Genomic DNA, 48,072 nt, shown 5'->3' with positions numbered 1-48,072 from the left:
TATTGCTTGATCGAATTTTTAAACAACTCAGCGTGGCGCTCGGCCCTCACTGTGGGATGCGCATTTTACACATCCAATCTGCTGAAGCAAGCGCTTTTTGCAGACTTCTTTGAAGCGCGAAACCGTTATAAATCAACGCTTTCTGGCCTCTCGACCACCGCCCTGGGTGACCGCTGAAGTGGCGCGCATTATAGCGACCTCCTCGACCTTGGCAAGCGCTTTTTGAAATTCTTTTCGGAGTAAAACTCTCAGAAAATCAAAAGCTTATCTTGCCACCTCGCCGCTGTTTGCGTTGCCGCTCAAGCAGCGAGGGCGCGAACTATACGGGGGTGGCGGAGGGCACGCAAGAGGTTTTGTGAAGTTTTTTTGGTTGGAGGTTTTGGGTGCCAGGAATGAAGCTTTTGTGGGGTTCGCCTGGGTCAGTTCGCTACCCGTAGAAAGCTGATGCCCAACTCAACGGCAAACCCAAAATCGGCTTCGTCCTTTTGTAAATAACTTAAGCCGAGGAAGCCGCCTCCGGGCGGGATGGACTTGAAACACGCTTAGGCGCGTCTCAACCCTACGGGCTCGGCTGCGCTTCGGTCTCAACTCGCTTGCGCGAGTTGATCGAACCCGCGAGGCTTCTCACCCTCCCTCACCGCCATACAAAAAAGGCCCCATGCTTTCGCATGGAGCCTTTTTTGTATGGCGGTGAGGGAGGGATTCGAACCCTCGATGAGTTTAACCCCATACGCCCTTAGCAGGGGCGCGCCTTCAGCCACTCGGCCACCTCACCGTATAACTTTCCGCCCTGCTTTAGCAGGGCCACAGCAACTTCGAACAATTGATCTTGGCTGCTGAAAGTGAGCGGCATCATACCAACGGCGAAGCAAAAATCAATGGGGAATCAATAACTTTTTGGGATTTCTTCACCGGCGTTCACAAATCATACAGGCACAAAAAAGGCCGCTCTGCGGCCTCTTTCTCATCGACGAAAACTGTCATTCAAGACACTTCTCAGTCGGCACTGCCCTCACTGGAGGACTGCTTTTCACGCTGAATGCGCTGATAGATCTCTTCACGGTGAACCGCTACTTCTTTCGGCGCATTGACTCCGATACGTACCTGGTTGCCTTTCACACCCAATACGGTAACCGTCACATTGTCACCAACCATCAGTGTTTCACCGATACGGCGGGTTAAAATTAACATTACCTACTTCTCCTTGATCATCCTGTGATTTGGTACGACCGGTTATCCCTGGCCCGCACCTTGGGCCATAATAACCCGAGATTGCTGCAAACCGAGAATCTTGTCCGTCACTTTATTCAGTATTGCCCAGACGCAGAAAATCTCAACACGTCGTACCGTGCGCCAAACAACCGAATTGCTATGGTCGCCGGCGGTATCCATCACTCTGGTTATAGTTACGCAGAGGCCTTGGGTTCCGAGAGTTCAAATGCGCTGTGGAGCGCACGCACTGCGAGCTCAAGGTAGCGCTCATCGATGATGACCGAAATCTTGATTTCGGACGTGGTAATCATTTGGATGTTGATGTTGTCTTCACCCAGCGCCTCAAACATGCGCGAGGCAACATTGGCATGCGAACGCATACCAACACCGACAATGGACACCTTGGCAATCTTGTCGTCAGACACCACCTCTCGAGCACCAAGCTCACCCGCCACCCGCTCCAGAACCTTGCGGGCTTTGCCCAGGTCATTGCGGTGTACGGTAAAGGTGAAATCGGTGGTGCCGTCGATCGCGCTGATATTCTGCACAATCACATCGACTTCGATATTTTCAGCACCCACCGGCGCCAGGATGCGGCAAGCCACCCCGGGGGTATCTGGCACACCGCGGATTGTCAGTTTTGCCTCATCGCGGTTGAACGCTATGCCGGAGACTACAGGCTGTTCCATATCGCTCTCTTCCTCATCCAGACTAATCAGTGTGCCGTTGCCGTCCTCAAATGTGGAAAGGACACGCAGGGGGACTTTGTATTTACCCGCAAATTCAACCGCGCGGATCTGCAATACCTTCGAACCCAGGCTCGCCATTTCCAGCATTTCCTCGAAGGTAATGCGGTCGAGACGGCGAGCACTGTCTACAACTCGTGGGTCAGTGGTGTAAACACCATCAACATCGGTGTAAATCTGGCACTCGGTGGCATCGAGGGCAGCGGCAAGGGCAACACCGGTGGTATCGGAACCACCGCGACCGAGGGTTGTGATATTGCCTTCGTCGTCGACCCCCTGGAAGCCCGCAACAACGACCACTTTCCCAGAGTCCAGATCCCGTCGCATGCGCTCCACGTCGATGCGCTGAATACGGGCCTTGGTATGTGCGTTATCCGTGAGAATCTTGACCTGACCACCGGTGTAAGAACAGGCATCGTACCCGCGCTTTTTCAGCGCCATGCTCAGCAGTGCAATGGTGACCTGTTCGCCGGTGGAAACCAGTACATCCATCTCCCGGGGGTCCGGGTTTTCCTGGATCTGGCTCGCCAGGCCGATAAGACGGTTGGTTTCTCCGCTCATGGCGGACAGCACGACGACCATATCGTGGCCCTGGGCCTTGAAGCCCGCCACTTTGTCGGCCACAGCCTCAATACGCTCGATGGAGCCTACCGAAGTGCCGCCGTATTTCTGCACGAACAAACTCATCGCTCTAGTGTTTCCTTACTACCTGACTATCTACCTGAGTGCGCGGTACCAGATCCGCAGGAGCCGCGCACTAAATCACCAATCTTCGGGCAAATCAACTGAAAAATTGCGAGTTGTAGCCAATAAACTTCATCTGATTGCCCGGCGCCGAAATATTCGGCGCCTGGTTTCACTTGATATTGCTTTCCACCCACTGGGGAATGGCTTTGAACAGCGCTGGCAACGCCGCCACGTCGGTGCCACCACCCTGCGCCATATCCGGGCGACCGCCGCCCTTCCCTCCGAGCTCACCGGCGGCATACCGCATCAGGTCACCCGCTGCCAGTCGACCAGTGAGATCCTTGGTAACCGCGGCAACCAGCGCTACCTTGTCGTCGCCTGGCGCCGCCAACAACACTGCACCGCTACCCAGTTTGTTTTTCATCTGGTCAGCCAGGTCACGCAGGGATTTGGCGTCCGCGCCATCAATCGATGCGGCGAGCAACTTGATACCAGCCACCTCCACAGCCTGACTGGAGAGGTCTCCACCAGCACCACTGGCAAGCCGGGTCTTCAGGGTGGCCAGGTCTTTTTCCAGCTTGCGGTTATTGGCGAGTAACTGCTCCACCTTCTCCGCCAGATTTTCCGGACGCGCCTTGAGCAGTGCCGCCGTGTGATCCAGACGCTGCTGGGCCTGATCAAACAAGGCCAGAGCGTGGGCACCGGTTACAGCTTCGATTCGACGCTGGCCCGAGGCAATACCACTTTCCGCCACAATACGTAGCAGACCGATATCACCAGTGCGCTCTACGTGGGTACCGCCACACAGTTCCACGGAGAATGCACCGCTATCGTTGCGCTCCCCCATGGTCAGAACACGTACGGAATCACCGTACTTCTCACCGAACAATGCCATGGCACCTTTGGCCTTGGCGGTTTCAATATCGGTTTCTTCGGTCTCCACCGCGGTGTTCGCGCGGATCTGACTATTTACCAGCGCTTCGATCGCACGCAACTGCTTACTGGTAACCGCTTCCGGGTGGGAGAAGTCGAAGCGCAGGCGCTCGGAATCCACCAGGGAGCCTTTCTGGGTGACGTGATCGCCGAGAACTTTGCGCAGTGCCGCGTGCAGCAGGTGCGTGGCTGAGTGGTTGAGCGCGGTGGACTGACGCACATCACCGGCAACTTCCGCAGTAACCTGATCACCAACCGCCAGATTGCCGGACAGCAGTTTGCCCTGGTGCAGATGGTGCGCGCCGTGCTTGATACAGTCGCCCACTTCAAAACGGCCGGAATCGGACTGCAGATATCCGCTGTCGCCAACCTGACCGCCGGATTCGGCATAGAAAGGTGTGCGGTCCAGGACGATATCTGCAGACTCGCCCTCTTCAATGCTGTCGACCAGCTCGCCATCTTTAATGATGGCAACCACCTTGCCCTGTTCGCTAACGCGGTCATAACCGAGAAACTCGGTAGCGCCTTCAAGATCCAGATTGTCGGTGTAATCCTGCTTGAATTTGCCCGCCGCACGGGCGCGTTCGCGCTGGGCGTTCATGGCTTTTTCGTAACCAGCCATATCCAGGGTCAAGCCGCGTTCGCGGGCGATATCCTGGGTAAGATCCGTGGGGAAGCCGTAAGTATCGTGCAGGGTAAAGACCAGCTCACCGGGCACTTCGGAGCCATCGAGTGACGCCAGCGCCTCATCCAGCAATGCAAGACCTTTATCCAGGGTCTTCGCAAACTGCTCTTCTTCTTTGCGCAGCGCCTTTTCGATCAGCGCCTGCTTCTCTTTCAGCTCCGGATAGGCTTCGCCCATCTCCGCGACCAGAGCGGCTACCAGCTTGTAGAAGAAAATATCCTTGTGCCCAAGCTTGTGCCCGTGGCGAACCGCGCGACGAATAATGCGGCGCAGCACGAATCCGCGGCCCTCATTGGACGGCATGACACCGTCGGCGATCAGGAAAGAACAGGAGCGGATATGGTCCGCAATTACCCGCAGAGACTTCTCTTCGGTATCGCCACAACCAACGACTTCCCCGGCGGCATTGAGCAGCGCCTGGAACAGGTCGATTTCATAATTGGAGTGCACACCCTGCATAACCGCAGCGATACGCTCCAGCCCCATACCGGTATCCACAGACGGCTTGGGCAGCGGGTGCAGCTCGCCATCGGCGGAACGCTCGAACTGCATGAATACGAGGTTCCAGATTTCGATATAGCGATCGAGATCGTCGTTTTCGGAGCCGGGAGGACCGCCGGGCACGTCGGCGCCGTGATCATAGAAAATCTCGGAGCTGGGACCGCAGGGGCCGGTATCGCCCATCTGCCAGAAGTTGTCTTCATCCAGACGGGAGAAGCGGTCGGCACTAACGCCCACTTCTTTCAGCCAGATATCGGCGGCCTCGTCATCACTGATGTGAACGGTTACCCACAGGCGCTCTTCCGGCAGGTTCAACTCTTTGGTCAGAAACTGCCAGGCAAACTGGATGGCTTCGCGTTTGAAGTAATCGCCGAAGCTGAAGTTACCCAGCATTTCGAAAAAAGTGTGGTGACGGGCGGTGTAACCGACGTTTTCCAGGTCGTTGTGCTTACCGCCGGCCCGCACGCAGCGCTGAGAGCTGGCGGCGCGAACATAGGGCCGGGACTCCTGGCCGAGGAAGGTATCCTTGAACTGCACCATACCGGCATTGGTAAACAGCAGCGTCGGGTCATTGCCCGGCACCAGGGAGCTGGATGGAACACGAGTGTGCTCCTGCTCGGCGAAATAGTTGAGAAATGCTTCGCGTATCTGTGCGCTCTTCATTCGGGCTGTGTCCACATCGTCGGTAAATTCCTGTCGGCCCCGGGTATCCCCAGGCCAACGTTTCAGTCTTGCAGGTCTTCAACAAGGCCCGCTTCTGGCAGCTCGCGCTGCGCCAGCAAATGTATGTGCAGGTGAAACACCGTCTGGCCAGCTCCGCGGCCATTGTTGATCACCAGGCGGAAGCCGTCTTCCAGTTGGAGACGCGCCGCCATTTTTGAAGCCACCCACATCAAATGGCCGAGCAGCGGCACATCTTCTTCGCGGGCATCCGCCACGCTAACCAGTGGCTTGCGGGGAATAATCAGCAGGTGGGTGGGCGCCTGGGGAGCACGATCCTTGATGACGATACAGTGATCGTCTTCATACAACCGCGGGGCAGGAATTTCCCCGGCAATAATGCGGCTGAATACACTGACTTCTTCCATGCCTTTCCCCAATGCCCACAAATACCGCTAACGATTACTTGTCCAGCTTTTCGTCCACGGTCAGCTGGCGCGCTTCAGACTCCAGCATCACCGGGATGCCGTCGCGTACCGGATACGCCAAACCGCTGGCCTTACACACCAGCTCCTGCGCCTCTTCGTGATACTCGAGAGGGGCCTTGCTGACTGGGCAGACCAGTAAACTCAGTAATTTCTTGTCCATGTCGATCTCGGTGTTTCACTCAGATGACGCCCGCCGCCCTGAAAACGGGATGCCCCGGGGCTTGGCGGGCAAAAATGACCGCGTATGGTACAACGCTTTTTCGGGCTTTTCACGAATGACGGGAGAATTCCGCGGCCACTGGTTTGACCGCGGGCAGGAAGGGCTAGGGAACCTCTGATCAAGTCCGTGATGCCTCAGGCTTTCAGAGCGATTCACAATCAAGGCGTGGCTTCGCAGGAATGTCTAGACCTTTCAAGAAGTCACAACGCAGAGTATGAATCGCTCTGAAAGCCCCGTAGGGCGCGACCTGAAGACAGCATCTGCTGCGTTGCAGCTCTTGTAAAGGGCCAGCCATTCACTGCGAGCTGCGCCTAACAGCTACTGCCTTCAGGTCACGCTGAGGCATTACGGACTTGATCAGAGTTTCCCTAGGCGCCTGGCAACGGGATAGCTAGAAGCTGCGGCAGGCGGATACCGCCTTGCGCCAGCCATCGAGATGAGACTGGCGAGTCTGGGCGGACATCTGTGGCAGAAAGTCCTGCTCGATGTCCTGCAGGCACTCGGGAAGCGCATCGCTCTCCCACAGGCCGGCACCGACACCCGCGAGCAAGGCGGCGCCAACGGCGGTCGATTCTATCTGCCGGGGCCGCTCCACACGCAGGTTGGAAATATCCGCCTGGAACTGCATCAGGAAATTATTCGCGCTGGCGCCGCCATCCACTCGCAGGCACTGCAACTCGACCCCCAGGGCCTGGGCCATCAGCTCTGCCAACTCGTGACTCTGAAAGGCAATGGCTTCGAGCGTGGCGCGGACAATCTCTGCCCGCCCTGCACCCCGGGTGAGACCGAACATGGCACCGCGGGCATCGGCATCCCAGTGTGGCGCCCCCAAACCGCTGAAGGCGGGCACCATATACACACCTCGGGTGTGCGGGATGGACTGGGCCAGCTGCTCAGAATCTGCCGCCTGCTGAATAACCCCCAGGTCATCCCGCAACCACTGTACCGCCGCACCGGCATTGAATACCGACCCTTCAATCGCAAATTGCGGCTGACCGTCTGCACCACAGGCAATGGTGGTGAGCATGCCATCCGGCACCAGCGGGCGGCGCTTGCCGGCACTGGCCAACATAAAACAGCCGGTGCCGTAGGTATTTTTCATACTACCCGGCGCAAAACAGCCCTGCCCGTATAGCGCCGCCTGCTGATCGCCCGCGACCCCAGCGATGGGCACCCGGGCACCGAAGAAAGCGGTGGGATCGGTAGTGCCAAAGTCACCGGCGGACGGGCGGATTTCCGGCAGTATGGAAGCGGGGCAATCGAACAGTTCCAGTAACTCGCTGTCCCACTGGTGGCGATCCAGGTCGTACAGCAGGGTTCGGCTGGCGTTGGTATGATCAGTGAGGTGCTGGCGTCCACCGGTGAAGCACCAGATCAGCCAACTGTCGATGGTGCCGAAACAGAGATCCCCGGCCTCGGCTCGGCGATGTAGCTCCGGCGACTCGCGAAAGATCCAGCGCAGCTTGCTGGCGGAGAAATAGGCATCCAGCAACAGACCGGTTTTGGCGCGCACCATGGGCTCGGCCCCTGCCCTGCGCAATTCATTGCAGATTCCGGCCGAGCGCCGGCACTGCCAAACGATGGCGGGATGCACTGGCTCGCCGGTCGCTCGATCCCACAGCACTGTAGTCTCGCGCTGATTGGTAATCCCCAGCGCACTCAGCTCGGACGCCTCAATGCCCGCCCGCTGCATCGCCGCCGCGCACACCTTCAGGGTCACCTGCCAGATCTCACTGGCATCGTGCTGTACCCAACCGGGCTCGGGGTAATACTGGGAAAATTCCGAATAACTGCGGCCGCGCAGCTTGCCATTGGTATCGAAGATAAAGGCGGTGGTACCGGTAGTACCCTGGTCGATGGAGAGAATCATGAAAGCGCGCCAGATCCGGGGTCGTTCTGTTTATGGATGGTTATTCACAAAACAACAGCCCCACTAGGCCTAGTGGACTCCGGCTGAACTAGTGCCAGTATATACGACGCGACAAGTCGACTCAGTCTTGCGGCCGGTTCAGCTCTTCAATGGCGTACTGGATCGCATCGCCATAGAAACCGCGGTAGGCCAGATACCGCTGGCGCCGCGCGCGCTCCTTCAACAATTGCTCCCGCGGCAGCGAGTCGTCGACGGGGCGGCGAAACTTGCGCTGCAATTGCTCCAGGGCAAGCTCGAACCAGTCCATTTCCTCCTGCAGCTTGTCCATCGCCTCCAGGGCCAGCACCCCGCGAATTCCACGGATCTGCAATTCCTGCCGGATTCGCAGCGGCCCCTGCCCACGGTTTACCCGGGAGCGGCAGAAGGTCTCGGCAAAACGCCGGTCACACTGGTAGTTCAGCTCCTGCAGCCGCTGCAGCACGCCGTCAAAATCTGCATCGGGGTGCTTTCGCGCGAGCTTCTGGCGCAGCTCTTCGCAGGAGTGCTCGCGGCGGGCAAGTAGATCCAGCGCGTGATTGAACAGCGCCTGGAAAGCATCGGCAGGTGTTTTATGGGGCTGAGGGGCAGGCGATGAGGGCGAGGCGTCTGAAGAGGGGCCTGAGGAGAAGTCTGGCGACGGGAAGTCGCAGTCTGCACTGCCCCCGTCGCCATTGGGATTGCGAAAGAAAGACAAGATCAGTCTTCCGCAGCTTCCACTTCTTCGGCCGGAGCCGGAGTCACGTCACCGAGCAACTGGGCGCGCAGCCCGGATTCGATCTCGTTGCGGATATCTTCGTTCTCTTTGAGGAACTTCACCGCATTGGCCTTGCCCTGGCCGATCTTGTCACCCTTGTAGCTGTACCAGGCGCCGGCCTTGTCGACCAGGCCCATTTTCACGCCGTAATCGATAATCTCGCCCAACAGGTTGATGCCCTGCCCGTACATGATCTGGAACTCGGTCTGCTTGAACGGCGGTGCCACCTTGTTCTTCACGACCTTGACCCGGGTCTCGTTACCCACCACCTCATCGCCTTCCTTCACGGAACCGATACGACGGATGTCGAGGCGCACAGAAGAGTAGAACTTGAGCGCGTTACCGCCGGTGGTGGTTTCCGGGGAGCCGAACATCACACCGATCTTCATACGAATCTGGTTGATGAACACGCACAGGGTGTTGGTGTTTTTGATGTTACCGGTCAGCTTGCGCAGGGCCTGGGACATCAGGCGGGCCTGCAGGCCTACGTGGGAATCGCCCATTTCGCCTTCAATTTCCGCGCGCGGCGTCAGCGCCGCTACGGAGTCGACCACCAGTACATCTACGGCACCGGAGCGCACCAGCATATCCGCCACTTCCAGGGCCTGCTCACCGGTATCCGGCTGGGAAACGATCAGCTCGTCTACGTTCACGCCCAGCTTCTCGGCGTAGATCGGGTCCAGTGCGTGCTCCGCATCCACGAAGGCACAGGTGCCACCTTTGCGCTGGGCTTCGGCGATCACCTGCAGGGTCAGGGTCGTTTTACCAGAGGATTCAGGACCGTAGATCTCGACAATACGACCGCGCGGCAGGCCGCCAATACCCAGTGCCACGTCCAGACCAAGAGAGCCGGTGGAGATCGCCGGGATGCGTTGCCGCTCCTTGTCTCCCATACGCATGACGGTGCCCTTGCCGAACTGGCGCTCGATCTGAGAGAGCGCTGCCTGTAAAGCCTTGTCTTTGTTGGAATCCATGACCTTTCCCATATGTACCTGAAATTTGGTGAGTAATGACTGCTATGGAAAGGGAGCTTAGAGAAAAATTACTGTATAAGCAACCAGTAATCGGGAATGGCGGGTATTCGACGGGCCAGGATAGAAAACCTGGCACAGCAGTACCGGACAAACGGGAATGAGGGTCAGGCTGGGTGACTGCGGGTAATGGCCAGCAAGCCCTGCAGGGCTTCGTCTACGGTTTGCAACTGAATGGCAGCGCGGTTGCCGGTGAAGTGCATTTGCCGGGCCTCGACGGACAGAGGTTCCTGCCCCTCCCCGTGTGCCCAGGCAATCCACACAGTACCTACCGGCTTATCTTCACTGCCGCCATCCGGACCAGCGATACCGCTCACCGCCACGGCCAGATTGGCATCCAGGCGATTGAGTGCCCCCACCGCCATCTGCCGAACCACCGGCTCGCTGACCGCGCCGGCGGTATCAAGGTCTCGCTGATCGACGCCGAGAAAGCTGCGCTTGATTCGGTCTGCATAGGATACAACTGCGCCATCAAACCAGACCGACGAACCGGCAACGGAAGTTATCGCTGCGGCAATGGCGCCACCAGTGCAGGACTCGGCAGTGGTCACTTTCCAGCCAAGCCGGACCAGCTCTTCGCCGAGTTCTGCCGCTAACGCCATTCGCGGATCCGTGTCGCTATTCGCCATAAACTTCTGTTCCGCCTCACAGACACACTTCTGCCAGCCCTACCGCAACGGCTCGAGCAGACCATTCAGATACTGGGTTTTACCGCTGTCGTCCGCAACCCGGAAACCGGTTGCCAGCTCCCCGGTGACACACTGGAAGCGCACGGACGAAGGCAGAAGTACCGGGCGTTTGTACTCCACACTCAACCGGAACTGCTGCGGCAGCCCCGCGCCTTTCTCCAACGAGGCAAGGCAGGCTGCTTTGGTCCACATACCATGCACAATGGCACTGGAAAAGCCAAACAGCCGCGCCGAAGACGCGAACAGGTGAATGGGATTCCAGTCACCGGATACCCGCGCGTAGCTGCGGCCAGCAGCCTCCGGAATAGCCCACGCCTCTGCACTGCCAGCCGCCATATCGGGCATGACTCCCGGGAAGGCAGCAAACCCGGACTGCAGGGGCTTGTCTTTACCGCCGTGACGCGCACGGCTCAACATCACGCTTTCGCACTCCCACACAAGGTCGCCCGCGACACTGACCCGGGTAACCAGCGCGAACTCATAACCGCGTTTGACCGCCACCGGTGACAGCAGATCACAGCGAATATCCAGCGCTTCGCAGGATTCGACAGGGCGGTGTTGGGTTATCTGGTTACGCAGGTGGACCAGACCGAGAATGGGGAAGTGAAATGCATCGGAAACCAGTAATTTCAGATGCAGTGGCATAGCCAGAACAAACGGATAAGTGGCCGGCAGCTGGCTACCAGCGTTAAAGCCACATACCTCGCGATAGGCGCGCACACGCTCGGCATCGACTCTCTGCCCGCGCAGGCTGACACTGGCCAGAACTGCTGGCCCCTGGGCGGCCGAAGCCCCCTTTTTGCGAGCCGTCAAAGCGCGGAAATACAGAGGAAGTATGGCCGGGCAGGCGCTCAGCTCAATCTGCAGGGGTGAAGACCGGTCGGTTGCCTTGGGCACAGCGTTAAGTCTCGGCATAAATCTATTGGCTCCAAATGATACCTCGCGACAGAGCGATAGACCAATCAGTCATATCATCCTGTCAAGCCATTATCTTGCCCCCGATTCATGCCGAAACGATGACAGAAGGTTGCAGGATCAACTTTCCGGCAGTTCGGTGACCCCCATATTGAACAGGGTAAAGCCGAAAATATCCGCGTACTGTTCGATGGTCTTGGAAACCGGGGTTCCGGCACCGTGGCCTGCGTTGGTTTCGATCCGAATCAGTGTAGGCGCAGCACCCGCCTGCTTGCTCTGCAATTCTGCGGCAAACTTGAACGAGTGTGCCGGTACAACGCGGTCATCGTGATCCGCCGTCGTCACCAGAGTCGCAGGATAGCTGGTATCGGCCTGCACGTTGTGTACCGGCGAATAGCCTTTCAGGTACTGGAACATTTCTTCACTCTGCTCCGCAGTGCCGTAGTCGTAGGCCCAGCCGGCACCAGCGGTGAAGGTGTGGTAACGCAGCATGTCCATCACGCCCACCGCAGGCAGTGCCACTTTCACCAGGTCCGGGCGCTGGGTCATTACTGCGCCAACCAGCAGGCCGCCGTTGGAGCCACCACGAATCGCCAGATAGTCGCTGGAAGTGTAGCCCTGCTCAATCAGGTATTCGCCCGCCGCGATAAAGTCATCGAATACATTCTGCTTCTGCAGCTTGGTACCGGCGTCGTGCCAGCGTTTGCCGTATTCACCGCCACCGCGCAGGTTGGGCACCGCGTAGACGCCACCCAGTTCCAGCCACACCGCATTAGCGATGCTGAACGACGGGGTCAGGCTGATATTGAAACCGCCGTAGCCATACAGGATGGTCGGGTTCTTGCCGTCGAGCTTCAGGCCTTTCTTGTGGGTAATCATCATCGGCACCTTGGTGCCATCCTTGGAGGTGTAGAACACCTGCCTGGACTCGTAGCCCGCCGGGTCAAACTGTGCACCGGACTCGCGGTACACACTGGACTCCCCCTTCTTCACGTCGAACGCGAAAATGGTGGACGGGGTTTTGTAGTTGGTGAAGGAGTAGTAGAGGGTCTCGTCTTCGTACTTGCCGCCCAGGGAAGAGGCGCTACCGGGACCCGGCAAGGCAATTTCACGTACCTGCTTGCCGTTGTAATCGTACTGATACACCTTGGACAGGGCGTCCACCATGTATTCTGCGAACAGATAACCACCACCGGTTGAGGCGGTCAGTACGTTTTCGGTTTCACCGATAAAGTCCTGCCAGTTTGCCGGAGCCGGATCTGCCGCATCGACGGTGACGATCTTCTTGTTGGGCGCTTCGCGGTTGGTGACCAGGAACAGTTTGCTGCCCTGGTTATCGAGCACGTAGGTATCGGAATCGAAATCGGTCAGCACCGGCACCAGCGGCGCATCGGCCTTGGACAGATCCTGGATAAACAGGTCATTGCCTGAGGTTGACGTCGCCCCGGAAATCACCAGGAAGCGGTCATCTTCAGTGACATAACCGGAAACGTAGCGGCGCTTCTCTTCCTCGCTACCACCAAATACCAGAGCGTCCTTGGACTGAGGCTGGCCGAGTTTGTGGTAGTACAGCTTGTGCTGGTCGGTTTTCGCCGACAGTTCGCTGCCTTCCGGCTTGTCGTAGCTGGAGTAGTAGAAACCTTCGTTGCCTTTCCAGGAAATACCGGAGAACTTCACGTCCACCAGCGGCTCTTCGAGCACCTTCTTGGACTCCGCATCGATGATGTAGATTTTGCGCCAGTCGCTGCCGCCTTCGGATACGGAATACGCCGCGATGGAGCCGTCTTTGGAGAATTTCAGGGTCGACAGTGACGTGGTTCCGTCTTCACTGAAAGTATTCGGATCGAGGAAGATTTCCGCTTCGCCATCGCCCTTCTTGCGCCACACCACGTACTGATTTTGCAGGCCATCGTTGCGATAGAAGTAGGTGTAGTCACCCTCAGTGAATGGGGAACCCACTTTCTCGTAGTTCCACAGCGCTTCCAGGCGCTGCTTCAGGCTATCGCGGTAAGAAATCTGATCCAGGTAGCCGAAGGTGACTTTGTTCTGCGCCTTGACCCAGTTTTCAGTCTCTTCACTGCGGTCATCTTCCAGCCAGCGGTAGGGATCCACCACCTGAGTACCGAAATAGGTATCCACCACGTCATCCTTGCGGGTCTGCGGATAGGACAGTGCAGATGCGACGGTAGAAGCCGCACTCGCAGTCTCAACTTCACTCATGGACGTCTCTTTTTTACTCGCATCCGGGGATTCCCCCGCGCAGGCCGCCAGTACACCGGCCACCGCCAGGATAGTTATTTTTTTCACGTTCGGGACTCCTTCCGGTCGTTAACAGGAACATAGGTAAGCCGTCTAGGAAACCCAATTCGCGCCAGCAGATCAAGGTATTGAATCCACCGGCCCACAGCCCACATATTCGGCAAGAAATTCACCCCAATGAAGAATTAAAACCCGGAAAAAGCCAAGCTTAAAGATTAATTGTCTGCGATATTTCCTAAGTCAGCATCAACCAGCACACCCCGGCAATAATCAGGGAGGCCAGCACACTGAGCATGGCCCCTTCCCGTACCATTTCCTGGATGCGAATTTTGCCAGTGCCATAGGCAATCGCATTGGGGGCGGTGGCCACCGGTAACATAAACGCACAACTGGCACACATGGCTGCGGGGATCATCAACACCATCGGATCGAAGCCGGCACTTGTGGCAACCACCGCGAGAATTGGCATAAGCAACGTCGCCGTGGCGGTATTACTGGTAATTTCGGTCAGGAATGTCACCGACAGGCACAGCAGAACAAGCATCAACCACAGCGGCATGGCAGTCAGGAAGGTTAGCCCCTGCCCCATCATGTCGCTAAGTCCCGATGCAGCAAAGCCCTTGGCGATGGCAATACCGCCGGCAAACAGCAGCAGCATGCCCCAGGGGATACTTTCCGCTGTCTGCCAGTCCAACAGCCGGCCCCCTTTGCCGTTGGGTACCAGAAACATCAATACCACCGCCGCCAGCGCCACGGTACTGTCGCCCGCATCGGGCACACCCAACAGTTCACTCCAGCCCCCGAACGGTTCGTTGCGGGTTACCCAGAACAGAATCGCTACACCAAATACCGCAAGAGTGCGCACTTCTTCAGGGCGCCAGTCCCCTACTTTTGGTGTCTCCAGAGATTTGTGCAGTTCAATCCCGCGGGTTAACCACAAAGCCATTAATGGGAGAGTGATCAAAACCACCGGCAAACCTATTTTCATCCAGCTGGCAAAGCTGAATTCACGGCCGGTGACCTCTTCATAGATCCCCATAAAGATGACATTCGGTGGCGTCCCAAGAGGACTGCCAACTCCGCCGAGGCTCGCCGCGTAGGCGATTCCCAGGATAAGCGCGACGGTAAGGCGATGATTATCCGCACGAGAAAGAATGGCGAGGGCGATGGGCAACATCATCAGTGTGGTGGCGGTATTCGAGATCCACATACTGAGCAGCCCCGCCGCAAGCATAAAGCCCAGCACGAGTCGACGCCCGCTGGAAATACCCACAACACGCAACATATACAGGGCCAATCGCTCATGGGCGCCACTTTTCTCCAGTGCCTTGGACAACATAAACGCGCCCATCAGCAAAAGAATCACATGACTGCCGAACGAGGATGCCACCAGTTTATGGTCTGCCACGCCGAATAGCGGCAGCAACACGAATGGCACTATGGAGGTAGCGGGGATCGGGAGCGCTTCCGTCACCCACCAGATCACAGTCAGCAGCGTGATGGCCGCCGTAACCGCAGGTAAATACGCCATCCCCAGCGAGGAAAGTAGCAGGTAAAAACCTGCCGACAGTAGCGGTCCCAAGAGGATAAACAGCGTTCTCGACATGGCGATTCTCATTTCTTGTCTTATTTTTCGTACCCGGAAATTGCCAGCCGGCGATCAACCGGCTTCCGCAGCTACTGGCTCCGACTCAGACATACTCGCGTCCGCGCAATCTGCAAGCACACGCTTGCGGAGTACCAGGCCTGGCACCTGCCAGTCGACCTTCGGTACACCAAAGGCATCACGGCGACTGATATTCCAGCAAATTACTTGCACCGAGATTTCATTTTCAGTAGTGCCGGGCGTAAATCCCAGGGTCACGAAATTGTTGTTACCTGCCGCCTGTTCACGAGCAGTCGGCTTGCCATCCTCGGGCCGCAAATAGTGCACAGGGGCCTGGATATCGTCGGTGGGGCGATCCGGAAAAATATCCGGCGTCAGCTCCCGGGTTGCGGCGGCGCTCGGGAGACAGGCCAGCGGCGAAGAAACCACCTCCACCACCTGTTTACCGCCCAGATTAAAATGGGCAAAGCGGCTAAAGTGCACATCCCCTGCCAGAATCAATACATCCTGTGGACAATCGCGCAAGGCACGCACCAGCTCCTGATATTGCCCGGTATCCGCCAGGGAATGATCGCCGAGCCCCAGCCGGACACGCAGAGAATTTCGCCATTCTTTCTTGCGGAATTGCCACGGTGTCAGTAACGGAGCTGGCAAAACCAGTACGCCAGGACAGTCCAGTTCCCGAAGCCAACGGGTCACTCGCGCGAAGGTCGCCTCGTCGGTAAATCGCCCGTCACGACCGGGTGCGCGCTGCAAGCGGGTATCCAGCACGAAAAAACGCAGTGATTCACCAATGCTAAATTGACTGGATGTAGGTCCCGCGGGCGCCTGGTAGGCATCGAAGAGGCGTCGGGCACACTGCTCCCAAACCTCGCGCACTTTGCGTGACCACAGAACCGGAAGAAAACCGGGGGGGTTTGGGTAATCATTCCAGAATTCGTGGTCACCGGCGAGAAAGTAGTGAAACCCAGAGCGTAACTTCGCACCCATGCCACTGCGCCAGTTTTCCCGGTACTCGGATGAAAAAACACGATTGAGCTTGCGGCGAATGGCCGCACGTGATCGCAGCAACAACGGTGAGAAGTTACGAGTACTGAAGCCGGGAACAACACTCAATCCGGTATTGGAATAGGCCGTATCCAGGTATACCTGGTCTCCACCCAGAAACGAAACCTGGGGGCGATACTGCGCAGGCAGTGCAGTAATGGATTCTGCCAGAGCCTGATTATCTGCAGGGCGGTAAAAGCAGGTGCCATACCAGACATTGAACCCCTGCGAGAGGTCCACAGGCCTGCCCTGACACTCCGCGCGGGCAAGTGCAGTTTGTGCACCGCACCGCCAAAGGGATAGCTGGTAGCGCAACCCCGGCTGTAACGCGAGATTTATTCGGGTGTAGCGCAATCCTTCGGCTGTCCGATCGAACGCTACGGGTATTTCCCGGCAACTGGACTCTGTGGCGACGGCCGCTGGCGCACCTTCGGGCTCTACCCGTAACCAGAAACGTGCGGAAGAGCCCGCTGTATAATCTTCGGTAAAATCCCCAATCCAGATCAGTCCACCACTTCCCTGGGTGTAACCGTGGGGGACAATCCTGAATCGATCACTGTCGTTGACTGCCGCAGAACCAGTGACTCCCAATCCTGACAATCTATCCCTGGCAATCCCCTGCCCCGCGAATTGAATACCCGTATCCATGCCCCAATCATTTCCCTAAGCGCATTTGTTTTATTTACGCCACGTCTGGCGCGGCCCACATGGTCGCAGAATTTTACCGGAGGTCAATCTTCCAACCGGAGAGCCTCCAAGCAGGGAAATACAGTGTGAACGGCTTTTTATTGGTCATCGTGCTTGCGGTACTGGTTTGGGTACTGCCGATAATGTGGCAACGCTGGCGACGCGGCTATCTGCGCTCACGCCCCCTGACGGCACAGCAGGAACATTTTCTTGCCAGTAGCCTGGCACTATTTCCTCACCTTCCAGCAGCACGTCAGCAAGAACTGAAGGAGAACATCAGCCTGTTTTTGCGGGATAAGGAGTTTGTCGGCTGTGATGGCCAGGAAATTACCGAGGAAATCCGCATTACCATTGCAGCACATGCCTGCCTGCTGTTGCTGGATCGCCCCAACAACTGCTACCCCGATCTGAAGACAGTTCTGGTGTATCCGGACTCCTATGTCGCGCAGGAAACACACCATCATGGGCATATACAGTCCTCTCATATGAGCGCTCGCGCTGGCGAAGCCCACTACCGCGGCCCGGTGGTATTGTCATGGGGGGATTTACAACGAGGACTGACGGAACCGCAGCAAGGACACAATGTGGCTATCCACGAGTTTGCTCACAAACTGGATGAAGAAGATGGCTATGTGGACGGTCGCCCGCCTTTTGAGAAGAGCGCCGATGGAAAAACCTGGGCACCGGTGATGCGGGAAGCTTTTGCAGAATTGCGTCAGCGGCTGCAAGCCCTACACGGCGAAGCCGAACTGACGGCAGATGGAACCTCCAAGGGCTTTTCAGATAAGCCTTCGGTGCTCGATACTTACGGCGCCCAATCTCCCGCGGAGTTCTTCGCCGTCGCCACCGAGGCGTTTTTTATCATTCCGACAGCAATGGAAGCGGCGCATCCGTCACTGTATCGCGAGATGCAAAAATTTTTCCGAACAGATCCTGCCGCATTGCTGCGTGGAAGTCGTCCGGGCGGTTGATATCGCAATTGATCGCTGGATCAGCGACTTCCACATCGACAACACCGTCGGCAAAGATACGTAAGACCTTTTCCATCCCCGTATTGCGCATGCGTGCGAGTGCAGACAGGTATTTACGGCCAATGGCAATGGGGTATCCGCGAGTGCCTGCACACACCGGCACACAGATACTATCCTCGCAGGAAGCTTCCAGCAGGCGGACGAAAGTATCCGGCTCCACAAACGGCATATCCCCCAGGCAAACAAGTACCGCTTTGGGGTTGGCGCCGGATCGCTGCAGCTGCTCCACGATATGCGCAAGGCTGGCGCCAATTCCAACCGGCCACACGGGCGCATGTAACACCTGAACCGGTAATTTTCTCAGGCCATTGGCTATCACGGGATCGCGGGCGCGCAATACCACCTGTACCGACGCATCCTCAAACGCACCGGCCGCCTCCATGGCTGTTTGTAATGTCCGCAGTAACATGGGTTCGCCGTGAATACTGGCGAGGCGCTTGTCGCTACCGAATCGATGGGAGTAACCGGCGGCTAAAACCGCGACTGAATATTCCATTTTGTTTTCTCTCATCGCATTTTTTGGTGTTCAATTTATATAGCTGCTCAGTAATCCTTCTTCCACTGCAGCTCCACACTTCCGGCACCACTTTCGTTGTTATCCGATGACTTGAAATCCAGGCGCAGGTTCTTGCGCAACTCAATCTGCATCTCCGCGCGCCAGGGGTTCAACGGGTCGGTACTGCGCTGCAACTCCAGGTAGATACGGCTGGTTATGTATTTGCCAAGGCTCAGGGAGTACTGATCCTCACCACTTTCGGTTGCTTCAGACTCGAAGTCGAGGGTATCCAGCCCCACCAGGTCGCGGGTACTGGCAAGCGGGTCGAAACCGGTGCCACCGGTCTGCAGGGTGCGTACCACGCCAACCAAGCGCACCGCCTGAAGGGGCGAAATATCCGTCAGCGATTTCCCGAACAGCAGCTGGGCAAAGATCTCATCCTGCGCCGCTGCGGGGTCTGAGCTGAACTCAATCTTCGGATCGTCGGTCGTCCCGGAGATCTCGGCGGTAATTTCGCCCTCCGCGTAGGTGTGTACCCCCTTTACATAAATTGCCGCGACATTGTTTTCAAACTGCACCTGCCCTTCCTGCAGTTCAAACTTCTTGCCCAGCAGATCAAATTTGCCACGCACAATACTGATAGTACCCGCGACCTGGGGATTGGCCGCAGTCCCGGCGATATCCACTTTACCCTTCAGCTCGGAATCAAGCCCCAGGCCACGTACATAAGACTGCTGGTCCAGCACTACCTGTATGGCCAGGTCGATGTTTTCCATCAGCGGTGGACCACTCGCCTCTTCGGTAGCCCCATCCACTTCGACCTCAATCACGTCAATTTCCGGCACGCTGCTGCCAATAAAGTGCTCCACCTGTATGGCAAGCGGCCGCAAATTGAGTGTGCCCGCCAAGCTCGCGTCTTTTGTGTCACCAGACAACCGCAGGTCGCCACTGATCGCCCCCTTGGCACCCGGCATATTCAGCAAGTGCGCATTGCGGGCCGCCAGTGAAAAATCCAGCGTGGCGGGCTCTGGCCCGTTAAAACGCACTGCGCCCTCCAGATTTACGCGCCCGCGGTCCGCATCGCGAGCGCTGGCCTCTACGATACGCCAGGCATCCGGCGCAAGCTCCGCCGCGAACATAATTTGGCGCAACCGGGTATTACTCGGACGGTGCTCGTAGTAACCATTGCGTAAATTGATGTTGCCGCGGGCGTTCGGGGCACCGCTGTTACCATCTGCGGACAGGTTGAAATCCAGAGTGCCGCGCATGGTGTGAATTTCCGGGTCGAACAGGGCACCCAGCGCCGCCAGGTCGGCCTCCCCCCTCGCATCGAAATCGATGGGCAGTGGCGGTGACTCCCCCGGGGGCTTATCGCGAAACAACTGTTCCAGAATCGGGGCGATCGCGAGACTTGCGCGTGCATCGGCGGCCTGGCGGCTACCGTGGCTGGCTTCCAACTGCATCTGCAGATCTTCCGCCACGGTTTCCCAGGTCAATGACAACACCAGGGGAGACTGGACCAGCGCATCATCCCGCAGCGCCGGCGCGCGGCCGGTTACCCGAAGCTCACCAGCAAGGTCGGGCTCACGGGGGGTACCGGACGCGGTTGCGCGCAGGGAAAGTTCACCATTTTCGGTAATATCCGCGCTCAGCCACTCCTCAAAATCCGCCAGCACAGCCTGCGCCTGCAGCTCCAGATCCAGAGCCTGCTCACTCAGGGTGCCATCGGCGGTCAACTGGTTGCGGCCCGCCCATAGCAGTTTCACCTCTGACAGAGTGATCGCCGCCTGGCCATAGCTCACATCCCCCTGTACATGCCACGGCTCCCCCTGAAATTCTCCCAGGCCGAGAATATTCACACTGGCTTCCGGCGATTTGAACGGGCCGGTGAAGTTGCCGTCGAGACTGAGCTCACCACGAAGGGAAGACGGCAGCTTTACGCCGGCAAGCTCCGCCAGCCCCAATGGGATATTGCGGCCGGCAACACTGCCGTTTGCACGCTGCGCCTTCGGCTCGACAACACCGTTCAGTTCCAGCCAGGCACTACCGCGCTGGCGCGCCTGTTCTGCGTCCTGCGCCAACGCCGCCGCTCCCACAACCCGCTCCCGCGACTGGCCCGGAGTATCCGGCGCAGGCTGATTCAAGGGGTAGTCTTCCTGCGGCTCGACCGTGTCGTCCGGGCGCAGAGACTGCTGCCGCGAATGCGCAGGTTGTCCGGCAGCGGCGTAGCCGCGATACAGATCCAGACGCAACCGGTCGAATGTGATGGCCTCTGTATTGCCTGCAGCACCGCCGCGCAGGCGATACCGGTATTCCCGGTAATCTCCATCCGAGGAGAGCTGTGCGGACATTTTCGGGTTTTCCCAGGGCCCGCTCACCGACACCACGGCATCCAGGTCGACCAGGGTTCCTGGGTCCACCGGCAATCCAAACTGCTCCGCCGGCTGCAGGCCTCGCGCAGCCACATCCAGTTGTGCCTGCAGGGCCTTGGCTTCCACATTGACTTCACCACTACCGCTGGCCCTCAGCCCCTCGCCCTCCAACAGCAGGTCCTGCACCGAAAATTTCTTCGGATTGCCGGTAACATGCCCCTGTACCCGGGCGGCAAATTCCTGATATTGCAGCGCACTCGATAGCTCTACCGCCAATTCGGGGTTGGCCCAGGCTCCTTTTGCAGAAACCTGCAAGCGCTCCACAGTGCCATCCAGTTCCGGGGGAATCTCGACGTCGCGAGTCTCCTCCAGTGCCGCGAGAATACTGCGAATTTTTGCCAGCGGAAGCTGCTCGAGCTTCGCCTTCAGGTCGATTGACTCTCCCTTGATATCCACCAGCCCAGATGCCTCCACTTCCGCGTCAGCCAGTGACAGACGCGCGCCGCGGATTTGGATATCGTCTTTCACGGTTTCCACTTCCGCGGTCAGGTGGACCGGTTGATCCTGGTAGCTTGTGCGCAACTCAACAGAGCCATCGGCATTTGGCAGGGTCAGTGGACCCTTAACCACAAGATCCGCCGATAGCCAACCACCTTTCAAATAGTCCTGAAATGGCTGGGAGATCGCTACTGGCAACCGGTCCACATTAATGCGCAGATCCATGGACTCGCTGCTTACCCGCCCTCGAACCGTGTGGCGGGTATCGTCGACGGTCAGGCTGAGATCTTCGGTGGAAACAGACCACGGCGACAGCACCAGGTCGCTTTTGCCACTCAACCCAAAGCGGTGACGCACCAATGGTACAGAGAAGCGCTCAATGGTCACCTCCAGCCGGCTTTCTCCGCTCAGGCGCAGCAGGAATTTGCCGTTGGCATCCAGCCCGTTTCCCTCCGGCAGCTGCAAGGTGCGACCGAGAAAGCCGCCAGCCAGTTCGTCCGCTGACAGAGTGAGCTGATACAGCTCTTTCGACTGCATCTGCCCATCGAGACGCACGTGGAGCTTATGGCCTTCGTGTTCGGCAATATCCAGCATCAGCTCTGACGGCTTGCCCGGCCACTGGTAGCTGCCGCGCCCATTCACCGCCACAACGGGAAAGTCTTTCAGATTACTATCGATCAGAGTCAGACGGTCGACGGCAAGTCGCTCCAGCCAGAGTGCCGGCATGGTCGGGTCGTCCATCTCTTCCGCAGCGTCCTCAACCTCCTCTTCACTGACGTGGTCCTGCAGGTATTCACCCAGCACCAGATTGTCGAACAGGAGCGACCGCGCGCTGACTTCCGGAATATGGATTTGATTGCGCAGCAGCGGGCGCAACGCGATGTGTACAGTGATATTTTGCGCTTCCAACATGGTGCGCTCTTTGTAGCGCACCTGCAGCAGCTCAAAGCTCCATTTGCCCCATTGCGGGCTTCGCAGACCTTGCTCACGGATTTCCAGATCCGGTAAAAAGTGACGTGCCACCGAAAGCCCACCACGGGTAAGCAGTTCGCGACCGCTTTCTGAGCCGAGCAAAAAGAGGCTGAGAATCAGCGGTACCAGTAACATGGCCGCAAACAAGGTCAGACGCGGCCGGTTCGACCAGAATCTGCGCCGGGGAGAACGGGCGGTTTTGGCAGGGCGGGAATCCGTCATGTTCAGAACGCCTGCCCCAAACTGACGTAGATCTGATAAGCGCTATCGTCCAGGTCTTCCCGGCGATCCAGTGGAAAGGCGATGTCAAAACGCAGCGGTGCAAAAGACGTCATATAGCGAACGCCGATACCAACCCCCCAATAGAGGTCGTCAAAACTGGGCTGCGGGTCGGCGTAGGCATTACCCCCATCCACAAACAACACGCCGCCCCAGGTTTCGGTAAACCGGAAGCGGCCTTCCACGGAAATTTCACTGAGGCCGCGGCCGCCGATGGGGTCAGACAGCGTGGGCGGCTCACCGGGAACGGTTGACGGAATCAGTCGGCGCGGCCCCAGGGCCTGATAAGCGTATCCGCGCACTGAACCACCGCCGCCGGAATAGAAGCGTTCATCCGCAGGAATATCCAGATTATCGATTCCACTGATCACACCGGCCTTGATACGCACCGCCAGTGTGGGATCAAAGCGGATATCATCGCCGGTAAGATACCCAGTGCCGACCAGGGTGTTTTTTAAGAAACGTGTACTGCTTCCCTTGAGGTCAAAGTAGGGACTGACCTCCAGAGCCACGGTGGCACCGCGACGTGCATCCAGCAGGTTGTCGGTGGTGTCGATCTTGACCCCCAGGGGGAACGAAAGCAGGTTGTAATTTTCGCTCTCTTCGCCCTCTTCCTGCACCTTACTGAACTTCAGCTCGCTGCCCACACTGAAGGTTCGGTGTTTGGTGTGCCGGCGGGAAATCGTTCCGCCGATGGTGACGGCTTCTGCCTGATAGGACTCCCGATCTTCATTGGAGGCCTCAGCGGTCGCCGCCAGGTCCTGGTCATCGCGGAAAAAGCGCGGCACCAGCAGCTCTCCCTTGAGGGACTGCGTGATTTCGCTGACTCGGGTCTCGACTTCAATCTTTTCCCCGCGCCCGAGAATATTGCGGTGCTCCCAGCCTGCAGACACGCCGGCTCCCTCATCGGAGGCGTACCCCACCCCCAGGCGAATGGTGCGATGTTTTCGCTCGATCACCAGAAAGGTGACATCAACCACTCCGTCGTGAGGCTCGGATACCTCGTCATTGGCACCGGCAATAAGGTTCGTGCGCAGCAAACGCAATTTGGCAGCGTCGAGTTTGGCTCGATTAAAGCAGTCACCGGGGGAGAGTTTCAGCCGCTTGCGCAGGTAGTCTTCATTGACACTGGTGGCACCGGCGATACTCAACTCGCCAATGTGCACTTCCGGACTCGGCGCTACCCGGTACACAAGCCGCGCCGCGTGCTCGCTGTGGATAACCGTCGCCTTGTAGTCCACATCGACATTCAACAGGCAGGCATTCTCAGCCAGGTAGGATTCGATCTTTTTGACCCCCTCGGCAACCTTGACCGCTTCCAGGGGATCCCCCACTTGCAGGCCGACACCGGGAAAACCTGCCTGCAGTCGCGCAGGCATATCAATCTCGAGGGATTTGATGCGGAACTGCCGCCCCGGCACCACGCGATACAGAATCTCCCCACCGGTGACCGACTGGCGCACCCGGCCATCGTAGTAGCCGCGCGAGCGCAGCAGTTTTTCAAGGGTGCCACGCTCATAGCGCGCGACGTCATGAGGGTCCTCATAGGACTTGAGTACACTGCTGGACTTGCGCTGTTCATTCAACTGATCTTTCAGCCAATCCTGCAGCTCGCTGTTTTCGAGCACGCGCACTTTGAACTTGGGCAAACTGTCGAAAAACGGAAGCGCAACACCGGGCTGCGGCAAGAGCAGCAGCGCCGATATCAGAATTCCGATAGCAATATGTATGAAATCCGCTCCACGAGCGGGCAAAGAATCGCGCAAGACAAAAATCCGTTTGCCAACCATCCCTACTGCGACGCCGGGAGACCCAAAAAGTTGCTTCTACCCAGGCTTATTGACCGCTTCGTGCAGGCCTGTCGGCAGGTTCCAGCAGCGGGTTGCAGTTTTTAATCACTACACGCCCCTCCAGCAGGTTGCCCTTGGAGTATTCAGAGAAGATGCATTGATTGGATTTTGGGTCGTAGTTTTCCACCCAAAGGTTGTCGTCTTTCCAGGTGGACCCCAGGTGACGCTGACCGTCAGGCACACTGATGTACATCACGCCACCGAAGCGCTTTACAAATACTTGCTCAAAATGGAAGTAGTAGGCCAGCCAACCAGCGAGAAAAATAATTGCGGCAACGATCGCCCCTTTCCCCAGACTGCCAAATCGGCTGCCGGCAAACAGGCTGAGCACCACGAGGGCGATAACAGCGGCCCAGTACAAGTAGGTAATCATGCGGATCTTCCGTGAATTTATTCGGTTTATACAGGTGGAATCACTACCCCACAGGGTAGCGCAGTTTGGCGGATAGGACATGCCAAGGGCAAGGGGAAACCGGGGTCCCGGGCCACAGAAGTCACTGCTAACCTCACCTGCCGCGCAGCTGAACACTGCGCCAACAGATAGCAAGAGTGGGGGTACCCCCGGGAGGGCTGAATCGGCCGCTCAGTTGATCCAGATCAAGTGCGGCACAGCACCACACCCTAGACTGGAGCCAGTTGAGAGGACTACAGCGCAACACCCCGTTAGAGCATGCAGTCCACGTTTATATCACTTCCTCTATCGCTCAGGAGTACGAAAATGGACGCAATGATTGATCTCTTCACCAGCTTTTCTGGCCTGCTGAGCTTGGGAATCATTGGATTTGTTTGCCTGATGGGCGGATATATCACCCGGATGGCGCTACGCAAAATGAATGAAGAATTGGCTCAGCCGGCAGCCAACTGATACAGAGGCTCTCCCCGGTGCGTATTTTTTGCACGGGATCGATCCATCTACCCCGACTGTTCGCCGGGCAAGTTCGCACTTGGCCCGGCCTTTTTCATCACCGCCCGTCCTGATATCGCCTTTAAGAGGAGATTACTCTCCGGCGAGCTCTGACAAATTCTCAAACAGCTTCAATGCTTCCGGATTCGCCAACGCCTCCTGATTTTTCACCGGTTTGCCATGCACGACATTCCGCACGGCAAGCTCCACAATCTTGCCACTGATGGTACGAGGGATATCCGCCACCTGGATTACTTTCGCCGGCACATGGCGCGGGGTGGTATTGGCGCGAATGGTGGTGCGGATTTTCTGGATGAGGTCGTCGCCCAGGGTCAGCCCTTCCCGCAGCACCACAAACAGCACTACACGCACATCATCGCGCCACTCCTGGCCGATACAGATGCTGTCCAGCACCTCTTCGACTTTTTCCACCTGCCGGTAGATTTCTGCGGTACCAATGCGCACGCCACCCGGGTTCAACACCGCGTCGGAGCGGCCGTAAATGATCACGCCACCGTGCTCGGTAATTTCCGCATAGTCGCCGTGGGCCCAGACGCCGGGCCAGTTTTCGAAATAGGCGCTGTGATACTTGCTGCCGTCCTCATCATTCCAGAAGCCGATGGGCATACAGGGGAAAGACGTGGCGCACACCAGTTCACCCTTCTCCTGCTCCACCGGCTTGCCATCGTCGCTCCACACCTGCACCGCCATACCCAGACCGCGGCATTGCAGCTCACCGGGATACACCGGCAGGGTCGGGTTGCCCAGGGCAAAGCAGGAGACAATGTCGGTGCCACCAGAGATGGAGCTCAGGCATAGATCCGCCTTGATGTCCCGATACACGTAACGGAACCCCTCGTGGGCGAGCGGCGAACCGGTGGAGAGTACCGCGCGCAGGCGCTCCAGCTTGTGGCTCTCGCGCGGCTTGCAGCCGGCCTTTTCCAGCGCGGCGATGTACTTGGCACTGGTACCGAATACGCTAATGCTTTCCTCGTCCGCCATATCCCACAGGCACTGCGCTGCCGGGTAGAACGGCGAGCCATCGTAGAGCACCAAGGTAGCGCCGCAGGCGAGCCCGCTTACCAGCCAGTTCCACATCATCCAGCCGCAGGTGGTGAAGTAAAACAGGGTGTCGTCGCGGGAGATATCCGTGTGCAGGCGGTGTTCCTTAATGTGCTGCAGCAAGGTGCCGCCCACGCCGTGCACGATGCACTTGGGCACGCCGGTGGTGCCGGAGGAGTACATGATGTACAGCGGGTGATTGAATTCGGTTTGCTCAAACGTCAGTGGGCGCGCGGGCGCAGTTCCCACAAAAGCGCCGAGGCTTACGGCGCGATCCAGGCCGTCGATATCCGATTCGGTCTGCTCCGATGAGCGCGCCACTGGCACCACCACCAGCTGCTGGATCGAATCGATCTGATCGACGATCTGCTCCAGACGCGGCAGGGAGTCGATAGTTTTGCCGTTGTAGAAGTAGCCTTCACAGGCGAACAAGACTTTCGGCGCGACCTGGCCGAAACGATCTAGAACGCCATTGATACCGAAGTCCGGGGAACAGGAGGTCCAGATGGCGCCGAGGCTGGTGGTGGCGAGCATGGCCACCACAGTGTCGATGATATTGGGCATAAAACCCGCTACCCGGTCGCCCTTCTCCACTCCGGCATTGGCGAGCGCTGCGGCCAGCCGCTCTACCCGCTCAAACAGCTGGCGGTAGCTCAATTCGCGGCGGCTGCCGTTTTCCAGGCGCTCGATCAGCGCCGGCTTGTCGTCGCGAAAACGCAGCAGGTTTTCGGCAAAGTTCAACCGCGCGTCCGGGAACCACTCGGCGCCGGGCATGGTGTCTTTCCCCAGTACCCGCTCGCCGCGCTCGCTGGCAATGACTTCGCCGAAATCCCACAACTGGCTCCAGAATGCCTCGCGGTTATCCACAGACCACTGGTGCAGGGCGTGGTAATCCGGCAGGGTTTGCTGATGCAGCTCATTTACCTGGCGGCGAAACCGGTCCATCTGGGTCGCGGCAATGGCCTCTTCCGTGGGCTGCCAAAGGGGTTGCACTGGATTGCTCATGTCAGCGGGCTCTCTCATTTTTCTGTGTCGGCATTCTGTCTGAATGGTTGACCATTATTGGCCGTCTCGCCATGTGAACAATCATGCCTTGGTCTAACACTTAAGACTAATTTAAACTTATTATTATTTAATAAGTTTTACTTAACAGATAATCAGGGCCTACACGACGCAAAACTCCAGTATGAGCACCACCATCAAACAGCTGCGCGCCTTTGTGGCCGTGGCCAGAACCCGCAGCCTGGCGGAAGCGAGCGCACAGCTGCATGTGTCGCAACCGGCCATCTCCATCGCCATTCGCACCCTGGAGGAATCTCTGGGTGGCGACCTGTTCAGCCGCGAAGGTCGGCAACTGGTACTGACACCGGAGGGCACCGCTTTTGTGGAGCGCGCCCAGCAACTGCTGCACAACTGGGACAACACTCTGGATGCGGTGCAGCAGCGTTTCCGCCTGCAGCAGGGGCAACTGTCCATCGCCGCCATCCCCGCCTTTGCCCTGAACCAGCTGCCGGAATTGCTGAAGCAATTTCACCGGCAACACCCGGATATCAATATCGTGCTGGAAGATATCGTGATGGAGCGGGTGGTGAATGCGGTGCAGGAGGGGCGCGCGGAATTGGGTTTCAGTTTTCGTCCGGACGATCTGGGCAATCTGAGCTTCACCCCCATCGGCGAAGACCGCTTTATCGCGGTACTACCGGAGGGACACAAGCTACAGCGGAAAAAACTGGTGCGCTGGCGGGACCTGGCGCAGGCGCCATTTATCGCCATGAACCGGGGCTCTGCGGTGCGCCGCTGGACAGACGCCGCGTTTGGGGAAGTGCTCCCGCGGTTATTGTGTGAAGCAAACCAGCTCAGCACCATCGGCCGGCTGGTACAGAGTGGCCTGGGGGTTAGCGCGGTGCCTAGCTTATGTGAGGAGCAAATGCGCGCGTATGGGTTGGTGTGCAAACCTCTGGCGGAACCAGTGGTAACCCATGCGGTAGGAATTCTCGCGCGGGAAGCCGGCGCCCTTTCAGCGCCAGCCCAGGCATTTCTAGCCCTGGTGTCAAACACGCACTCCTGATGGTGAGCGCACCAGCCGGCGGATATTTTGAAACAGGTCCCACGCAGTGATCGCCACCACCACGCCGATGGCCACCTGCCAATTACCCTGGCTCGGTTGCCAGAGGTCACCGCCTTGCCACTGAATGGAAAAAGGCGCCTGCAGGCCCAGTAAAAATGCCAGCAGTATCAGCCAGTAAATATTCAGCGCCCCATCCATCAGCAAACGGACACGTGTCCAGAACGGGGAAATCAATTTGTACAGCGACAGCAACACGCTGGCGCCCAGTGCAATATTGAGCCATGGCAGCAACGCCATCATCTCCGGCGAGAGGACCAGTGCGTTACTTCCGCTACTCGCCGGCAGCAGCCAGAGATCGTTCAGCCACGCCATTGCCAACAGGGTTACGACAAATTCCACCGAGGAATCAAAGCGCTTGATGCGCCGGCCGCTGTCCACCACGTTCGGCATGGAGCGGGGATTCCAGTTGGCAAATACCTGACGGTTATTCAACCCCTCCCCGATGAGATAAAACACCAGTGTGACTGCAACAAAAGAATGCACACCACTTTCGTAGAGGCCGCTAAACCAGCCAATCGCGGCAGAAAGGAGATTGGGATTTTCGGTAAAATACAGGGAGCCGACCACATCAATCGCCGTCACCACCGCGATAATCAGAAAGGTCCACTTCAGCACCTGCAGGTACAGCGGAAATAGCGGTTCACTGACCAGTGCACGGCGCGGCTGATAGGCCGCCGCCACCGACATGGGGTGTCCCCTCTGCTTTAACAGGTCGAGAATTTCCTGCTCGCTGGGCGCACGCGCCAGGGACTCTTCCAGATCATCCCGCTGATCCTGTAGATCCGACAGCAGCTCATTGCCCACATCTTCGCGCAAGCGTGCCGGCAAATAGGTACGTACGTTATCCACGTAACGCTGCAACCAATCAGTGTGTGTCGCCATTCATTCCGTCTCCACTTTCCATACTTTCCATTTTGTCCGCCAGCTGGCCAATCACGTCGTTCAGGCTCTGCCACTCACTGCGCATGGCTGCGAGTGCGATCTCGCCAGTGTCATCGATCTGATAAAAGCGTCGCTTGCGGCCCTCTTCCTGCCGCCAGTCGCTGGAGAGCAGCCCCTGGTCTTCCAGCCGGCGCAGCAGCGGGTAGAGGGTGCCTTCGTCAATCTCCAGCCCTTGCTGTGCCAGCTTCTTGCGCAGGGAGTAGCCGTAGTGCGGCTCTCCCAGCGCGAGCAATACCGCAAGGGTCAGCGCCCCACGGCGTACTTCCATCACCATCCGCTGGAGTTTTTCCGGCGCTTCTGTCATCCCGTTTCAGTCCATACTGTGCATCACACAGTAATTACTGTGCACCACACAGTAATAAAGCGCAAGTGGCAATCGCAGATTGGAACCGCGGAAGAAAAGTTACGGGCACAAAAAAACCGGCCAGAGGCCGGTTTTTCGAAAGGGGGGGGGGAGATCTACTTACTGCGCGGTCGCCCGCAACATCCAGGCAGTCTTCTCATGCACCCGCATACGGTCGCCCACCAGTGCTGCGGTAGATTCGTCATCCGCATCCTGTGCCGCCTTCAGCACTTCGCGACAGGTTTTTACCACCTGCTCGTGGCCCTGGGTGAGGATCCGTACCATTTCTTCCGCTGCGGGCACGTCCTCAACCTCTTTAATCGAGCTCAACCCGGCAAACGCTTTGTAAGTACCCGGTGCAACCACATCCAGGGTGCGGATGCGCTCGGCAATGTCGTCCACCGCGGTCGCCAGTTCGGTGTAATGCTCCTCGAACATCAGATGCAGCTCCCTGAACAGACGGCCGGTCACATTCCAATGGAAATTGTGAGTCTGCAGGTACAGGGTGTAAGAATCGGCCAGCAAGCGCTTCAATCCCTCTGCAACCTGTTCGCGATCCTTCTCATTGATACCGATATCAATATTGCTCATTAGCAACCTCTTCTTGTGGTTCGAGTTCAATCCATAAAATCAGGACATAGCTAATACTATGGTCATAATCTGGCATTCAAACCCCAGGCCCCATTGACTGTGAATATATGGTCAATAGTGCCAGCCAATTGAATTTCTCACGCTGCCGGATTATTCCCACCCGCACTCGCGATCTTTATTCTGCTCTTGCAGGTACTCCATCAGCGGCTGGAAGTAATCCACTATGGCAGAGGCATCCAGCTCACGCTGACCGGTGAGCGCTTCCATAGCGTCGGGCCAGGGTTTGCTCGCTCCCATGGCCAGCATATTGCGCAACTTCTCACCGGCCGCCTTGTTTTTGAAGATGGAACAACGGTGCAGCGGGCCGGTTTCACCGGCGGCCTCGCACAGGGCGCGGTGGAACTGGAACTGCTGGATACGCGCCAGGAAGTAACGGGCGTAAGGGGTGTTACCGGGAATGTGGTATTTGGCACCGGGATCAAAATTGGCCTCGCTGCGCTCAACCGGCGCCTGAATGCCCTGATAATCCTCTCGCAGCTTCCACCACGCCTTGTTGTAGTCGCCCGGCTGCACTTCGCCGTTGAACACCTGCCAGCGCCACTTGTCCACCAACAGGCCAAACGGCAGGAACGCAATCTTGTCCAGCGCCTGCTGCATCAGGTACCCGATATCTTTGTCTTCACCGGGAATTTCATCCATCAGGCCGATTTCTTTCAGATACTTCGGCGTGATGGACAGAGCAATGGTGTCACCCACGGCTTCGTGGAAACCATCGTTCGCGCCCTCTTTGTAAAGGAACGGCTGTTTGTTGTAGATGCGCTGATAGAAGTTGTGCCCCAGCTCGTGGTGCACGGTAATCAGGTCTTCCCCGGTTTTATTGATACACATCTTGATGCGGATATCGTCCTGGCCATCCAGGTTCCAGGCGCTCGCGTGACACACCACGTCGCGGTCCCGCGGCTGTACGAACTGAGAGCGCTCCCAGAAAGTTTCCGGCAGCGGTTTGAAGCCCAGTGAAGTAAAGAATTTCTCCCCGGCCTTCACCATATCCTTTTCGCTCATGCCGGAATCCACGACCAGCTGGGTCAGATCATAGGGTGCTTCCATGTCGTCATCTTTCACGACGTCGTAGATATTGCCCCACTCCTGAGCCCACATATTGCCCAGCAGGTGCGCCGGAATTTTGCCGGTGGCCGGCGCAACATCATCGCCATAATGTTCATTCAGTCGCGCGCGCACATGACAGTGGAGTGCTTCGTACAGGGGTTTCACTTTGTTCCACTGATTGTCCATATCCGCGGCGAAGGCATCCGCGGGCATATCGTATTTGGAGCGCCACATGACACTGAGGTTGTCGTAACCCAGCTCCTTGGCACCGGCGTTGCCAATTTCTACCTGGCGTTCGTACAAAGGCTTCATCGGCGGCGACACCTTGCGCCAACCCACCCACAGCTCTTTGAGCAATTTCGGGTCGCGGCTATTGGCCATCATCTGGCCCATTTCGGTCAGGGTGTAGCACTTGTTTTCGCCGTCGTCGCTGGCAGCAGGCTTTTCGTCACCGAGCTTGTTATCCGGACAATACTTACCCGCCCCGTACATGCCCTGCATTTTCGAGCCGATCTGAGCCAGTTCTGCGGTCAGCTTGGGGTCATTGGGTGCAGGAAAAACCAGTCCCTGTTTGAGCATGGTGAGCATGCGGCGGGTTTCCGCGTCCAGTTCGACGTCGTCAAACTTTGCCGCTTCCTGGGCCAGCTCCACTGCCATGGAGGTGAAGCGCTCCATGGCCAGTGCTTCGGTGTACTGAGAGTCCACATTGATGTAAGTGGACGCCAACCAGCTGGCATGACTCGCCTCTTCCGACATCTTGGCCAATCGCTCTTGGGCATTATCCAGAAACGCCTTGGCAGCCTCGGCATCCAGCTGGTCACCATTACCGTCCCGACCCTGATCCCTGGCAACGGTGCCCGCATCGGTGGTATCCGCGCCGTAAGCGGCCTTGGATTGTGCCGCGGGTACTGGCGCTCCGGCATCCGGGGATTCTCGGTCACACCCCGCCAGGGTGAAGGTGGCAGCGGCGATTACCAACGCGAGCTTTTTCATCGGCGTCCTCTGATCATGAGTCATTATTTGACGTTATTTGGGGCCTAGCCCGGGCTGAGTGGGCGGCAACAAGAAAAAAGTCTGTCGCGGTTTTATAGCACAGGCTTCGCCCGTGCCGAGACGTTGACACAGTTCCTCAGAGGACTTCGGCACAAAATTCCCCGTAAAGCCACTGTACTGGAGAAATATTTCGCGAACAGTCGCGACGCACACTGGAACTGCCCAAAAACCGCGCAGGCTCAAGGCGAAATAAAAGCGATGGAAAAAGACTGGAGAGGGAAATTGGAGGCAGCCCAACCAGCACACCCCCGGCACATGATGTCACTGCTACCGTTGCTCCCTTCCGGGCCTGGCGGGGTTCACAGCTGATCATTGCGAGGAGACCGGAAGGGCCGCCACAACGCTCGAGCACACAGAATAGCACTGACGCTGGTACCAGGCTGTTTACTGCAGAAAATGCAATATCAGGTACCGCTGCACTCGAAGAGGGCGCGATTATAGAGACTCCTGGCGCCAGGTTCCAGCCCCTATTTCCCCCTATTCAATCCTCCGCGGATTTTCACCCGCGCCGCTCAAATTGCCAGGGCAAAAAAGCTATACTGTGCCGCGCCCGATCTGGGCCCGCTTTCTGCGACCTTACCGAGCCCTTCGATTTAACCGAGCCACATATGCACCTATTCGTCGACAGCCTCACCAATGTGGATTTCAGTTATCTCCACCACGCCCGGGGAATTGTGGGTGAAACCTGGCTGGCCAACGCCGCGCTGGACGGCGCTCTGGATCATCAGGGGATGGTATGCGATTTCGGCATCGTGAAAAAAACCCTGCGCAACTGGCTGGACGATGAGCTGGATCATCGCCTTCTGGTGCCGACTCAGTCGCCGCATATCGCCATCCAGCATGTAGGCGAGCAGCTGAATCTGGAATGGACACTGGCCGACGGCAAAACCATCACCGTCGGTGGCCCCGCGCAAGCCTTTGCTCTGGTGGAAGCGGAGTCCATCACGGCGGAATCCGTGGCGCGCTGGTGCGTCACCCAGCTGGACGGTGTTTTCCCCACCAGCGTGGATCAGCTCACCCTCGGCTTCAGCAACGAACAAATCGACACACCTTTCTATCACTACAGTCACGGCCTCAAAAAGCACGATGGCAACTGCCAACGTATCGCCCACGGCCACCGCTCCCGTATTCGTATCGATGTGGATGGGCAACGTAGTCCAGAGCTCGAAACCCTTTGGGCAGGACGCTGGGAAGATATCTATCTGGGCACCCGGGAAGATCTCATCAAGGAATCCGGCGAAGGTCAGGATACGCATCTGCACTTCGCCTACCAGGCCCAGCAGGGCGCGTTCACCCTGAGCATGCCTGCCAGCCGCTGTGAAATTCTCGGCTGCGACACCACCGTCGAACAGCTCGCCCAATATATTGCGGACGAGCTGGCCAAAGAAAATTCCGGTAAGGACATTACCGTGCGCGCCTATGAAGGCATCGGCAAAGGTGCCGTGGCCAGCGCCAGGCGGTAATCAATGAACCTGATTTTGCTTGCGCCGGAGGATTTTCAGTCCTCCACAGAGGCCTCTACCGAAGTGCTCCTGCGCGGCCGCCGCTTTCAGCATATGGCGGAAGTGCACCGCGCAGAGATTGGCGACCGCATGAAAGTGGGTGTCATCAATGGACAGATTGGCGAGGGCGAAATCACCGGCCGCGGCGAAGATCACATCGCCATGTCCGTCACCCTGCAACGGGATGCGCCCGCCCCCCTGCCGCTGACCATGATCCTGGCGTTGCCCCGCCCGAAAATGCTCAAGCGCACCATCCAGCACGCCACTGCGCTCGGGGTTAAAAAGCTCTACCTGATCAACGCCTACCGGGTGGAAAAGTCCTTCTGGCAAAGCCCGTGGCTTGAGGACGAAAAGTTGCGCGAGCAATGCATACTCGGCCTTGAGCAGGCGGTGGACACGGTTATGCCACAGATCGAGCTGCGCAAACGTTTCAAGCCGTTTGTGGAAGACGAGCTGCCGTCCATTGCAGAAGAATCCCTCAAACTGGTGGCACACCCGGTAACCGACGTACCCTGCCCTGTGGATATCCAGCAGCAGACTACCTTGGCGGTCGGGCCGGAAGGTGGCTTTATTCCCTACGAAGTGGAAAAGCTGCAGGAAATCGGCTTCCAGTCAGTACATCTCGGGCCGCGCATTTTACGTGTGGAAACCGCCCTCCCCGTATTGCTCAGTCGACTCTTCCCTGCCAGATAAATCTCTTCAAAACCGATTTAGAACGTCTTCACAAAATACCCCCCCGCCACAACGAAAAAAGCCGCGCTAAAAAGCGCGGCTGCAATGGCAGTCAGACACTGCCGGGTCTCACAGAGTGGGGCGTGGGGGCGCCCCAGAAGAGAACTGATAAAATTCAGTTCTGTACCACCTGAAAGCAAAAGCCTCAGGCAGCAACATCCGATTCCACAGCGGATTTCTGCAGAGCCAGTTTGGGATCCACGTATTCGTAACCCAGTACATCGGCTACGGCTTTGTAGGTCACCATACCAGCGTGTACGTTCAGACCTTCCAGCAGGTTGGCGTCGTCCAGCAGCGCCTGCTTGGCACCTTTGTTAGCCAGCGCTACCGCAAACGGCAGGGTGGCATTGTTCAGGGCCATGGTAGAGGTACGCGCTACACCGCCCGGCATGTTGGCAACACAGTAGTGCACCACGCCGTCGACCACGTAGGTAGGCTCTTGGTGAGTAGTTGCCTTGGAGGTTTCGAAACAACCGCCCTGGTCAATCGCCACATCCACAACTACCGCGCCTTTCTTCATGCGGCTGATGATGTCGCGGGTCAGCAGTTTCGGTGCTGCAGCGCCCGGGATCAGTACCGCACCCACAACCAGATCGGCCTCCAGCGAGTGGGATTCGATCGCATCATTGGTGGAGTATTCGGTGCGCACTGCGCCACCGAAGATATCGTCCAGCTGACGCAGACGCGGCAGGGAGCGATCCAGAATGGTCACGTCGGCACCCATACCCAGGGCCATTTTGGCCGCGTTGGTACCAACCACACCGCCACCAATAATCAGCACCTTGGCCGGGGCAACACCGGGTACACCACCCAGCAGAACACCCAGACCACCCTGGGCTTTTTCCAGGTGGTGCGCGCCGCACTGCACGGACATACGGCCGGCAACTTCAGACATCGGCGCCAGCAGCGGCAGGCCGCCAAAACGGTCGGTTACGGTTTCATAGGCAATACAGGTCGCACCGGATTTCACCAGCAGCTCGGTCTGCTTGGGGTCCGGCGCCAGGTGAAGATAGGTGTACAGCAACTGACCCGGGCGCAGCATTTCGCACTCGTGGGGCTGCGGCTCTTTCACCTTCACGATCATATCCGCAGTGGCGAAAATCTCTTCCGGCGTGTCGATAATCTTGGCGCCAGCCTGCTGGTACATTTCATCGGTGAAACCGATGGATGCACCGCCGTCTTTCTGCACGATCACCTCGTGACCGTGACCGATCAGCTCGCGCACGCTCGCCGGAGTCAGGCCAATACGGTACTCGTGGTTCTTAATCTCTTTCGGGACACCGATCAACATAACGTTTCTCCTCAATTACCCTGTAAGCGCCATTAGCTGCGCTCTTCTTTTGTTGGATTCCCGCAGTATAGGCGTCTCTTTAGAGTGGATTTCTGTAGATTTTCCAATACTATTAGTGGAATCCACTGGCCACATGGCGCAAAGACCGTTTTTTAGCCAGACAGAACCCAGCCGCGCGTTACAGCCAAGTCAAGCCCCGAGAAAGCGCACAGAAAAACCAAAAGGAAAACCATGAAACGACGTGCCAGTGAACTCAGCACCATTGACCGCAATATCCTGCGAGTACTGCAGAAAAACGGCCGCACCAGCTATGCAGAACTGGCCCGTCAGGTAGGTCTGACCGCCACGCCCTGTGTGGAGCGAGTCAAGAAGATGGAAAGTGACGGGGTTATCCAGGGCTACACCACCCTGATCAATCCGGAGTACCTGGACGCCGCGCTGGTGGTCTTCGTACAGATCCGCCTGAACCGCTCCGCCCAGGATGCCTTTGAGGCCTTCCGCAGCGCGGTGTCGGAGTTACCGGAAGTACAGGAGTGCTATCTGGTGTCGGGCAGCTTTGACTACCTGATCAAGGCGCGGGTGGCCGACATGAGCGCCTATCGAAGGTTCTATGGGGAAACATTACTGACCCTGCCGGAAGTGCAGGAGTGCACCAGCTATGTGGTGATGGAGCAGGTGAAAGAGACGCTGGAAGTACCGGTGCACTACAACCGGTAAAAGATTCCCCTTTAGGTAGGAATCGGAGCCCGCTTGCAGGCTCCTGAAGAGTACCCAGAGATAATATCAGTATTTGATTCCGAGCTTGCGGTACAGGAAGCCGATCACCCAGGCCGGGCCGATCAGCAGAAACTGGAGATCCTTGAAGAAAGAAGGCTTCTTGCCCTCAATATGGTGCCCCACAAACTGGAATACCCACATCACCACAAACAGCCCCACAGACCACCAGAGCACGCTCATGCCAGCTCGCTCCATCGCGCTGCAAGCACCGAGACAAAGCAGGGACAGTGCCAGCATACCCAGCCCCAGAGGGAAGGACATTGCCATATAGAAAAGTAGCGCCGGGATCAGCGTAACAACTGCCCAGTTCAGCCAGGGCAAGGAAGCCATCCACTCCGGCTGGGGAATGGACCAGAAAAGCCCCACTACCGTGAGGTAAATCAAAGGAACCGCCACCCAGTGGATGGCCTTGTTGGTGGAATTCTGGTGGCTCTCGCCGTATTCGCTGAACCACTGGTCTGCTGTACGCATGGTTTTCCCTCGCCTTGGTTGTTATTGGATTGGCTTTTGGGGATGGTACATTAGAACTCAATTAGACCAAGCGGTCATGACATGCAAGGTGTAGTGGTCAACTCTTTTTGGCCATTGACCAATTCCATGACGCCTACCAATCAGGCTTAGCCGATATTGAGCAAAAAATAAATCAATTTTTTCTGAGCAAGAATTTTAAAGATTCAAACCCTGAATTCTGCGCTCCTTAAATTTACCAGGATGATTTCTAATTGACTCCACAAGAGCATTTAATTTCCCACTTTCAACTTGGTTGGATTCATCTTCATTGAGTCTGATTACAGTTTCATACATGGCGCTAGTACCACATAAAACAGATAAGATCAAACCACCATCATCTTCATAAAGAGAAAAGCTCCAAGGCTCTTCTTTAATTTTTTTGATCATTACTTAATCCCACCTTCTGTATAAGACCCTTTAGGAATCTTATCAACAACTGCTTCTGAATAACCTGTTGGCAATTTGCCTCCGGCTAACCATTCGTCGTTAGCCCCCCACTCATTACCATTAGGAAAACGGAGGTTAAGACTATTTGGGTCAGATATATCAATTCGCTTTAATGTTTGACCCGACCATGAGCCAGACGGAATGCCCAACTCTTTTTCAATATAACTCACATCACCACCTGCTCTTTTGAGCAGGTCATCCATTTCAACCTTACTCATTACAAATTGCGAGTTATCAGGGCACCCCAGGATTTCTCTTCCAAAACGATTCAAAATATTTTCTGGCACCAAATATGACGCACCTCCTTCAAACTTCTGCAAATGTGCATCGATGTATGATTGAGGTAAGTATGTAGCAGGATCTGGCCTTTTGCCCTTCTCCATGGCCTGCACATTTTTCATCCGGGTATAGCTTTTTGCTGCTTCCGAACTATTCGAAAAATGACCTTTAGTGTCATTCTGGAATTGATTCCAGGAGGTTAGCTCTTTACATGTTAACCCTAAAGGGTCAATCCAAATAACGGGGCTCGGTCCGTAGGCATAGCTATTATCCCCACCTAAGAGCCCAATCGGGTCTTGCTGAGTAAACTGCCCTGTACCCGGATCGTAATATCGGTGTCGGCTATAATGCAGCCCACTCTCTTCATCAAAATACTGCCCCTGAAACCGAATCGGCTGGGCGATTTCTTCTCGGTGGGCGATGGCCAGGTTGCCGTAGGTTTTGTAGCTGACATTCCAGACCACGTCACCTTCAGCATTCGTCAGAGTGTCCGGAGTACCGAGATGGTCCAGGTGGTACTGGTATACCTCTCCATCCTCGCTTAACGCGACCGGTTTGAAGGTTTCCGGCTCGAAGTAGTAAGTGCGGGATTTCAGGTCCTGGCTGCTTTCGGAGTCTCGAGTGGTTTCCTGAAGCAGTACATCGCCATTCCACAGAAATTCGGTGGTAGTGCCCTGCCCCTGCTTGCGCACGCGACGACCGAGGGGGTCGTATTGGTATTGGGTTTCCGATTGAAGTTGTGGCTCGCCGGTATCATCCACCTTGTATTCCGCTACTGCGACAAGCTGGTGCTTGCTGTTGTAGCGATAGCGGGTCTGGAGTTTTTGGCTTTTGCCGCGCAGGGCCGCGGTGCGATTGCCGTGGATGTCGTATTCGTAGTGGGTGTCGCCGCGGAACTGCAGGCGGTTGCCATTTACCTGGGTACTGCTGGCCTGCTGCTTCGCTTCTTCCGCGCTGCCTGCCGCGGCGAGGATATTGTGCGCGGGATCGTGGACGAAATGTTCCGGGGAGGGGCCGTCTACCTGGGTCAGGCGATCCAGTGCGTCGTAGTGGTAGCTGCGGTTGCCGCGCAGACTGTCGTTGATCTGGGTGAGCTAGCCGCATCGGTTACAACAATAGCTACGCTCCAGCGAAGAGCGTTTATCGCCTGAGCGAGTTTAACTATGTGCTTGCCGACACTAAAGCAATCTATGTGTTCTTAAGTTCCACTATTTCACAAGAAAATTAGTTGAAAAACTAATCCTGGATCAGCCCCCAGTTTCAACTTGGCCCTAATTAACTTTTCGAAGGATATCTAAGATCCCTCCTTCCCGTAAGGCCGCATCTGTAATTTGCCTTTCCTGATATCCAAAATTTCTCCCATGAGGCTTCCTACTTAAATTTTTCCAAGAAATACCCTTTTGAAGTCTCGCACCACAGTTCATATCTCTCGATACCTTGATAATCTCGTTTTCGATCGATTTTTCAACATGATATACCCCTTCGGCTAGTCCACCTTCCTTAGAAGACGTCCAAATCATGTTCTCTACCGCATCGATAAACCAAGCCGCACTCGCTTTAGGATATTCGGCTTGAGCTATGCTCAGCCCTGGCTCATCTTCCTTTTGAAAGCTAAGAGCAGGAGACTTACTTATCACAAACAGGCGCGATTCAGGCAGCACAAAGAACAAACTCTCACCTTCAAACCCTATATTCTCCGCCTTCCCAATCAACTTATGGCCAGGCGGCAAATCACCAGTATGCAACATGATTTAACAGTCCTTGCCAAAGTGAAAAATAGGGGAATTATGCTATAGCCAAGAAAATATAGGAGAACTCATGATTATTAAAATCACACGTTAAGCCACCCTACACTGCCAATTAATAATCGAAATACCGATTATGAAATCGTGCCTCATAAAAGTGAGACATTAATTTAATTCCTTCGGAGAAATCTTCAAAAAAGCAACCTAGCGACGCGATTCAATTTCTCTTTGACTAACAGTTCCTCAGGGCTCGCAAACTCTCTTGATGACAATATTCCGAAGGTAAAAGATTTACCATTGGGAAGCTCATCAACTGGATTCTTCCCTACCCGAGCATTATCCCTTACAAATATCATCTGATTCTTAATAGAATCTAGAACCGGACTTTTTCCATACTTTGATTCAAGCTGATCAACAGCCTCCAACGCACGATCCGCACAATTTTCGACATCAGAATAATTCATACTTAATTCAGCCCATTCAAAGAGTTAACCAATGCCTTCGCTTCATCATTAATCACCAGCTGAACTCCTCCACCGGGGGTTTGCACTGGATTTTCCGGGTTAGTCCAGTTATCTAGTATTGGCCGGGAATGCGACTTAAGGCCCGTTCCTTTTGGCATTTTAAACTTTTTCGACATCCGCCCTTCACCGCTAATTCCTAGTTGGTCAGGAGACTGACCGCCTACGGGATCAAACCAATTACCAGGGTACCCATGACTTTTGACATGCTGATACATATCCTCCGGAGGTGGGAATGATACAATCTCTAGCGGCTTTTCGAAATCAACTCCACCCTCTGCCGCACCATCCAATGTGCCCAGCGCATCTGTAATTTGGTCTTCCGTGAATCCATTGTTTTCCATGTATTCCCTTGCAATCGAACGTCTCGCTCGAATCTGAGCAGGTGCATTTCCTGGCTTCTTCGCCAATTCGATATCACTTAGTGGTAGCGGTGCCGGCCTCTTGTCCCGCCCCCCTACAGGCTCATCCGAATATTTCGGGACAGAGACTACATCGCTATCTAAATCCGAAAAATTCGCCGCCGATGATTTGGCACCTCTTTTCATCTTCAATCGAAGACGCTGCTTCTGAAACTTCGCAAAATCCAGCATCAAATCGCCCACATCCTTAAAGCGGAACATTAAGCGAGCGTTTTTAGCCATGGACCCGACGGCGCCAACTCCGCCGGTAAATGCGGCGAGAACAATCGTCAGTACGATTTCAAAAACGCCGCCACCGGCAAATTCAGAAATTTCCAGGCTGTGTTGCGCCTTGACGTAATCCTTGGCAAAGCGGCCGATATCACTGCGTAACGTGGCATCGTCGTAGATCAGCTCGGCGATTTCAAAGGCCTGTTTTAGCTGCTCTGCGGTAATGGTGGACGGGTCGAAGCCGAGGACATCGACCACTTCTTTTTTCACTTCGCCCAGATATTCACTGCCGGATGCCTCGAAACTTCTGTCGTGCGCAATGTAGTCATATGTGGCACCGAGCATTTCGTACTGCACTCGAGTGGACCTGACCACCATCGCCACTTCGGCAACATCCTTGACCCACACGGCGAGCCCCCAAACCGCCTCGCCAAAGCCCTGGGCACCCCGAGCAATATGCGCGCCAACTTTTTCCAACTCACTGCGCTTTTCGTGTACCGCCTGAATGCGTGCGGCTTCAACGCGTTCTTCCGCAACTATTTTCTGCAGGGCGAGGCGAATCTTGTGGCGAATACCGGACTGGCGCTCTTCCAAAACCGCTTCGCCGAAGGGAGCCTCTTCAATCAGTATCTGGTGCTTGCGAACTGCGGTATACACCGCTTTGTGCTCGCTGGAAAAATGGGTAGGTACACCGGGAAATTCTGAGAGCAGGTGAGAGGCACCGCCGCCGAGGGTATGTGTATCGACCGAGCACTGAGCCCGATGAGCAAGAAACTGATCGTAAATCTGATCGAGCGCGGCGGGAGGGAAAGAAATCAGCAGCTCGGCAGCAGCGTCATTCTCGAAAACAGTACGAGCGCTTTGCCAGCCCTCAAGCACCCGAAACCGTTGGCCACGTTTATTTTCTACATACACCTGCATGAACTTTCCCTTTCCCATGCGCAAAAACACCAACACCAAGCACAAACCTGGAACGATGGTGCCACCTGCGCGAATCCTTAAGGGAGAAATTCTAAAAGAAGAGTGATGCCCGGCAAAGCCGGGCGCGAGATGAAATAGCAAAAACTGTGGAAAATTTACCGATTATTTTTGCCAGACTCGCTGACTGTTACGGCAGTGCCAGTTAACCGACCCATCAGCACAAAACTGTGCGTAAATTCCTTCGGCTAACTGGTACGCTCACAAGTCTTTCAAGACGGATAAAAATCGTATTCAACGACGCACGCAGGCGTCCAACTGCATGCGATAGAGCTCTGCCATATCTTCGTCAATGCAGCAGAAAATAATGTGGCGGGGACCGCCGTCGCGGTCGAGATGGTTTTGGGCCTGCTCAACGGCAATTTCTACTGCAAGCTCCGGGGGGTAGTCGTAGACACCACAGCTGATGGCAGGGAATGCAATGGAATGGGCGTGTTCACGCCGCGCAAGATTGAGGCACTGGCGGTAGCAACTGGCAAGCAACTCCGGCTCCCCCAGATTGCCACTGCGCCAGACCGGACCGACAGTGTGGTAAATACGCTTCACCGGCAGTCGATAGCCTGCGGTAGCGCGCACCTCCCCGACAGGGCAGCCGCCAATGGCGCGACAAGCCTCCATCAGTTCCGGGCCAGCCGCGCGATGAATGGCGCCGTCCACACCGCCTCCGCCGAGGAGCCTCTGGTTGGCTGCATTGACGATTACATCCACATGCAACCGAGTGATATCACCGAGGTGTACTTCGATCACTCCAACTACTCCAGCCGCGGCACCACCGATCAATTGCGCAAAGTTGCGCGAATACCGCGATCAGACTACTGCTTTTGCCCCAGTAATTGACGGTGGCGCGTTGAAATTCCTTCAGGGCAATGCGTCACGGCACTTACTAAAACAATAGCAGCTGCGGAGAGTACGAATCCCGGTAAAAGCTCGTATATATCGAAGATGCCACCGGAGAGCTGTTTCCATACCACTACGGTTATACCCCCGACCAGAACCCCTGCAATCGCACCCGCACCGGTCATACGCGACCAGTAGAGGCTGATCAGTATTGCTGGGCCAAAGGCAGCCCCCAGCCCGGCCCAGGCATAGGCGACCACATCCAGGACCTTGGATCCAGGATCCATCGCCACACCTACGGCAATCAGCGACAGCGCCACAACCGCCCAGCGGCCTACTTTCACGATACTTTCGGACGATGCCTGCTTGCCGAACCACACATGGTAAATATCTTCTGCCAGCGCCGCGGATGACACCAGTAACTGGGAATCTGCGGTGCTCATGATCGCCGACAGGATCGCCGCCAGCAGAATACCGGCAACCAGTGGGTGAAATAGAGACTCCACCAGGGCCATAAAGATCCGTTCGCCATCCGGCAATGTCGCGGTAAGCTCCAGGTGGCCGAACAGGCCCACACACATGGCGCCGAGAAAGCCGGCCAGAGACCAGATAGCGGCAACACTCGCCGCGGCCGGCATATCATCCGGGTGTCGCAGCGCCTTGAAGCGGGCAAGGATATGCGGCTGGCCAAAGTACCCCAGCCCCCACGCCAGAGAACTCAACACCGCGGCCACCCCCAGGGTGGCGCCGGTGTTGTCCGTCATCCAGTGCATCAGTTCCGGGTGCTCCGTCTGCATGGTTGCCCAGGCACTCCCCCAGCCACCCTCGTCGGAAATCACCATGACCGGGACGATGACCAGCGCGAGACTCATCAGCAATCCCTGAAACACATCGGTCCAGGACACCGCGAGGAAACCGCCAAACAGGGTATAGGAAATTACCGCAATTGCGCCGATCACCACTGCCCACTGATAGTCCCAGCCAAATACGGTCTCGAATAACTTGCCGCCAGCAATCAGGCCGGACGCCACGTAGAACAGGAAGAACAGCAAAATGAAAAATGCGCAGATGGTGCGCAGCCAGGGGGTCGATAGATTGAAGCGGCGGTGCAGATACGCGGGCACGGTGAGGGAATCATCCAGCGCGTAGGTGTAAATGCGCAGTCGGCGGGCCATGGTGGTCCAGCTCAGCACAATCCCGCTGAACAGACCGATGGCAATCCAGCCGGAAGAGAGCCCGGTTGCGTAGGCTGCACCGGGTAGCCCGAGCAACAGCCAGCCACTCATATCGGAAGCACCGGCACTCAGCGCAGCAACCGCGGGCGGCAGCGAGCGGCCGCCGAGAAAGTAGTCACTGGCATCCTTGGTGCGCCGGTAGGCGTACACGCCGATGGCGAGAATCAGTGCGAGATAAGCAATAAACGTTAGGGCGACAAGCCATTGTCCAGACATTTGGGATTCCCCGTCATATTTGGCAGATAAAGCCACGTCCCGCGAAAGAATAGGCTGAATCCATCGTTATTGGTCTTTATTGCGCGTAAATCTACCCATTCGCTGGCGGTTACTCAATCCACAAACTAAACCAAGGGTATGTACAGTTACCAAAAGCCGCCAAGGATGGCAGTTACAGACTGAGCAGTTAGGGAAAGCGAAAACACTATGGGTATTTGTCTGGACGAACTGCGCCTGTTCGTCGTTCGTCCCACTTTAAAGCAGTTGCGCGCCTGGTCTCCGGGGATGGAAGCCCTGTTGCTCGGCACTGCCGCACAAGAGTCCGAACTGGGGTTCCACCTCAAGCAGGGCCGGCGCCACGGTATGGGGATCTTCCAGATTCTCCCCAGTACCCACCGACAGATCTGGGATAAATACCTGATCAACTTCCCCCCGCTCGCCTCCAAAGTGCGCGGTCTCGCCAGCCAGCGCGACTTCCTGCAGCACCCCCACGCCGAACTGGCCACCAACCTACGTTACGCTACCGCCATCGCGTGGCTGGTGTACCGCGCCGCCGGTATCGAATCCGTAGAAAGTGAAAACCTGCCGAAAATGGCCAAACTGTGGAAAAAACATTTCCACCATGGCCCCAGTGCTCGCCTGCGGGATTTCGTGGACAGTTACAGCAAACTGGTAAAACCCACGGAAAGCCCCGAGACAGAAAACAGCGAGACCGAAAACGAAACAGCCGCAGTAAACACCACGGCTGTTGAGGGAGCAAACGGTAACAAGACCGATTGCCTGCTAGTAGAGGATGACGGCGCTACAGATTCCGCGCCTCAATATACATCGGCTGCGCCGGCGTCTCCGCAGGCTGCTCCGGGTCCTCATTGCGCGCATCTTCCGGTATCCAGGAGTCGACATACTGCTCGATCGCACGCGCGTCCGCCGCAGGCGCGGGTCTAGAGCGGTCCAGTTCCAGGCTCTCGAAATCATAAAGATCCCGATCCGCCAGCTGTGATGGCGATACCCGTGTCAGTGCGGCAAAAATATTGTCGCTGCGGCCGGGAAACTTCTTGTCCCAATCATTCAGCATGCCCTTGATCGCCTGGCGTTGCAGATTCTCCTGACTGCCGCACAAGTTGCACGGAATAATCGGAAACTGCTTGTGATCCGCAAACGCGATCAGGTCCGTTTCGCGGCAATAGGCCAGCGGGCGAATCACAATATTGCGCCCGTCGTCCGCACGCAGTTTCGGTGGCATCGCCTTGAGGCGGCCGCCGTAGAACATATTCAGAAACAGCGTCTCGACGATATCGTCTTTGTGGTGCCCCAGTGCCACCTTGGTCGCGCCAATCTCCTCGGCAAAGCCGTACAGGGTGCCGCGGCGCAGGCGCGAGCAGAGGCCACAGGTAGTCTTGCCTTCCGGCACCACCTCTTTCACCACGCTGTAAGTGTCCTTGTTCACGATGTGATAAGGCACACCGATGGACTGCAGGTACTCCGGCAGGATGTGCTCCGGGAAACCCGGCTGCTTCTGATCCATATTCACCGCCACCAGCTCAAAGTGCACCGGTGCGGTCTTCTGCAGGTTCATCAGGATTTCCAGCATCGCGTAGGAATCCTTACCGCCGGACAGGCACACCATCACCTTGTCGCCCTCTTCAATCATATTGAAGTCGGCGATCGCCTTGCCCACATTGCGACGCAGGCGCTTTTGCAGCTTGTTGAATTCCAGCCGCTCGCGGCGGTTTTCCAGATCAGACATGGGTAAATCTCAAAAAATTCAGGGCGCGATTGTACGCTTTCCGATCAGGAAGTGCACAGGCTATCGGACTGGGTATTCCCATTGCCTTTCAATATGGTTTCCAGGCAGGGCCACACGTGATCCAGCAGCGCCGGCTGGGCCTTGGCGGTGGGGTGAATCCCGTCGGTCTGCATGGCGCCATCCACCAGCGCCACCGTCTCCAGGAAGAACGGCACCAGGGGCACCTGCTGCTCCTCGGCCACCTTCGGATAGACCGCCGCAAACGCCTTGGTATACGCCTTGCCATAGTTCGGCGGCATCTGCATACCCAGGATCAGCACCTCGGCACCACCCTCCCGGGCCAGCTTCACCATCCGCAGAAGGTTCTGCTGCAGCGCCCGTGGCGGATAGCCACGCAGGCCATCGTTGCCCCCCAGCTCCAGCACCAGCCAGTCGGGTGAATGTTCACTCATCAAACGCGGCAACCGGGTCAAGCCACCGGCAGAGGTCTCGCCACTGATACTGGCATTGACCACCTTCACCGCCAGACCCTGCTCGTCGAGCCGGTCGCGCAGCAATTGCACCCAACCTTCACGCTCATCGAGCCCGTAGGCCGCACTGATGCTGTCACCCAATATCAACAGGGTGCCCTCTTTTGCAGCCGGCTCATCCGCTTTGGCCGCCAGCCCGTAAAGCAAAACGATCAACAGCAGGCCACGCGAGACAAAACCGGGGGCAAGGTGCCGGAAAAAAACTGCCGCCATGTCATACTCTCCACTACTAAATCTAAAGCGCATTTTGCCGAAATTTCAGGGACTTGCCATGTCAGTGATGCTCAAAGCCGAAAACCTTCAACACCGCGTCAGTACCAGTGAAGGTCCGCTGACACTCCTGAACGACATATCCCTGCAGCTTCCCGCCGGCCAGAGCCTCGCCATCACCGGCGCCTCCGGCTCGGGTAAATCCACCCTGCTGGGCCTCCTGGCGGGTCTCGACCGCCCCACTGAAGGTAAAATCTGGCTTGCCGGCGAGGAAATCACCGCCATGGACGAAGAGCAGCGCGCGGCACTGCGTGCCCGCTGCGTCGGCTTCGTGTTCCAGACATTCCAGCTGCTGCCGGGCCTCACTGCGCAGGAAAACGTCATGCTGCCAAGCGAACTGCGCGGAGAGCGCAACGCGGGCAAGCGCGCCGAGGAATTTTTAGAGCGCGTCGGCCTCGCCCACCGTCTGCACCACTACCCGCGTCAGCTGTCTGGCGGCGAGCAGCAGCGCGTCGCCATCGCCCGAGCATTCTGTAGCATTGCCAACCAGGGTTCTGACACCTCTTCTGGAATAGATAGCGGCATTCTGTTCGCCGACGAACCCACCGGCAGCCTGGACGCCCACAACGGTGAAAAGGTTATCGACCTGCTGTTCAACCTCAACGCCGAGACCGGCACCACTCTGGTGCTGGTTACCCACGAACAGCGCCTCGCCGAGCGCTGCGGTGCCCACCTGCGCATGGCGGCCGGAGAGATCACTACCGCCGACATCCCCGACTCTTTTTCAGGCGACCAGTTTGGTGATCAAGCGGAGGTGTCCGCCTGATGCTGCCGCTGAAACTCCTCGGCCGCGACTGGCGCGGCGGCGAGCTGGCGCTGATCGCCACCGCCCTGGTGCTGGCGGTCACCTGTGTCACCGCAATCGCCCACTTTTCCGACCGCCTTACCCGCGCTATGTATATCCAGTCCCAGAGCTTTCTGGCGGCGGAGCGGGTGGTACAGAGCAGCAAGGAAGTCCCGCAGGCATGGTTGAGCAAGGCCGATGAACTGGGGCTGAAGCAGGCCCAGACCACCGCCTTTGCCTCCATGCTCTCCGCCGGGGATGAATTCCAGTTCGCCTCGGTGAAAGCGGTCAGCGATGACTACCCGCTGGTGGGCCACCTGGAAATGCGCGCAAACGCGGATGACATTTCCCGCGAGGTCCAGCAGGGTCCACCTCCCGGTGA

41 protein-coding genes, 1 tRNA gene and 1 other RNA gene (1 of these 43 only partly in view) are annotated in these 48,072 nt (G+C 56.9%); 8 read left to right on the top strand and 35 right to left on the bottom strand.

Annotated elements, in window-relative coordinates; all coding sequences use genetic code 11:
- Nucleotides 1-685: 685 nt before the first annotated feature.
- The 14 genes from ACXAG1_RS12125 to ACXAG1_RS12060 all read right to left on the bottom strand — a co-directional run bounded on the left by ACXAG1_RS12125 (nt 686) and on the right by ACXAG1_RS12060 (nt 16,990).
- Nucleotides 686-775 (bottom strand) — tRNA-Ser (locus ACXAG1_RS12125).
- A gap of 221 nt (nt 776-996) precedes the next feature.
- Nucleotides 997-1,191: a carbon storage regulator CsrA gene (csrA, locus tag ACXAG1_RS12120; RefSeq protein WP_010131831.1), complete on the bottom strand. Its 195-nt coding sequence runs from the start codon at nt 1,189-1,191 to the stop codon at nt 997-999.
- Nucleotides 1,192-1,406: 215 nt separating this feature from the next.
- The gene (locus ACXAG1_RS12115) at nt 1,407-2,645 is read right to left on the bottom strand and encodes an aspartate kinase (protein ID WP_475092315.1); all 1,239 of its coding nucleotides are present in this window, start codon (nt 2,643-2,645) and stop codon (nt 1,407-1,409) included.
- Nucleotides 2,646-2,814: 169 nt separating this feature from the next.
- Nucleotides 2,815-5,427, bottom strand: a complete 2,613-nt coding sequence (gene alaS / locus ACXAG1_RS12110; RefSeq protein ID WP_475119821.1) for an alanine--tRNA ligase — start codon at nt 5,425-5,427, stop codon at nt 2,815-2,817.
- Between the two features lie 62 nt (nt 5,428-5,489).
- Nucleotides 5,490-5,852 (bottom strand): histidine triad nucleotide-binding protein, encoded by a 363-nt coding sequence (locus tag ACXAG1_RS12105; RefSeq protein ID WP_475092313.1) that lies wholly within the window; start codon nt 5,850-5,852, stop codon nt 5,490-5,492.
- A gap of 34 nt (nt 5,853-5,886) precedes the next feature.
- Entirely contained in the window at nt 5,887-6,072 is a 186-nt protein-coding gene (locus ACXAG1_RS12100; protein WP_475092312.1) for a Trm112 family protein, read from the bottom strand.
- 451 nt (nt 6,073-6,523) lie between these two features.
- Nucleotides 6,524-8,002 (bottom strand): glycerol kinase GlpK, encoded by a 1,479-nt coding sequence (gene glpK, locus ACXAG1_RS12095; protein WP_475092311.1) that lies wholly within the window; start codon nt 8,000-8,002, stop codon nt 6,524-6,526.
- A 121-nt stretch (nt 8,003-8,123) separates the two neighbouring features.
- The gene (locus ACXAG1_RS12090) at nt 8,124-8,735 is read right to left on the bottom strand and encodes a regulatory protein RecX (protein ID WP_475119819.1); all 612 of its coding nucleotides are present in this window, start codon (nt 8,733-8,735) and stop codon (nt 8,124-8,126) included.
- 2 nt (nt 8,736-8,737) lie between these two features.
- Nucleotides 8,738-9,769: a recombinase RecA gene (gene recA / locus ACXAG1_RS12085; RefSeq protein ID WP_475092309.1), complete on the bottom strand. Its 1,032-nt coding sequence runs from the start codon at nt 9,767-9,769 to the stop codon at nt 8,738-8,740.
- Between the two features lie 164 nt (nt 9,770-9,933).
- Nucleotides 9,934-10,455 carry a CinA family protein gene (locus tag ACXAG1_RS12080; protein WP_475119818.1) on the bottom strand — a complete coding sequence of 174 codons (522 nt, stop codon included), beginning with the start codon at nt 10,453-10,455 and terminating at the stop codon, nt 9,934-9,936.
- Between the two features lie 39 nt (nt 10,456-10,494).
- Nucleotides 10,495-11,430 carry a MaoC/PaaZ C-terminal domain-containing protein gene (locus ACXAG1_RS12075; RefSeq protein WP_475092307.1) on the bottom strand — a complete coding sequence of 312 codons (936 nt, stop codon included), beginning with the start codon at nt 11,428-11,430 and terminating at the stop codon, nt 10,495-10,497.
- Between the two features lie 120 nt (nt 11,431-11,550).
- On the bottom strand, nt 11,551-13,737 hold the full coding sequence (locus ACXAG1_RS12070) for a prolyl oligopeptidase family serine peptidase (RefSeq protein ID WP_475119817.1): 2,187 nt from the start codon (nt 13,735-13,737) through the stop codon (nt 11,551-11,553).
- A 187-nt stretch (nt 13,738-13,924) separates the two neighbouring features.
- Nucleotides 13,925-15,295: an SLC13 family permease gene (locus tag ACXAG1_RS12065; protein ID WP_475119816.1), complete on the bottom strand. Its 1,371-nt coding sequence runs from the start codon at nt 15,293-15,295 to the stop codon at nt 13,925-13,927.
- Between the two features lie 54 nt (nt 15,296-15,349).
- Nucleotides 15,350-16,990: a metallophosphoesterase family protein gene (locus ACXAG1_RS12060; RefSeq protein ID WP_475092304.1), complete on the bottom strand. Its 1,641-nt coding sequence runs from the start codon at nt 16,988-16,990 to the stop codon at nt 15,350-15,352.
- A gap of 59 nt (nt 16,991-17,049) precedes the next feature.
- Between ACXAG1_RS12060 and ACXAG1_RS12055 the strand changes: the two genes are divergently transcribed.
- The gene (locus ACXAG1_RS12055) at nt 17,050-18,000 is read left to right on the top strand and encodes a M90 family metallopeptidase (protein WP_475092303.1); all 951 of its coding nucleotides are present in this window, start codon (nt 17,050-17,052) and stop codon (nt 17,998-18,000) included.
- On the opposite strand, the gene ACXAG1_RS12050 is transcribed toward ACXAG1_RS12055, so the two are convergent.
- The 4 genes from ACXAG1_RS12050 to ACXAG1_RS12035 form a co-directional block, all read right to left on the bottom strand.
- A complete protein-coding gene (locus ACXAG1_RS12050) occupies nt 17,891-18,556 on the bottom strand; it encodes a nucleotidyltransferase family protein (RefSeq protein WP_475092302.1) in 666 nt (221 codons plus the stop codon). The two genes, ACXAG1_RS12055 and ACXAG1_RS12050, sit on opposite strands and share 110 nt — an antisense overlap.
- A 47-nt stretch (nt 18,557-18,603) precedes the next feature.
- A complete protein-coding gene (locus ACXAG1_RS12045; RefSeq protein WP_475119815.1) occupies nt 18,604-22,620 on the bottom strand; it encodes a translocation/assembly module TamB domain-containing protein in 4,017 nt (1,338 codons plus the stop codon).
- Between the two features lie 2 nt (nt 22,621-22,622).
- On the bottom strand, nt 22,623-24,443 hold the full coding sequence (locus ACXAG1_RS12040; protein ID WP_475119814.1) for an autotransporter assembly complex protein TamA: 1,821 nt from the start codon (nt 24,441-24,443) through the stop codon (nt 22,623-22,625).
- Between the two features lie 70 nt (nt 24,444-24,513).
- Nucleotides 24,514-24,900, bottom strand: coding sequence for a hypothetical protein (locus tag ACXAG1_RS12035; RefSeq protein ID WP_475092299.1), 387 nt, complete (start codon nt 24,898-24,900; stop codon nt 24,514-24,516).
- Nucleotides 24,901-25,245: 345 nt separating this feature from the next.
- Here ACXAG1_RS12035 and ACXAG1_RS12030 point away from each other — a divergent pair, with 345 nt between their 5' ends.
- Nucleotides 25,246-25,392 (top strand): DUF3149 domain-containing protein, encoded by a 147-nt coding sequence (locus tag ACXAG1_RS12030; RefSeq protein WP_475092298.1) that lies wholly within the window; start codon nt 25,246-25,248, stop codon nt 25,390-25,392.
- A gap of 132 nt (nt 25,393-25,524) precedes the next feature.
- Here the strand turns inward: ACXAG1_RS12030 and ACXAG1_RS12025 are convergent, their stop codons facing one another.
- Nucleotides 25,525-27,498, bottom strand: coding sequence for an acetoacetate--CoA ligase (locus ACXAG1_RS12025; RefSeq protein WP_475092297.1), 1,974 nt, complete (start codon nt 27,496-27,498; stop codon nt 25,525-25,527).
- 181 nt (nt 27,499-27,679) lie between these two features.
- On the opposite strand from ACXAG1_RS12025, the gene ACXAG1_RS12020 reads away from it, so the two are divergent.
- On the top strand, nt 27,680-28,561 hold the full coding sequence (locus tag ACXAG1_RS12020) for a LysR substrate-binding domain-containing protein (protein ID WP_475119813.1): 882 nt from the start codon (nt 27,680-27,682) through the stop codon (nt 28,559-28,561).
- Here the strand turns inward: ACXAG1_RS12020 and ACXAG1_RS12015 are convergent.
- From ACXAG1_RS12015 to ffs, 5 genes are all read right to left on the bottom strand, one after another.
- Nucleotides 28,544-29,503, bottom strand: a complete 960-nt coding sequence (locus tag ACXAG1_RS12015; protein WP_475119812.1) for a hypothetical protein — start codon at nt 29,501-29,503, stop codon at nt 28,544-28,546. The two genes, ACXAG1_RS12020 and ACXAG1_RS12015, sit on opposite strands and share 18 nt — an antisense overlap.
- Nucleotides 29,487-29,867: a PadR family transcriptional regulator gene (locus tag ACXAG1_RS12010; protein WP_475119811.1), complete on the bottom strand. Its 381-nt coding sequence runs from the start codon at nt 29,865-29,867 to the stop codon at nt 29,487-29,489. The genes ACXAG1_RS12015 and ACXAG1_RS12010 overlap by 17 nt, the downstream gene beginning before the upstream one ends.
- 159 nt (nt 29,868-30,026) lie before the next feature.
- Nucleotides 30,027-30,497, bottom strand: coding sequence for a Dps family protein (locus ACXAG1_RS12005; RefSeq protein ID WP_475092293.1), 471 nt, complete (start codon nt 30,495-30,497; stop codon nt 30,027-30,029).
- A 150-nt stretch (nt 30,498-30,647) separates the two neighbouring features.
- On the bottom strand, nt 30,648-32,597 hold the full coding sequence (locus ACXAG1_RS12000; RefSeq protein ID WP_475119810.1) for a M2 family metallopeptidase: 1,950 nt from the start codon (nt 32,595-32,597) through the stop codon (nt 30,648-30,650).
- 292 nt (nt 32,598-32,889) lie between these two features.
- An RNA gene (gene ffs / locus ACXAG1_RS11995) (signal recognition particle sRNA small type) lies at nt 32,890-32,986 on the bottom strand.
- A gap of 279 nt (nt 32,987-33,265) precedes the next feature.
- On the opposite strand from ffs, the gene ACXAG1_RS11990 reads away from it, so the two are divergent.
- Entirely contained in the window at nt 33,266-34,120 is an 855-nt protein-coding gene (locus ACXAG1_RS11990) for a 6-carboxytetrahydropterin synthase (protein ID WP_475119809.1), read from the top strand.
- Between the two features lie 3 nt (nt 34,121-34,123).
- Entirely contained in the window at nt 34,124-34,852 is a 729-nt protein-coding gene (locus ACXAG1_RS11985) for a 16S rRNA (uracil(1498)-N(3))-methyltransferase (protein ID WP_475092290.1), read from the top strand.
- Between the two features lie 184 nt (nt 34,853-35,036).
- Here the strand turns inward: ACXAG1_RS11985 and ald are convergent, their stop codons facing one another.
- Nucleotides 35,037-36,182, bottom strand: a complete 1,146-nt coding sequence (gene ald / locus ACXAG1_RS11980; RefSeq protein ID WP_475092289.1) for an alanine dehydrogenase — start codon at nt 36,180-36,182, stop codon at nt 35,037-35,039.
- A gap of 231 nt (nt 36,183-36,413) precedes the next feature.
- Between ald and ACXAG1_RS11975 the strand changes: the two genes are divergently transcribed.
- On the top strand, nt 36,414-36,899 hold the full coding sequence (locus tag ACXAG1_RS11975) for an Lrp/AsnC ligand binding domain-containing protein (protein ID WP_475092288.1): 486 nt from the start codon (nt 36,414-36,416) through the stop codon (nt 36,897-36,899).
- Between the two features lie 66 nt (nt 36,900-36,965).
- Here the strand turns inward: ACXAG1_RS11975 and ACXAG1_RS11970 are convergent, their stop codons facing one another.
- The 10 genes from ACXAG1_RS11970 to ACXAG1_RS11925 form a co-directional block, all read right to left on the bottom strand.
- On the bottom strand, nt 36,966-37,430 hold the full coding sequence (locus ACXAG1_RS11970; protein ID WP_475092287.1) for an Mpo1 family 2-hydroxy fatty acid dioxygenase: 465 nt from the start codon (nt 37,428-37,430) through the stop codon (nt 36,966-36,968).
- Nucleotides 37,431-37,625: 195 nt separating this feature from the next.
- A complete protein-coding gene (locus ACXAG1_RS11965; RefSeq protein WP_475119808.1) occupies nt 37,626-37,856 on the bottom strand; it encodes a hypothetical protein in 231 nt (76 codons plus the stop codon).
- A complete protein-coding gene (locus ACXAG1_RS11960; protein WP_475119820.1) occupies nt 37,856-39,226 on the bottom strand; it encodes an RHS repeat domain-containing protein in 1,371 nt (456 codons plus the stop codon). The genes ACXAG1_RS11965 and ACXAG1_RS11960 overlap by 1 nt, the downstream gene beginning before the upstream one ends.
- A 240-nt stretch (nt 39,227-39,466) precedes the next feature.
- Nucleotides 39,467-39,943: a hypothetical protein gene (locus ACXAG1_RS11955; RefSeq protein WP_475119807.1), complete on the bottom strand. Its 477-nt coding sequence runs from the start codon at nt 39,941-39,943 to the stop codon at nt 39,467-39,469.
- A gap of 188 nt (nt 39,944-40,131) precedes the next feature.
- Nucleotides 40,132-40,404 carry an immunity protein Tsi6 family protein gene (locus ACXAG1_RS11950; RefSeq protein ID WP_475119806.1) on the bottom strand — a complete coding sequence of 91 codons (273 nt, stop codon included), beginning with the start codon at nt 40,402-40,404 and terminating at the stop codon, nt 40,132-40,134.
- Between the two features lie 2 nt (nt 40,405-40,406).
- Complete coding sequence (locus ACXAG1_RS11945; protein ID WP_475119805.1) at nt 40,407-42,032, bottom strand: hypothetical protein; 1,626 nt, start codon at nt 42,030-42,032, stop codon at nt 40,407-40,409.
- 273 nt (nt 42,033-42,305) lie between these two features.
- Nucleotides 42,306-42,818 (bottom strand): O-acetyl-ADP-ribose deacetylase, encoded by a 513-nt coding sequence (locus tag ACXAG1_RS11940; RefSeq protein ID WP_475092283.1) that lies wholly within the window; start codon nt 42,816-42,818, stop codon nt 42,306-42,308.
- Between the two features lie 65 nt (nt 42,819-42,883).
- Nucleotides 42,884-44,359 carry a sodium/proline symporter PutP gene (gene putP, locus ACXAG1_RS11935; RefSeq protein WP_475092282.1) on the bottom strand — a complete coding sequence of 492 codons (1,476 nt, stop codon included), beginning with the start codon at nt 44,357-44,359 and terminating at the stop codon, nt 42,884-42,886.
- An 802-nt stretch (nt 44,360-45,161) separates the two neighbouring features.
- The gene (gene ttcA, locus ACXAG1_RS11930) at nt 45,162-46,106 is read right to left on the bottom strand and encodes a tRNA 2-thiocytidine(32) synthetase TtcA (RefSeq protein ID WP_475092281.1); all 945 of its coding nucleotides are present in this window, start codon (nt 46,104-46,106) and stop codon (nt 45,162-45,164) included.
- A 44-nt stretch (nt 46,107-46,150) separates the two neighbouring features.
- On the bottom strand, nt 46,151-46,849 hold the full coding sequence (locus ACXAG1_RS11925) for an arylesterase (protein ID WP_475119804.1): 699 nt from the start codon (nt 46,847-46,849) through the stop codon (nt 46,151-46,153).
- Nucleotides 46,850-46,907: 58 nt separating this feature from the next.
- Here ACXAG1_RS11925 and ACXAG1_RS11920 point away from each other — a divergent pair, with 58 nt between their 5' ends.
- Together ACXAG1_RS11920 and ACXAG1_RS11915 are read left to right on the top strand one after the other, a co-directional pair.
- Nucleotides 46,908-47,672 carry an ABC transporter ATP-binding protein gene (locus ACXAG1_RS11920; RefSeq protein WP_475092279.1) on the top strand — a complete coding sequence of 255 codons (765 nt, stop codon included), beginning with the start codon at nt 46,908-46,910 and terminating at the stop codon, nt 47,670-47,672.
- Nucleotides 47,672-48,072, top strand: the beginning of a protein-coding gene (locus tag ACXAG1_RS11915; RefSeq protein ID WP_475119803.1) for an ABC transporter permease. 2,053 nt of this gene lie beyond the right edge of the window; 401 of the gene's 2,454 nt are visible here — the first part of the coding sequence; the start codon lies at nt 47,672-47,674; the stop codon falls past the right edge of the window. Before ACXAG1_RS11920 ends, ACXAG1_RS11915 begins: the two co-directional genes overlap by 1 nt.

It is taken from the genome of Microbulbifer sp. ABE4_465, from assembly GCF_056160765.1.
Note: the sequence above shows the minus strand (reverse complement) of the source record. Positions and strands in the feature narration are given on the sequence as shown.

What these genes read in the sequence shown, in the direction of transcription:
- csrA (WP_010131831.1), bottom strand. Translation starts at nt 1,191, where the DNA reads ATGTTAATTTTAACCCGCCGTATCGGTGAAACACTGATGGTTGGTGAC.
- ACXAG1_RS12115 (WP_475092315.1), bottom strand. Translation starts at nt 2,645, where the DNA reads ATGAGTTTGTTCGTGCAGAAATACGGCGGCACTTCGGTAGGCTCCATC.
- alaS (WP_475119821.1), bottom strand. Translation starts at nt 5,427, where the DNA reads ATGAAGAGCGCACAGATACGCGAAGCATTTCTCAACTATTTCGCCGAG.
- ACXAG1_RS12105 (WP_475092313.1), bottom strand. Translation starts at nt 5,852, where the DNA reads ATGGAAGAAGTCAGTGTATTCAGCCGCATTATTGCCGGGGAAATTCCT.
- ACXAG1_RS12100 (WP_475092312.1), bottom strand. Translation starts at nt 6,072, where the DNA reads ATGGACAAGAAATTACTGAGTTTACTGGTCTGCCCAGTCAGCAAGGCC.
- glpK (WP_475092311.1), bottom strand. Translation starts at nt 8,002, where the DNA reads ATGATTCTCTCCATCGACCAGGGTACTACCGGTACCACCGCCTTTATC.
- recA (WP_475092309.1), bottom strand. Translation starts at nt 9,769, where the DNA reads ATGGATTCCAACAAAGACAAGGCTTTACAGGCAGCGCTCTCTCAGATC.
- ACXAG1_RS12080 (WP_475119818.1), bottom strand. Translation starts at nt 10,455, where the DNA reads ATGGCGAATAGCGACACGGATCCGCGAATGGCGTTAGCGGCAGAACTC.
- ACXAG1_RS12075 (WP_475092307.1), bottom strand. Translation starts at nt 11,430, where the DNA reads ATGCCGAGACTTAACGCTGTGCCCAAGGCAACCGACCGGTCTTCACCC.
- ACXAG1_RS12065 (WP_475119816.1), bottom strand. Translation starts at nt 15,295, where the DNA reads ATGTCGAGAACGCTGTTTATCCTCTTGGGACCGCTACTGTCGGCAGGT.
- ACXAG1_RS12060 (WP_475092304.1), bottom strand. Translation starts at nt 16,990, where the DNA reads ATGGATACGGGTATTCAATTCGCGGGGCAGGGGATTGCCAGGGATAGA.
- ACXAG1_RS12055 (WP_475092303.1), top strand. Translation starts at nt 17,050, where the DNA reads ATGGTCGCAGAATTTTACCGGAGGTCAATCTTCCAACCGGAGAGCCTC.
- ACXAG1_RS12050 (WP_475092302.1), bottom strand. Translation starts at nt 18,556, where the DNA reads ATGGAATATTCAGTCGCGGTTTTAGCCGCCGGTTACTCCCATCGATTC.
- ACXAG1_RS12045 (WP_475119815.1), bottom strand. Translation starts at nt 22,620, where the DNA reads ATGACGGATTCCCGCCCTGCCAAAACCGCCCGTTCTCCCCGGCGCAGA.
- ACXAG1_RS12035 (WP_475092299.1), bottom strand. Translation starts at nt 24,900, where the DNA reads ATGATTACCTACTTGTACTGGGCCGCTGTTATCGCCCTCGTGGTGCTC.
- ACXAG1_RS12030 (WP_475092298.1), top strand. Translation starts at nt 25,246, where the DNA reads ATGGACGCAATGATTGATCTCTTCACCAGCTTTTCTGGCCTGCTGAGC.
- ACXAG1_RS12025 (WP_475092297.1), bottom strand. Translation starts at nt 27,498, where the DNA reads ATGAGCAATCCAGTGCAACCCCTTTGGCAGCCCACGGAAGAGGCCATT.
- ACXAG1_RS12020 (WP_475119813.1), top strand. Translation starts at nt 27,680, where the DNA reads ATGAGCACCACCATCAAACAGCTGCGCGCCTTTGTGGCCGTGGCCAGA.
- ACXAG1_RS12015 (WP_475119812.1), bottom strand. Translation starts at nt 29,503, where the DNA reads ATGGCGACACACACTGATTGGTTGCAGCGTTACGTGGATAACGTACGT.
- ACXAG1_RS12010 (WP_475119811.1), bottom strand. Translation starts at nt 29,867, where the DNA reads ATGACAGAAGCGCCGGAAAAACTCCAGCGGATGGTGATGGAAGTACGC.
- ACXAG1_RS12005 (WP_475092293.1), bottom strand. Translation starts at nt 30,497, where the DNA reads ATGAGCAATATTGATATCGGTATCAATGAGAAGGATCGCGAACAGGTT.
- ACXAG1_RS12000 (WP_475119810.1), bottom strand. Translation starts at nt 32,597, where the DNA reads ATGAAAAAGCTCGCGTTGGTAATCGCCGCTGCCACCTTCACCCTGGCG.
- ACXAG1_RS11990 (WP_475119809.1), top strand. Translation starts at nt 33,266, where the DNA reads ATGCACCTATTCGTCGACAGCCTCACCAATGTGGATTTCAGTTATCTC.
- ACXAG1_RS11985 (WP_475092290.1), top strand. Translation starts at nt 34,124, where the DNA reads ATGAACCTGATTTTGCTTGCGCCGGAGGATTTTCAGTCCTCCACAGAG.
- ald (WP_475092289.1), bottom strand. Translation starts at nt 36,182, where the DNA reads ATGTTGATCGGTGTCCCGAAAGAGATTAAGAACCACGAGTACCGTATT.
- ACXAG1_RS11975 (WP_475092288.1), top strand. Translation starts at nt 36,414, where the DNA reads ATGAAACGACGTGCCAGTGAACTCAGCACCATTGACCGCAATATCCTG.
- ACXAG1_RS11970 (WP_475092287.1), bottom strand. Translation starts at nt 37,430, where the DNA reads ATGCGTACAGCAGACCAGTGGTTCAGCGAATACGGCGAGAGCCACCAG.
- ACXAG1_RS11965 (WP_475119808.1), bottom strand. Translation starts at nt 37,856, where the DNA reads ATGATCAAAAAAATTAAAGAAGAGCCTTGGAGCTTTTCTCTTTATGAA.
- ACXAG1_RS11955 (WP_475119807.1), bottom strand. Translation starts at nt 39,943, where the DNA reads ATGTTGCATACTGGTGATTTGCCGCCTGGCCATAAGTTGATTGGGAAG.
- ACXAG1_RS11950 (WP_475119806.1), bottom strand. Translation starts at nt 40,404, where the DNA reads ATGAATTATTCTGATGTCGAAAATTGTGCGGATCGTGCGTTGGAGGCT.
- ACXAG1_RS11945 (WP_475119805.1), bottom strand. Translation starts at nt 42,032, where the DNA reads ATGGGAAAGGGAAAGTTCATGCAGGTGTATGTAGAAAATAAACGTGGC.
- putP (WP_475092282.1), bottom strand. Translation starts at nt 44,359, where the DNA reads ATGTCTGGACAATGGCTTGTCGCCCTAACGTTTATTGCTTATCTCGCA.
- ttcA (WP_475092281.1), bottom strand. Translation starts at nt 46,106, where the DNA reads ATGTCTGATCTGGAAAACCGCCGCGAGCGGCTGGAATTCAACAAGCTG.
- ACXAG1_RS11925 (WP_475119804.1), bottom strand. Translation starts at nt 46,849, where the DNA reads ATGGCGGCAGTTTTTTTCCGGCACCTTGCCCCCGGTTTTGTCTCGCGT.
- ACXAG1_RS11920 (WP_475092279.1), top strand. Translation starts at nt 46,908, where the DNA reads ATGTCAGTGATGCTCAAAGCCGAAAACCTTCAACACCGCGTCAGTACC.